Origin of the sequence: Alteromonas sp. ALT199 (genome assembly GCF_018619335.1) — a bacterium.
Classification (GTDB): domain Bacteria; phylum Pseudomonadota; class Gammaproteobacteria; order Enterobacterales; family Alteromonadaceae; genus Alteromonas.
Genome location: NZ_JAHHDX010000058.1, coordinates 1 through 41,348, shown reverse-complemented (window position 1 = coordinate 41,348; position 41,348 = coordinate 1). Strand labels below are relative to the sequence as shown.

At 43.9% G+C, this 41,348-nt stretch carries 39 protein-coding genes and 1 pseudogene; 19 read left to right on the top strand and 21 right to left on the bottom strand.

From position 1 onward, the window contains the following. Positions 1 to 537: 537 nt before the first annotated feature. The 4 genes from KL866_RS06270 to KL866_RS06255 all read right to left on the bottom strand — a co-directional run bounded on the left by KL866_RS06270 (position 538) and on the right by KL866_RS06255 (position 4,807). Positions 538 to 1,578, bottom strand: coding sequence for a methionine synthase (locus KL866_RS06270; protein WP_214994080.1), 1,041 nt, complete (start codon positions 1,576 to 1,578; stop codon positions 538 to 540). A 146-nt stretch (positions 1,579 to 1,724) separates the two neighbouring features. Continuing rightward, the gene (locus tag KL866_RS06265; protein WP_214994082.1) at positions 1,725 to 2,702 is read right to left on the bottom strand and encodes a DUF1852 domain-containing protein; all 978 of its coding nucleotides are present in this window, start codon (positions 2,700 to 2,702) and stop codon (positions 1,725 to 1,727) included. Between the two features lie 264 nt (positions 2,703 to 2,966). Then, positions 2,967 to 4,451 carry a carboxylesterase/lipase family protein gene (locus KL866_RS06260; RefSeq protein ID WP_214994078.1) on the bottom strand — a complete coding sequence of 495 codons (1,485 nt, stop codon included), beginning with the start codon at positions 4,449 to 4,451 and terminating at the stop codon, positions 2,967 to 2,969. 92 nt (positions 4,452 to 4,543) lie between these two features. Continuing rightward, on the bottom strand, positions 4,544 to 4,807 hold the full coding sequence (locus tag KL866_RS06255) for a Rho termination factor N-terminal domain-containing protein (protein ID WP_214994076.1): 264 nt from the start codon (positions 4,805 to 4,807) through the stop codon (positions 4,544 to 4,546). A 369-nt stretch (positions 4,808 to 5,176) separates the two neighbouring features. On the opposite strand from KL866_RS06255, the gene KL866_RS06250 reads away from it, so the two are divergent. Continuing rightward, positions 5,177 to 6,358, top strand: coding sequence for a histidinol-phosphate transaminase (locus tag KL866_RS06250; RefSeq protein ID WP_025255515.1), 1,182 nt, complete (start codon positions 5,177 to 5,179; stop codon positions 6,356 to 6,358). Positions 6,359 to 6,449: 91 nt separating this feature from the next. Here KL866_RS06250 and KL866_RS06245 read toward each other — a convergent pair whose 3' ends face one another. The 6 genes and pseudogenes from KL866_RS06245 to KL866_RS06220 all read right to left on the bottom strand — a co-directional run bounded on the left by KL866_RS06245 (position 6,450) and on the right by KL866_RS06220 (position 12,118). After that, positions 6,450 to 7,625 carry a trans-acting enoyl reductase family protein gene (locus KL866_RS06245; protein WP_214994074.1) on the bottom strand — a complete coding sequence of 392 codons (1,176 nt, stop codon included), beginning with the start codon at positions 7,623 to 7,625 and terminating at the stop codon, positions 6,450 to 6,452. Between the two features lie 138 nt (positions 7,626 to 7,763). After that, positions 7,764 to 8,992, bottom strand: a pseudogene (locus KL866_RS06240) (aminotransferase class I/II-fold pyridoxal phosphate-dependent enzyme). A 117-nt stretch (positions 8,993 to 9,109) separates the two neighbouring features. Continuing rightward, positions 9,110 to 9,355 (bottom strand): YfhL family 4Fe-4S dicluster ferredoxin, encoded by a 246-nt coding sequence (locus tag KL866_RS06235; protein ID WP_214994072.1) that lies wholly within the window; start codon positions 9,353 to 9,355, stop codon positions 9,110 to 9,112. 3 nt (positions 9,356 to 9,358) lie between these two features. Then, entirely contained in the window at positions 9,359 to 10,852 is a 1,494-nt protein-coding gene (gene yegQ / locus KL866_RS06230) for a tRNA 5-hydroxyuridine modification protein YegQ (protein ID WP_214994066.1), read from the bottom strand. A gap of 167 nt (positions 10,853 to 11,019) precedes the next feature. Further along, positions 11,020 to 11,262, bottom strand: coding sequence for a YdcH family protein (locus KL866_RS06225; RefSeq protein ID WP_025255510.1), 243 nt, complete (start codon positions 11,260 to 11,262; stop codon positions 11,020 to 11,022). A gap of 10 nt (positions 11,263 to 11,272) precedes the next feature. Then, positions 11,273 to 12,118 (bottom strand): enoyl-CoA hydratase/isomerase family protein, encoded by an 846-nt coding sequence (locus KL866_RS06220; protein ID WP_025255509.1) that lies wholly within the window; start codon positions 12,116 to 12,118, stop codon positions 11,273 to 11,275. 305 nt (positions 12,119 to 12,423) lie between these two features. Here KL866_RS06220 and KL866_RS06215 point away from each other — a divergent pair, with 305 nt between their 5' ends. The 4 genes from KL866_RS06215 to KL866_RS06200 all read left to right on the top strand — a co-directional run bounded on the left by KL866_RS06215 (position 12,424) and on the right by KL866_RS06200 (position 16,178). Further along, positions 12,424 to 14,871 (top strand): zinc-dependent metalloprotease, encoded by a 2,448-nt coding sequence (locus KL866_RS06215; RefSeq protein WP_214994065.1) that lies wholly within the window; start codon positions 12,424 to 12,426, stop codon positions 14,869 to 14,871. A 15-nt stretch (positions 14,872 to 14,886) separates the two neighbouring features. Further along, positions 14,887 to 15,543, top strand: a complete 657-nt coding sequence (locus KL866_RS06210) for a hypothetical protein (RefSeq protein ID WP_025255507.1) — start codon at positions 14,887 to 14,889, stop codon at positions 15,541 to 15,543. Between the two features lie 93 nt (positions 15,544 to 15,636). After that, positions 15,637 to 15,894, top strand: a complete 258-nt coding sequence (locus tag KL866_RS06205) for a type II toxin-antitoxin system Phd/YefM family antitoxin (protein ID WP_214994063.1) — start codon at positions 15,637 to 15,639, stop codon at positions 15,892 to 15,894. Further along, positions 15,882 to 16,178: a type II toxin-antitoxin system RelE/ParE family toxin gene (locus KL866_RS06200; protein WP_214994061.1), complete on the top strand. Its 297-nt coding sequence runs from the start codon at positions 15,882 to 15,884 to the stop codon at positions 16,176 to 16,178. The genes KL866_RS06205 and KL866_RS06200 overlap by 13 nt, the downstream gene beginning before the upstream one ends. A 182-nt stretch (positions 16,179 to 16,360) precedes the next feature. On the opposite strand, the gene KL866_RS06195 is transcribed toward KL866_RS06200, so the two are convergent. The 4 genes from KL866_RS06195 to KL866_RS06180 all read right to left on the bottom strand — a co-directional run bounded on the left by KL866_RS06195 (position 16,361) and on the right by KL866_RS06180 (position 19,735). Continuing rightward, positions 16,361 to 16,798 carry a GNAT family N-acetyltransferase gene (locus KL866_RS06195; RefSeq protein ID WP_214994060.1) on the bottom strand — a complete coding sequence of 146 codons (438 nt, stop codon included), beginning with the start codon at positions 16,796 to 16,798 and terminating at the stop codon, positions 16,361 to 16,363. A gap of 224 nt (positions 16,799 to 17,022) precedes the next feature. Further along, positions 17,023 to 17,490 carry a DUF3592 domain-containing protein gene (locus KL866_RS06190; RefSeq protein WP_025255504.1) on the bottom strand — a complete coding sequence of 156 codons (468 nt, stop codon included), beginning with the start codon at positions 17,488 to 17,490 and terminating at the stop codon, positions 17,023 to 17,025. 264 nt (positions 17,491 to 17,754) lie between these two features. Further along, complete coding sequence (locus tag KL866_RS06185) at positions 17,755 to 18,873, bottom strand: succinylglutamate desuccinylase/aspartoacylase family protein (protein ID WP_025255503.1); 1,119 nt, start codon at positions 18,871 to 18,873, stop codon at positions 17,755 to 17,757. Between the two features lie 91 nt (positions 18,874 to 18,964). Then, positions 18,965 to 19,735, bottom strand: a complete 771-nt coding sequence (locus KL866_RS06180) for a HesA/MoeB/ThiF family protein (RefSeq protein WP_214994058.1) — start codon at positions 19,733 to 19,735, stop codon at positions 18,965 to 18,967. A gap of 124 nt (positions 19,736 to 19,859) precedes the next feature. Between KL866_RS06180 and moaB the strand changes: the two genes are divergently transcribed. From moaB to KL866_RS06145, 7 genes are all read left to right on the top strand, one after another. After that, on the top strand, positions 19,860 to 20,366 hold the full coding sequence (gene moaB, locus KL866_RS06175; protein WP_118494234.1) for a molybdenum cofactor biosynthesis protein B: 507 nt from the start codon (positions 19,860 to 19,862) through the stop codon (positions 20,364 to 20,366). Beyond that, positions 20,363 to 20,842: a cyclic pyranopterin monophosphate synthase MoaC gene (moaC, locus tag KL866_RS06170; RefSeq protein WP_214994056.1), complete on the top strand. Its 480-nt coding sequence runs from the start codon at positions 20,363 to 20,365 to the stop codon at positions 20,840 to 20,842. Before moaB ends, moaC begins: the two co-directional genes overlap by 4 nt. Before the next feature lie 154 nt (positions 20,843 to 20,996). Further along, on the top strand, positions 20,997 to 21,245 hold the full coding sequence (locus KL866_RS06165; protein ID WP_214994055.1) for a MoaD/ThiS family protein: 249 nt from the start codon (positions 20,997 to 20,999) through the stop codon (positions 21,243 to 21,245). A 2-nt stretch (positions 21,246 to 21,247) separates the two neighbouring features. Next, complete coding sequence (locus KL866_RS06160; RefSeq protein ID WP_214994047.1) at positions 21,248 to 21,721, top strand: molybdenum cofactor biosynthesis protein MoaE; 474 nt, start codon at positions 21,248 to 21,250, stop codon at positions 21,719 to 21,721. Next, positions 21,721 to 22,929: a molybdate ABC transporter substrate-binding protein gene (modA, locus tag KL866_RS06155; RefSeq protein WP_214994045.1), complete on the top strand. Its 1,209-nt coding sequence runs from the start codon at positions 21,721 to 21,723 to the stop codon at positions 22,927 to 22,929. The genes KL866_RS06160 and modA overlap by 1 nt, the downstream gene beginning before the upstream one ends. A 2-nt stretch (positions 22,930 to 22,931) precedes the next feature. Then, on the top strand, positions 22,932 to 23,627 hold the full coding sequence (modB, locus tag KL866_RS06150) for a molybdate ABC transporter permease subunit (RefSeq protein WP_214994043.1): 696 nt from the start codon (positions 22,932 to 22,934) through the stop codon (positions 23,625 to 23,627). A 1-nt stretch (position 23,628) separates the two neighbouring features. Beyond that, complete coding sequence (locus KL866_RS06145; protein WP_214994036.1) at positions 23,629 to 24,840, top strand: ATP-binding cassette domain-containing protein; 1,212 nt, start codon at positions 23,629 to 23,631, stop codon at positions 24,838 to 24,840. Positions 24,841 to 24,842: 2 nt separating this feature from the next. Here KL866_RS06145 and hemN read toward each other — a convergent pair whose 3' ends face one another. Beyond that, a complete protein-coding gene (gene hemN, locus KL866_RS06140) occupies positions 24,843 to 26,219 on the bottom strand; it encodes an oxygen-independent coproporphyrinogen III oxidase (RefSeq protein WP_214994027.1) in 1,377 nt (458 codons plus the stop codon). 158 nt (positions 26,220 to 26,377) lie between these two features. Between hemN and KL866_RS06135 the strand changes: the two genes are divergently transcribed. The 3 genes from KL866_RS06135 (at position 26,378) to KL866_RS06125 (ending at position 28,882) form a co-directional block, all read left to right on the top strand. Continuing rightward, positions 26,378 to 27,088, top strand: a complete 711-nt coding sequence (locus KL866_RS06135) for an SGNH/GDSL hydrolase family protein (protein ID WP_311236125.1) — start codon at positions 26,378 to 26,380, stop codon at positions 27,086 to 27,088. Positions 27,089 to 27,194: 106 nt separating this feature from the next. Then, positions 27,195 to 27,863: a DsbA family oxidoreductase gene (locus KL866_RS06130; protein ID WP_214994025.1), complete on the top strand. Its 669-nt coding sequence runs from the start codon at positions 27,195 to 27,197 to the stop codon at positions 27,861 to 27,863. A 26-nt stretch (positions 27,864 to 27,889) separates the two neighbouring features. Next, on the top strand, positions 27,890 to 28,882 hold the full coding sequence (locus KL866_RS06125; protein WP_025255492.1) for an XdhC family protein: 993 nt from the start codon (positions 27,890 to 27,892) through the stop codon (positions 28,880 to 28,882). On the opposite strand, the gene KL866_RS06120 is transcribed toward KL866_RS06125, so the two are convergent. After that, the gene (locus KL866_RS06120; RefSeq protein WP_214994023.1) at positions 28,879 to 31,482 is read right to left on the bottom strand and encodes a TonB-dependent receptor; all 2,604 of its coding nucleotides are present in this window, start codon (positions 31,480 to 31,482) and stop codon (positions 28,879 to 28,881) included. The two genes, KL866_RS06125 and KL866_RS06120, sit on opposite strands and share 4 nt — an antisense overlap. 337 nt (positions 31,483 to 31,819) lie before the next feature. On the opposite strand from KL866_RS06120, the gene KL866_RS06115 reads away from it, so the two are divergent. From KL866_RS06115 to KL866_RS06100, 4 genes are all read left to right on the top strand, one after another. Beyond that, positions 31,820 to 32,506, top strand: coding sequence for a histidine phosphatase family protein (locus KL866_RS06115; protein ID WP_214994021.1), 687 nt, complete (start codon positions 31,820 to 31,822; stop codon positions 32,504 to 32,506). An 11-nt stretch (positions 32,507 to 32,517) separates the two neighbouring features. Beyond that, positions 32,518 to 33,747, top strand: a complete 1,230-nt coding sequence (locus KL866_RS06110) for an acyl-CoA dehydrogenase family protein (protein WP_025255489.1) — start codon at positions 32,518 to 32,520, stop codon at positions 33,745 to 33,747. 9 nt (positions 33,748 to 33,756) lie between these two features. Beyond that, the gene (locus KL866_RS06105; RefSeq protein WP_214994019.1) at positions 33,757 to 34,815 is read left to right on the top strand and encodes a phosphotransferase family protein; all 1,059 of its coding nucleotides are present in this window, start codon (positions 33,757 to 33,759) and stop codon (positions 34,813 to 34,815) included. 72 nt (positions 34,816 to 34,887) lie between these two features. After that, positions 34,888 to 35,862, top strand: a complete 975-nt coding sequence (locus KL866_RS06100) for an NADPH:quinone oxidoreductase family protein (protein WP_025255487.1) — start codon at positions 34,888 to 34,890, stop codon at positions 35,860 to 35,862. Between the two features lie 151 nt (positions 35,863 to 36,013). Here KL866_RS06100 and KL866_RS06095 read toward each other — a convergent pair whose 3' ends face one another. From KL866_RS06095 to KL866_RS06075, 5 genes are all read right to left on the bottom strand, one after another. Next, positions 36,014 to 36,778, bottom strand: a complete 765-nt coding sequence (locus KL866_RS06095; RefSeq protein ID WP_214994018.1) for a DUF6174 domain-containing protein — start codon at positions 36,776 to 36,778, stop codon at positions 36,014 to 36,016. A gap of 375 nt (positions 36,779 to 37,153) precedes the next feature. Further along, a complete protein-coding gene (locus KL866_RS06090; protein WP_025255485.1) occupies positions 37,154 to 37,882 on the bottom strand; it encodes an SDR family oxidoreductase in 729 nt (242 codons plus the stop codon). Between the two features lie 710 nt (positions 37,883 to 38,592). After that, the gene (locus tag KL866_RS20200) at positions 38,593 to 39,285 is read right to left on the bottom strand and encodes a GGDEF domain-containing protein (protein WP_251139874.1); all 693 of its coding nucleotides are present in this window, start codon (positions 39,283 to 39,285) and stop codon (positions 38,593 to 38,595) included. 649 nt (positions 39,286 to 39,934) lie between these two features. Beyond that, on the bottom strand, positions 39,935 to 40,528 hold the full coding sequence (locus tag KL866_RS06080; protein ID WP_025255483.1) for a YchJ family protein: 594 nt from the start codon (positions 40,526 to 40,528) through the stop codon (positions 39,935 to 39,937). 236 nt (positions 40,529 to 40,764) lie between these two features. Continuing rightward, positions 40,765 to 41,175, bottom strand: a complete 411-nt coding sequence (locus KL866_RS06075) for a hypothetical protein (RefSeq protein ID WP_025255482.1) — start codon at positions 41,173 to 41,175, stop codon at positions 40,765 to 40,767. Positions 41,176 to 41,348 lie beyond the last annotated feature (173 nt).

Below are 41,348 nucleotides of genomic sequence, written 5' to 3'. Positions count from 1 at the left end.
CTTTATGTACAGAGGGGCGTATTAATATTAAACAAAGTGTGGTTAATAATTACCCATAGCGTTTTTTCTTTCTCTACAGCTCTTTATTTATGCTGTTTTCGTTCGTCTGTAATGGTTTTAGTCAAGTTCTTTTTTTCAGGTGACGTTAGATTTATTATCAGTTCTGAATTATCTTTCACCAGCCTTTAATTCGTTCTGCATTTCAACTCAATTAATTGATGTTTCATCGCTAACTTTTGAATTGTTAACATGCTTGTTAATGGTTTTTTAAATCTAACATGTGGGTTGTGTGCAATTTAATCAGTATTCGCTTTTGTTGTGCGTTTCTTAACGTTGAGTAATCGCTACTTATTCTTCAAGTGTTTTTACTCTAATTTAAACGCCAGCAAGTATTGACTATGTCAAGTGTAGTAAATGCTTAATTTTTTGTTTAACTCAAAACTAGCTAACGGAGGGTTATTTCATCGAGATTTAGAAGGAAAAAATCCCCCCGAAAAGCGTTTAAGTCATGCTGATTAGGGGGAAACGGGAAGATTGTTATGCACTGATCTTTTGCGTTAATTCTTGTCTTACTATCGCAGCACCAACGCTAAGTGCTTCAAGTTTGCCTCTTGCAATATCTCGTGACAGGGGAGCCATACCACAATTGGTACAAGGGTAGAGTTTATCTGCGTCTACGTACTTCAAAGCTTCGCGCAAAGTAGCGGCCACTTCTTCTGGGGTTTCTATGGTATCGGTGGCAACATCAATGGCACCAACCATCACTTTCTTTCCTTTTAGCAAGGATATGAGCTCGATAGGAACATGGGAGTTGTGGCATTCCAATGACACTATATCGATGTTCGACTTTGCTAGCTTAGGGAAGCTTTCTTCGTATTGACGCCACTCTGAGCCTAGCGTTTTTTTCCAGTCGGTGTTTGCTTTAATGCCGTAACCGTAGCAAATGTGTACCGCGGTTTCACATTTTAGCCCTTCAATAGCGCGCTCTAGTGCAGCAATTCCCCATTCGTTTACTTCATCAAAGAAGACGTTAAATGAGGGTTCGTCGAACTGAATAATATCAACACCAGCAGCCTCTAGTTCTTTCGCTTCTTGGTTTAGAATCTTGGCGAATTCCCACGCGAGCTTTTCTCGGCTTTTATAGTGATCGTCATACAAAGTATCAACCATAGTCATTGGGCCGGGCAACGCCCATTTAATAGGCTGATCGGTTTGGCTTCGTAAAAACTTAGCGTCTTCAACGAACACCGATTTGGGCCGTGTAACTGCTTGCGTTACGACAGGTACGCTGGCGTCGTAACGATTGCGTATACGCACGGTTTTGCGGTTTTCAAAATCAACACCGTCAAGATGCTCAATAAACGTGGTTACAAAGTGCTGACGGGTTTGCTCACCGTCACATACTATGTCGACACCAGACACAGCCTGTTCTTGAAGCGTAACGCGAAGCGCGTCTTTTTTACCTTCTTTTAGGGCGTTACCTTCTAGTTTCCATGGCGACCACAACGTTTCAGGCTCTGCAAGCCATGAGGGTTTGGGAAGACTGCCTGCAATAGAGGTGGGAAGTAGTTTTTTCATGTGATTCGTAATCTTTAAGTCAGTAATTTATATGGATGCAGATGGGGCTAACTGTTCCGCCCCGTCAAAAACTAGAGGCTCAATCTGAGCGAACTGTACGGTGCAATTGGTAACACGCAAACTGCCAATTGCCAGTGTTAGAGCATTTACCTGGCGTAACTTGCCGTGAATTGCTCCAGCTTATGTTGATAGGGCTTAATAAAGTTCTCTTCTACAAACTTGCCTTGTTCAACGGCGAGGTGACTGCGCTCGTCGCGGTCGTACACAATGCGTGTTACCGAGTGGTCGCTATTTTTCAAATTCGGTTTGTAGCTTAAACCTGCTTGTGCGTTAGCGTTGTAGATTTCAGGACGATAGATTTTCTGAAAGGTCTCCATCGTCGCGATAGTGCTTATAAGTTCTAAGTTTGTGTAGTCGTTCAGTAAATCGCCAAAGAAGTAAAACGCAAAAGGCGCAGCACTGTTAGGCGGCATAAAATAACGAACGTTTAAGCCCATCTTTTTGAAATACTGCTCGGTCAACGAGGACTCGTTAGGTTGGTATTCAATGCCTAAAACTGGATGCTGGTTTTCCGTTCTGCGATAGGTTTTGTTATCGGAAACGCTTAAGCAAATAACAGGGAGCTTTGAGAAATGCGCTTTATAGGCTTCTGAGTTAACAAAGTACTGGAACAGTTTACCGTGTAGATCGCCAAAATCGTTAGGTACGCTGAATGACGATTGACCACGGTTATGGTTAGATAGACGAACGCTAAAATCATAATCTCGAACATAAGACGAGAAGTTGTTGCCCACAATACCTTGGGTACGCTTCCCCGTTTGTTTATCGATAATGTTAGTTTGCAAAATCTCGATAGTAGGGAAGGTGTTGCCGTTACCCTCTACGTCGATATCTACCGATACTATTTCTAGTTCAACGGCATAGCGATCGCCACGCTCATTGTCCCAGTTAGCTAACGCGTTAAATCGATTGTTAATCATGCTCAACGCATCGCGTAAGTTCTCTTTCCGGCGCTCGCCTCGCGCTAAATTAGCAAAATTAGTAGTAATGCGCGTGTTGTCTGAAGGACGATAATCTTCATTAAACTGAACGCTGTTAATAGTAAAAGAAAAATTTGGGTTCACGTTGTTGTTCATGAGAATACGCTTTTGTTCCTAAGATTAAACCGAATGTAGTGGAGCCCTAAGTGCTGTACGTACGTTATACGCGGTCTAAACTATGAATAAAAATGATCTTTTTTCATCGAACCATGAATATTTATCATTATTTGAGGGGGGTGAAAAGCACTAGAGGTATAAAAATAGATTCAAACCAATTATCGTAGAGATAGAGTTGAAAATTTCTCTATTTTTCGTCGCAATATCTAGTGCTAAGACAAACGTAAATACTCAAAACTCAAACGCTTTCCACAACGCCCGTTTCAGCTTGTTAGGATCTTCTTCCGCAACCGACTGGTTGTCGAAGCGCATAGTTTTTCGGCTACCTTTGGTGTATTCGCTCCATCCTGGCTCCCCCACTTTTGCAAATCTTACCCAATAGTTTTGCATCGTCTGACTCAGGTTTTCAGAAGGTTTGTCGCCAACAAAATTACTTGCTTCTTCTGTATCTATAGTATCGAACGTATAAGGTACATCGACAAAGTGCGCGGCTCCCAGCTCACCATCGTAAGCGCCCGACTTCCAGCCAAAGTTGTATTTCCATACAGTACTGCCACTTTCAGTTAGAAGCTCTGCTATCTGGATAGCTGGCATTCTAAAGGTATAATCAGACTGAATGTCAGCATAGATATCGCCATAGGAATCATGACCGGTTTTTTTGTAAACCTTTCGTGCATCCTCACCCAAGTTTAAATCATGTAAGAAAAGCGACACTTTGCTCTCGTCAATCGTTTCAATTTCATTGCTCGGCACTAAATACAATCTCGATTCTTGATCTGTACTACCGACGATGGTTGGAATAGACGGGTTAGCACCGTTTTTGAGGCTCAACATTGGTGAATTGATGATCAGCTCGCCATCAACTACGGGTAAGAATGCGGTACCGCCCCATGATAGCATCCCCCATTCACGACGACTTTTAATAGCGTTACCGATATCTACCACGCCTTTGACTAATGCCTCAAACGGCACGTTTGATAGTGCTGCCAGTGTAGGTTCGATACTCAATTTTTTCGCAAATGCTCGTGTCACTTCTGCGGCTTGCGCTTTAGAAATAGCCTGCATAGGGGGGCTTTGCATTATGGCTTTATCAAACAGGGTATTTGCCCGACTGCTACCAAGTAGGATTGCTACGCTGCTTGCGCCGGCTGACTGCCCGAATAAGGTGATGTTGCTTGGATCCCCACCATAATCTTCAATATTGTTTTTAACCCACTTAAGGGCAAGAATTTGATCTAAAGTACCCCGATTATCAGGGGCACCATCGATATGCATAAAACCATCCACGCCTACTCGGTAATTGACAGTGACAATTACTACTCCCTTTTGGGCAAAATGTGACCCATCATAAACACCTTCTCCTGCGTCCGCTCTAATGTAAGCACCCCCTGGAAGCCATACCATAACAGGCCTTTGATTATTATCTGAAAACGCGTCTTCAGGCGCCCAAATATTTACGGTTAAGTCGCCAGGTGCGCCGACTAATTTCACATTCTTTCCTCGCCCTGGCTGTGGTACTGGCGGTTTCATCTCTATTGCGCGCAGTACACCTTGCCACGGTTTTATCGGTTCTGGTGCTTGAAAGCGTTTAGTTTTGACAAAAGGGTCAGCTGCATAGGGGACGCCGTAAAAAGTAACAACATTATTTTTAAGACTGCCTTGTACCTTGCCAAGATGAGTTAAGATTGTAATGGTGTCATTTGTTTTCATTGACATACTTGTCGCCTTACTGAGGGGGGAAGCTGCAGCAATAAGCAATATTGAGCAAAAGCAGAGCAGTCTATATGGGCTGTCCATAGTCTATTCCTTTAATGGTTGCGCAACGCTTTGATTAATTGCTCTTTACTCATGTTCGAGCGGCCTTCAATACCTACTTCTTTGGCTTTTTCATACAGCTCATCTTTAGTACGGTTTTCGTACTTCATACCTTTTCCACCGTCCTTTGACGGTGTTTGCTCACTGTTAGCTTGTGCGTTGGCAATGCGTGCTGATTTCTCCTTACTATAGCCTTCATCGCGCAAGGCTTCGTATGTGTCGTCGTTTTTAATTTGGGTACCGTGATCCTTAGCCATAGTTAACTCCTGTTTTGCAGACTGTATTAGTTACTCATTTTGCTATTTATTCATACTTGTTATTTATAAAGATGGTTTACGCATTTGTTTTTGACCCGTATTTATTGAACATCTTTAAAGGCCGATAGAAATCAGCGCATCGCTAACGCTATAAAAATGTCACTCATCGCAAACGCTAAAATACTCAAAATAACGCTGCACCGTAATGTAACGGCTTAACACGTTAAAACTTATTATGTTGTCAATTTTAGTGCGTCTCATGCACGTAAAAAGGGCATTCATGTCAATGGTTTAGCGTTTTTAAGCTATTGCGCGTTGAAAATTAAGCCATTAGTCTAAAGAAAATGTAGATGGAAGGCAGAGCGAAATATGAATAAGAACGTACAACAAACCACGGTGAACTCTTCACGTCGTAATTGGTTAAAATCAATGGGTTTAGGTGCTGGAGCGGTAGCGCTAACCACCAGTGTCGACAGTTTCATGGGCGACCTTCGTGCGGCGGGCATGCCTACTGAACATTTTCCATCAGCTACACCTAACGTTAATGACGGCCTTATTCGCTTATCGTCGAATGAAAACGCCTTTGGGCCGTCAAAGAAAGCAGCAAAAGCTATGCAAAGCGAGCTTTTGAATCTTGCTCGATATACTGACGCTACGGTTGAAGTGTTAGCGCAAAAAATCGCTAAGCAAGAAGGCGTATCCGCTGATCAAATCGTTATCACTAACGGTTCTTCACCTATTCTTTTTGGCTATGCCGACTGGATCACGAAAAATGGTAATAAGCTAGTAACGTCTATGGCAACCTATGAAGGCGTGCCGCGAGGCGCTGAATTTATGGGGGCAGATGTCACTTACGTTCCCCTCGCTAATGACATGACTTTCGACTTAGACGCCATTGAAGCAGCAGTGACTGAAGACACTACCGCCGTTTATGTGTGTAACCCAAATAACCCGACAGGCAGCATGGTAGATGCGGCCAAACTTACCGCTTTTGCTAAACGCGTGTCGAAGAAAGCGCAAGTTTTTATAGATGAAGCTTATATTGAAATGTCTGACGCTTACCCAGCTAACGTTCAGTCGAAGCTTATTTCAGAAGGGCACAATGTAGTAATCTGCCGTACGTTTTCGAAAATTCACGCCATGGCAGGCCAGCGTCTAGGTTACGCCATAATGCCGGCTGAACAAGCAAAGAGCATGGGCGGTATGCTGCGTATGGGGGGCGTAAACTACTTGGCACTCGTTGCGGGTATGGCTAGCATGGATGACCACGCGAACCTAAACAACATGCGTTCACGGATTAAAACTGAACGTGACAAGTTAGTAAAAGTCGCCGAAGAATTAAAGCAGCCATATGCGCCGAATCCACAAGGGAATTTCATTTACATGGATACTGGTATGCCGCACGAAAAGTTTGCGGAGAAAATGAAAGCTCAGGGTATAAAGGTAGTAGGGCGCACCTGGCCAGGTTACGATTCATGGTCGCGAATAAGTGTGGGTACGCCAGCAGAAACAGACGCGTGCGTTAAAGCACTAAAAGCGGTACTTGCTTAGAAACAACAACAATAAACACCTAGCACAGAAAGAAAAGGCTGAACACTATTTGTGTTCAGCCTTTTTCATATTAGTTGTGCGAAAATACGCGCTACTTTTCGATAGCAAACGTTAAGCCTGCTTTTTCTTCTAGGCGACTAATTAACTTATCGCCTAGGGCTGCTGCTGGTGTGAAAAAGCCCCCAGTTAGGTTTACGTCTTTACACAAACAAAGCGCCGATTCTGAAATCATCTTGCTGGTAGAGCCATAACCAGGGTCTTTATCGCCTTTAACCGATACCGCTAGCATATCACCATTGGTGGCTGTGCCTACAAACATCACATCGTAAAAACCGTTCTCGCGCTCTTCTTTGCTTGGGCCTTCTCCAGGTTTAGGGCCATCATCGCTAGCCAGCGACTTATCTTTAGCTACGTGGTTTGCCATGGCTTCACCTTTCTCGCCAGGCCCCGTCATCATCATTTCATCGTACTGGAAATTCTTACCGTAAGCGTAGCCAGCTAGGTAGTTAGAGCGGTGCACGTTCTTAGTATTGATAGCCGCCATAATAAATGGCGCTACCCACGTACCTAACTCTTCGTCAAAATAAGGTTTGTTGCCATCTGGCTGTGGTTGATTAGTCGAACCATCGGTTAGCGATAGAGGGTTGATAAGTGCTGCCATTACTGACTTGTCTTTGTGCGCTGCTGCCATGGTTGCTTTTAGGCTAGCAGCTGTACCGCCAGAGAACGTGCCCTGCATTTTGCGAACGCGACCTTTAACGTATTCAATCACATCGCCAGTTTGCTTTTTCGCATGCGCTTGTAGGTAGTGAACGCCTAAATCAAAAGGTACAGAATCGAAGCCACAAGAGAACACAATGTTTGCGCCAGTTTCTTTGGCTTTCGCTTCGTACTTATTGATCATTTGGTGCATCCAGGCTGGCTCACCGCAAAGATCTGTATAGCCCGTACCATTATCAATACAAGCTGAGAGTAATTTTTCGCCGTAAATTTGATAAGGCCCTACGGTAGTCAGTACAACGGCTGTGCGCTTTGTCATTGCGTCAAGTGCCTCGGCATCATCACCGTCGGCTACAATGCTAGCAACGCTATCGCTAATGCCTAGTTCTTGTTTTACATCATTAAGTTTAGCCTCGTTACGACCTGCAACTGCCCATTTAACATTGCTGTCACTGCCATACTGCGCCTGAAAATACTCAGCCACTAGTTTGCCTGTAAAACCTGTAGCACCGAAGATAACTACATCAAATTCGCGTTCGTTACTCATTGTTTTGTCCTGTTTTATTCCGTTTCGATACGTGTCATCAAAATGTACTTCCCAATATACGCACAAGCGCCCATATCTATCATTTTTTTAGGTAATATTTGTCTATTCACGAAATTAAACAGTGGATACAAAGAGCCGCTAGGCTAATGCCTCAACAAACCTAGCCAACCGCGTTAAGCCTTCATTTAAGCGCTCTATACTAGTAGCGAAAGAAAGCCTTACATAATGATCTGCATTATGCTCGCCAAAATCATTGCCCGGTGTCAGCGCCACATGATACTGCGATAGCAGAGCGTCACAGAATTCGATAGCACTTAAGCCTGTATGCTTAATGTTGATGTAAGCGTAAAACGCGCCGTCGGGCTGAGCATCCAAACTAAGCCCCATATTTTGAACTGCATTAAAAACAAGAGATGCACGCTCTATTAGCGTGTTACGGTTTTGCTCGCACTGCGCCAAGGCTTCAGGGGTAAAGCACGCAAGGGCGGCTTTTTGAGAGAGGGTAGAGGGGCAAATAAACAAATTCTGCGCGAGCTTTTCGACTATTGGGGTCATAGTCTCAGGCACCACGCACCAGCCAAGACGCCAGCCCGTCATCCCAAAGTATTTTGAAAAGCTATTTATAACTACCACAGTGTCCTGCAGTTCTGAGTTGGCAAGTACGGTTTGAAGTTTAACATCTTTGTTGTTGGTTGATTGAGAAGCTCCAGTATGAGTTCGAGCATCCAAATCATTAGAAAGTGAAAGATCTAAATAAATTTCATCAACAATTAAAAAGCCACCTTTGGCTTTGCAGTATTGTCCAATCTTAACTAATTCGTCTGTATCTATCGCCGTGCCTGTAGGGTTGGCAGGTGTGGCGATAAGCACGCCTTTAGTGTTGTGTTTCCAATTATCGGCAACACTTTCGGCAGTCAGTTGAAAGCTATCTTCACTACGTGTTGGTACTAGCGTCACCTCTGCGCAAACGCGTTTAAAAAGCGTCGATTGCACGGGTAAGAAGGGTCGCCCAATATTACGTTGTCGCCAGACTCTACTAAAGCGGCGCTTGCCAAAAGTAGCGCGCCTGAAGCACCAGCGGTAACTACGACTCGTGATGGGCTTAGTTTTACATCATGTTGGGTTTCATAAAAGCTAGCGATTGATTGACGTAGTTTTGGAATACCCAATGCAGAGGTATAGGGAAAATCTGGGGTATTCAAACTTTCTTTCATTGCCGAAAGTACGGGAGCGGGTGCGCCAAAATCAGGCTCACCAAGATTTAGTCGAATAACGTCTTTACCTTGCTGTTCAAGTACTGTGGCTTTTTCACCGTAGGCCATGGCAAGAAAAGGAGAAATAGCAGTAGCGCGAGAGGCAAACTTCAAAATAAAATCCTTATAAGTAATGCCGATTGAATTAGTGCTGCAATTAGGGCTTACTCTTGGTTGTGATTCAAGATAATTCTTTGAAAAATTCAACTAATCCGTTGGCTTGCTTTGGCCTTAGCTGCTTAAACGAATGAACTTTTCTGCCAGCTCGTCTAGCGACTCTTTATTGCTAGGGTCTGGCTTAACAACATTTATAGGGCACACCGCTACGCAAGTAGGGGCATCGTAATGGCCAACGCATTCCGTACAACGCAATGGATCAATTTCATACACTTTATTGCCCATGCTAATAGCAGCATTGGGGCATTCTAGCTCGCACATGTCGCAGTTGATGCAACTATTCAGAATATGAAGTGCCATGCTTTATTTTTCGCTCATGTTTTGGGGATTTACGGTAGTAGCCGTTTTGCTAAACGGATTTCGGGTATCAACGCCTTCATCTAGGTTTCGCAGAAGTAGAGCAAAATCTAGAGGCACATTTCTAGGTAGCGGTATTCTTACTTGATGTCCCGAACCTTTAGCATTACTAGTGCTATGTTTTTTCTCATCCAGCATTTCATCCAGTGTGAAGGTGATGTTACCGCTTGGAGTCATCAATTCTAGCGAGTCGCCCACACAGAATTTGTTTTTAACATTAATTATTGTAAAGCCAGTTTCTTCACAGCTACCTAGCACTTCACCCACAAATTGCTGCCTATTGCTAACAGAGTGTCCATACTCATAATTTTGATAGTCTTGGTGCGCATGACGACGCAAGAAACCTTCGGTATAACCTCGATGGGCCAAGGTTTCCAAGCTTCCCATTAACGCACTATCAAATGCCTTTCCTGCTACCGCGTCGTCAATTGCTTTGCGATAAACTTGCGCTGTTCGCGCGCAGTAGTAGTGCGATTTTGTGCGCCCTTCTATTTTTAAGCTATGAACGCCCATTTTGGTCAAACGGTCCACATGCTGCACGGCACGTAAATCTTTAGAATTCATAATATACGTGCCATGTTCGTCTTCAAAAGCAGGCATCATTTCGCCGGGCTTTTCTTTTTCTTCTAACATAAACACTTGCGTGCTTGGCGTGCCTTCTCCCAGGGTGGGAATTACCGTCTGAGGTGCGGAGCCCGCTTTATCAAATTCAATGGCTTGAACAATATCTCCGGTTTCATTTTCTTCGCCCGTCTTAACATCGTAAGTCCATCGACAAGCATTGGTGCACGTGCCTTGATTCGGATCGCGTTTATTCATATATCCGGACAATAAACAGCGCCCCGAATACGCCATACAAAGTGCGCCATGCACAAACACTTCCAATTCCATATCTGGAACCTGATCATGAATAGTTTCAATTTCTTCCAAAGAGAGCTCTCTCGACAATATAACGCGCTCAATGCCTTGATTTTGCCAGAACTTGACGGCGGCATAGTTTACGGCATTGGCCTGAACACTTAGATGAATCGGTATTTCAGGGAAGGCATCGCGCGTCATCATTATAAGCCCAGGATCTGACATAATTAGCGCATCAGGCTTCATAGCAATTATCGGTGAAATATCTTTAAGGTAGGTACCAAGCTTACTGTTGTGCGCAGCGATGTTGCTTACAACATAAAACTTTTTACCTAAAGCATGTGCTTCTTTTATTCCTATCGCTAAATTTTCAAGGCTAAATTCGTTATTTCTTACACGCAGTGAGTAGCGCGGCAGCCCAGCGTAAACCGCATCAGCCCCATAAGCGAAAGCGTAGCGCATATTACGCAAGCTGCCCGCAGGCGCTAATAGCTCTGGTGTGACTAGTTTGTCAGTTTTGAATTTAGATTCAGCTGCGCGTTTAATTGAAGAGTTAGAATTAGGTGTAACTGGTGGAGTCATATAAAAACCGCTATTAGACGCTTTAAACAAAGAGGCGGATTCTATAAGCCGTAACATACGCTCTCAAGCCTAAACGGGCGAGGGTTTGATAGAGATCAAATAAAGTAGTTACCTCAATTGAGGCACTACATTATTTAAGGGCACATGAAGTGCATAACAAGGATATTTTACTTACCGTCTAACAACACCTGATAAAGTACATCTTTCAACTCGGCGCGGTCGTGTTTTAGCTGGTGGAGTGTCTCATCGCTTGCGGGCGAACCAAGCTCTTCAAGGTTTCTAATTTCTTCATCTAAGCTGTGATAGCGTTTTGCTTTTTCGGCAAAGTCAGTGCTATTCGCATTCAAACGGTTAATCGTTTCTTTGTGTTCTGGAAAGTCACATAGTAGTGAGTGGTTTTCGCCTAACATAATTGTTCTCCTATTTAATATCCTGAACTGCAACAACCAAGTCGTTCCAGTTACGCTGGTTTTCTAAGTCAAATTGAAGCCCTTGTCTATCTGCTTCTGCAAAGCGCTTCACGGCAGGTGTTTTGCTGGTGGCTTGATAAAGCCAGTAGGCTTCTGCTTTTAACGCTTCGTTTATAGGCTTGTCGATAGATTCATAGACCGCTTGTTTACATGCGTTGATAGACTCAGCTGGAAACAGTGCTATTCGTCTAGCCAAAGCATCTACGTACGGGCCAATTTCTTCGGCTTCCATAGCTTTATTTATGGTACCGTAGGCTTCAGCCTCATCGGCAGTAAAGTCACGGGCGCTTAAAATAATCTCTAACGCTCTGCCAAGCCCAGCCTGTCTTGCCATGCGCGATGCTCCACCGCCACAGGGCAAAATTCCCATACCCACTTCCATCTGCATAAACTTAAATTTACCTCGAACTGCAAAACGCATATCGCATGCAAGTGCAAGTTCATGACCGCCACCACGAGCAACGCCTTCCAGTTTTGCAATAGTGGCTTGCGGCAAGTGGCTTATTCGCTGAAGCACCATTTGTAGGTCAAGTAAGTCAGCGTCTTGCCTAGAGAGTGGCTCTGTAGACATGTCTTTAAGTAGGTTAGTGTCGTAGTGACATACCCAAATTTCGGGGTGAGCAGATTGAAATACTACTACTTTTACGCTTCTGTCGCGTTCAAGTCGCATGGCTAGACCCATCAAGTCTTCTAGCATTTCTTGACCTTGAACGTTTACAGGGCCAAAGTCGAAAATCACGGTAAGAATTGCGCCGTCTTGGTTTGCTTTAAATGTTCTGTAGCCTTCATACGCCATTGTTACATACCTCATATTTTATAATTTGAATAATTTTGTGTACCGGTACGAACATTAGCTTAGCAATATGTCTTAAATTTTATAATTGCTCATTAAATTCAATCTGTTTCAATTTAATATTGATAATTGTGGCAAGGATTTAATTTTATGAGCGGAACCATCTAAATTAAAAATAGTAAGCAAATCGGCCGTTTGGAAACAAAGCAGAAACGCATGGCTAAAAAGCTGACAAAACGACAAATTACCATGGGCAAAATACCTTACATAGGGTAGGCTAGAAATTCACAATAATAGGAACTAACTGCATGCTGCAATTGAACATTTTCCACAAAGCGGCGTTACAGGTAAAAGCATCGACTAAATCGGCTATTGCGTTTACGGTATTGTTTTTCATGTCTACGTCTTCAGCTTGGGCAGCGTTACCAAGCATCAACGAATTCACCAGCGAAATGACCAAGAAAGACGGGTTAATCCCCGTTTACTATGATGATGAAAGCGACAAGGTTTACTTGGCGGTGCCAACACGGCACGCCGAATATTTGTTTCAAAGTAGTTTGCCATATGGCGTAGGCTCAAACGACATTGGCCTTGATCGCGGACAGCTTGGCGACACGCGCTTAGTTAGCTTTGAAAAATTTGGCAACAAGGTTTTATTGAAGCAGCACAATACCAAATATCGGGCAGCCCACGGCAGTGACGCTGAAAAACAAAGCATCAACGAAGCCTTTGCTGACTCTGTCATTGCGGGCTTTAAATTGGTGGCGAAAAACGAAAGCGCCAGCCTTATTGACTATACGCCGTTTCTTTTAAGTGATATTCACGGTATAGGAAATCGTATGGCGCGCACTAGTCAAGGTAGCTTCAGCGTCGATAAAATGAGAAGCGGCGTATACCTACCTAAAACCAAAGGCTTTGAAAAAAACTCTGAGCTAGAAGCTTTAGTCACTTTTGCTGGTAAAAAGCCGGGCGAATACGTGCAGCAAGTTACGCCCGACCCAGAAAGTTTGACTGTGCACTTACATCACTCGTTTGTGGCACTGCCCGACGATAATTACACGCCCAGAGAGTACCATCCATACTCAGGCTACTGGAAATTCAGCTACTTTGATTACTCAACGCCGATTAGTGAACCTACTGAACAGCGGTATATTACCCGCCATCGTTTACACAAGAAAACACCTCATGCGGCGAAGAGCGAAGCGGTTGAGCCTATTGTGTACTATCTAGATCCAGGTATTCCCGAGCCGGTCATGACAGCGCTTAAAGAAGGCGCAAGCTGGTGGAATCAAGCCTATGAAGCCGCAGGTTATAAAGATGCGTTTCAGGTGAAAGTATTGCCGGAAGGTGCCGACCCAATGGACGTGCGCTACAACGTCATTAACTGGGTACATCGCGCAACGCGTGGTTGGTCGTACGGTTCGTCGGTTGTTGACCCGCGTACAGGCGAAATTATCAAAGGCCATGTTACGCTAGGTTCATTGCGTGTAAGGCAAGATTATTTAATTGCCCTAGGCCTAACCAGCCCATTTAAAGACGGCAACACCGACACCACTGTGCAGCAAGAAATGGCATTAGATCGTATTAGGCAACTGTCTGCTCACGAAGTAGGGCACACATTAGGAATAGCACACAATTTTGCAGCAAGTGAAAACAACCGTGCGTCGGTGATGGATTATCCTCACCCAAAAATTAGTATTAAAAACGGCAAAATTAGCCTAGAAGGCGCTTATGACAAAGGCATAGGCGTATGGGATATACACGCTGTAGCATATGGTTACCAAGACTTCGCCAGCGCCGTAGAGGAAGCCGAAGCCTTGGCAAAAATTATCGTAAAAGGTCGCAACGACGGCTTAAGCTTTAAATCAGACCCAGATACTCGCAGCAGTCGCCATGCATCGGCAAACGGCCATATGTGGGAAAACGGAAGCAACCCGCTAGATGCCTTCGACGACATTTCAAAAGTGCGCGAGTTGGCGCTAGCCAAATTAGGTTTAGATACGTTAAGCCCAAACAGCAGTTTGTCGTCCCTTGAAAATGCTTTAGTGCCTATTTACTTGCTACACCGCTATCAGCTAGAAGCCGTAGCAAAGCAAGTCGGCGGTTTAGTGTATGAATACGAGCGCAAAGGTGACTATACCCAAGCGCAGGGCCAACAGTTTGTAGCACCCGCGCTTCAGCAACGCGCTATGCAGCAATTAATTACTGCTACTACCGCAGATTACCTGACTATTCCTGAATCTATACTCGCACTAATTCCACCCACAGCATACGGTGACGACATTACCCGCGAGCACTTTAAGGGTAAAATGGGGTTAATGTTAGACCCGGTTTCTGCCGCAGCTTCGGCATCCAACTTTGCTTTTGAGTTGCTATTACACCCAGAACGCTTGAACCGCCTAGAGTGGCAAACAAGAAGCACTAACGATAGACGCAAAAAAGTAGGCGTTTCAATGCTAGTGAAGCAAATACTTAGCGTACACTGGTATAAAAATAAGACGCAAAGCCCACTAGCAAAGCGCTTACAGCTGGTGGCTTTGAATGCGGTGATGAAAGCAGTAACTAACGATAAGTTGGCGCCTGAAGTAAGAATGGAAGCTGAACTCGCCTTGCTTGAATTTAGCGAATGGTTAGACGATAAGGCTGACGACAATCAGTATGAAATACTGAAAGAGCAGTTTGATACATATTGGGCTAGTAAGACATGGCCAAGTAGCTTTGAAGTAGAGCCACTGCCGCCAGGTTCGCCGATTTAAGGAAGCTGATAATTAATGTTAGGGACAACGCAATTAAAGCAAAACCATAGCCCGAGTAACAAGCAAGTGCCGCAAAAAACCTTTGCGGCCTTGATTGCTACCTTACTCGCAGTGCTACTTCTAATAATAGTTCCATTAGTAGAAAGTCTGCATGGCGGTGTGCTGTGGGGCTTAAACTACCATTCCCCCAAGTTCATGTCACAGGTTGGCGACGCGTTAGCCTTAGTTAAGCTTATAGCGCTTTGCGCAGGTGTGTACCTGCTTTTTAAGCAGCACGGTACTTCTAGACATCTTGTTAAAAGTAAATGGTTATCTATTGTTTTGAGCAGTGTTTTAGCAATAGTGGCGCTTATTCAGATTGTGATAGGTCTATTAGGTGTACTGATTGATGCAACACTTGGAACTAACCAAGACTACTTTCATAAAGAGTTTGCAATAGAAAATAACACTATTTACGTGTTTACCGCAGACCCAGGTGCCATGGGTACGGCCTACCATTATTTTTATCTAAAATGCCTAATTCCTTTAAACCGCTATGAACTAAGGTTTATTGAAAAAACAAATTGGGTACGGGAGATAGAGCTTAAAGCCTCTGATAATGGTTTTGACGTATTTAATCAGCGTGGTGAATTTAAATATCGCGTTAGTTTGGGTGAAGTAGGGTGTGGTTAGTTAGCTTGTAAATCTGCGCCGAGTGAATGAAATCTTGTGTGGTTATCGACAAGTGATACTATAGTGGTACATTTGAAAGCTGGAACCTGCATAGTGAAAGTAGAATTAGTTACTACATTGAAGAGACAAGCCACAAAGATTTTGCAAGACCTGCACTCTTCAAAAGAGCCTGTTTTGATTACAGAGCATGGTCAGCCATCGGCTTACTTAGTTGATGTTGATGATTATGAGATGATGCAAAAGCGCATGTCGATTCTGGAAGGTATTGCAAAAGGTGAGCAGGCAATAAGAAATGATGACGTTTTAACTAACCTGCAGGCCAAAGAAAAAATGGATAAATGGCTGAAATAGTATGGACAGAACCTGCTCTAAATGACTTGGACAATATTGCTGAATACATAGCGGTTTCTACTTTAGTTGCGGCAAAGCAACTGGTTAAAGAAGTCTTCGCCAAAGTAGATATGCTTGAGGAATATCCTAAATCAGGAAAGTCAGTTTCTGAATTACCATCTCTAAATTACCGCGAGCTTTATGTGAAGCCCTGTCGAATTTTTTATAAATTCGAGGGTAGCAAAGTCTTTATCTTGCATGTAATGCGGCAAGAACAAGATCTCAGACGCTTTTTATTAGATTAGCGTTGATTCATTTTAAGTACATTTGGTGAATACAGCTTTTTTTTGTAGATAGGGTTAAAGACTAGGGCTTCTGGCAGAATAAATCGGACATACGTGAATCGAACATTTAAGGTCTGCTTCAGACAAAGTATAGTCACTCGCATCCTATAAACGATAATGTATGAAAACGTTTATTCTGCTATTTAATTTAAGTACTTGATAAATTTGATTTTACTACTAGCAACACAACCATTATCTTCATAGCCCGATATGTAATAGCCATTTGAGATTAGCAATTGTAACATTGCTCGATATCGGTTCATCGACTTTACACTGATGGTACTATAACCATGATTAAACGCCCATGATTCTTGCTTCTCACGAAGCTTAGTGGCCACACCTTTTTTTCTGTAATTTGGTATGACTCCGCCAAGCCAACTGTAAAATTCCGTATCCGAAATCTCATAACCTATTTTGTATGCTATCGGTTTTTCACCGTGGCTAGCGACCAGAATTAAGTGCGCTTTTCCTGTTAATTTTGTACTTATTTTACTCGCTGTTGTCCTTCCATCGAACTCAGGAAGTTGAACATTAACCTGTAAAACTTCTTCTATCGTTCCCGAGCGGATATCTAACTTCATACATACTTACCTATTGAGGGGCTTAGATGCTCATCACTTATGACTTGATAGTAACACTACCTTTTTTAAGAATAAGATCTATTCATTCAGATAAAGAGTTATGAAGGTCAGTTGTACGTACACGAGCGGCTATCACTAGTGGCACATTTCGTTATGATCAAGGCAAACTTAAATCAGTTCAAAAAGTGTCCTAGAGAGTGAGCCTTTATAAAATTGCTTTTAATTTACGTTACCTTATTTATTTTAGTAATTTTGCCTTTAAATATTCTCCCAGCAAGTAGCAATAGCATGGAAACAAAAAACATAAAAAAGGTACTTGGCTTAACGCCTACTTCTAACACTCCATATATAGGGTAAAGAGCCGGATAAAAAATTTTCACCTTTTTGCCGGCCCCATATTGTTTTAGCTTTTCTAAGCTAAACGTTCTATTTTTAAATTGGATTCTCGGGTTGAGTGAAACTATATCTGAGACGTACTGAACGTTATCAACACTATAAGTGAACTCTATTGCTGCTTCATCAACGTAACTATTTCCAGTCCTCACTGCAACTCTACTAGCCGACAAAACTATCCCTTCAGCTTCGTCCCAAAAATAAGACGCTATACCTAATAACATCGCATAAGCAGACAATGGTAGAAGAAACAAATTAATGAACAAGCATGCTGTGTAGAGTTTTTTATATTTCGCCATTACCTGCTCAATATGTACTTATTCTTGAAGTTAGTCTACTGACCTTGGGTTTGGAAAATTTAATGCACCAAGGTCCGGTTTACGTACACAGAAGACCTACGAGCCAATAGGTACCTTAAGGTACAACGCCGCCGTTCAATACAATAAATTGAACGGCAGGGTGCACTTCAAAGAATAAACTCGTAATTTGTGTGAGACTTTCTAGGTACTCTAGTCAACCATGTTGTAATTAGAGTTTTACACTATGAATCTGCATACAAAAGCCTACAATTCCCGATAATTCGTAAACACCTTATACAACTGCGTTCCACTTAATACCGAAGCAGAAGGGAAGTGCAGGATAGGAATTAAATCGCAAGGGGCTTCTAGCGTCCTGCTGCCGTTGTCGGTATCTAGGTCGTCGATATTTAAAATTTGCGCTAGCGGTTCGCCTTTTTTGACGGTTTGGCCTGGTTTCGCCATGTACTCCACCATGCCGCCCCAGTTAGTATACAGGGTTTTATAGTCTTTTAAGTACACGCCTAAACGCTGCATTGCTTTCGGTTTAATATCGCATTCGTGCAATACACCTTTAGCGTTTAGGTAGCTAAGAATGCTGGTGGCGTCTATTTTGCCTTCGTTAAAGTCGATAACTTCTTGGCTACCCATTTCTAGCGTGAAAGCTTCCACATTAAAGCTAATCTCGCGCTCTAAATTACTTTTTATGCTTTCTTGCAGTGTCCACCATGGGCAGAATGTCGCTTCGTCTAACGCCCCCGCAAATACGTTTGGAATAAAAATACAATGGGGGATGTTAAACAGCTTGGCGCTGTCTTTGGCATACTCGGGAATATAAACGTGACGGGTAGACACCGGGCCGTTGTGAAGATCTAGAACAAAGTCGGCGTTTACCGCCATTTGTTGTAGTTTCAGGTTTAGCTGCTGCGCCAAGCCTAAACCCCAGGGTTCGGCCAGTTTGTTGTCGATAGCATTGGAAAGATGCGCACGAAAACGTTGTTTTATGCCTTCAATAGACTCTTCGCGGGTGACCGTTTTGGCGAAATGCTTAACCGCTTCTTTATCGAAGAAATAGCCGCGGTTCCAGTTTGTGCCGTTCACAGGGTCGAACCGGCCTAACGTGTACTCACCAGCTTTAATGTTAGTTCCAATGGGATTACAGTTGGGTACTAGGATAATTTCGCCGCAAATATCCATGTCTTTTAAGCGCTGTATAAGATGGTAAATAACCACGTTGCCTTGCACTTCTGCGCCATGAATAGAGCTTTGAATATACACGGTGGGGCCAGGGCGCGCGCCCTTCATACGATAAATTGGCACGTTCATGTTACGGCCAGACGCGTTTTGCGCCACTACCATGTGTTTTTTTACTACTTGGGTTGTCATTTAAATCAACCTATTTTCTGTCTTGTTCTTTGTTTAAAGATGCTGCTTTTCAACACAGCTTTTATTATTCGTGCTGCGAAAGTACGTATAGTTAGCAAGCACATAGCTCGCAGTTCACGCCTTTAGGTAGCTTCCAGTTTCGCCATTCATGCGATAGCGCATCAAACGTCATTAACGTGTTTTTTGGAATATTATCGAAATCCATTAATACTTGCATAGCTAACATGGCTTGGTAAGTACCAACAATATTTACTACTGGTGAGAATATACCTGCCTCAACACAGCTTAAATCGGGTGATTCAAATAGCGTCCGCAAGCATGCATAGCAACGGCTCTCACCGGGTATAGCTACAAAAAGCTGGCCTTCAAAGCGAATGGCTGCGCCCGATACCAGCGGAGTATTTAGTTTAAAGCACAATACGTTAATCAAATCCCGTGAGTCTGTATTGTCGGTGCAATCTAATACCACGTCGGCATTTTCTATGGCCTGTTTTAATGCTGGAGAAAGCTTGGCGGCGTCAGAAGCTGAAAACGGTTCTGCCATCACGGTAATGTCGCAGTCGCTGTTTATTGCAGTAAGCCGCGCTTTAGCCGCCTCTACTTTATTTGTGCCTACATCTTTCTCGCAAAACAAGGTTTGCCTTGGAAGGTTAGTTGCCTCGACTGTATCGTGGTCAATAAGGGTAAGAGAGCCCACGCCACTGGCGCAAAGGCTAGTGGCGGCCGCGGTGCCAAGCCCACCAATACCAATGATACAAATATTGGCGTTTAGCAGCGCTTCTTGACCGTCTAGGTCCACTTTAGGAAGCACAATATGGCGGTTATAACGCATAGCCTGCTGATTAGTTAGGCTTTCAGACATAGTTTATGCCAACTTAGTTGTTGAATTCATGGCATGCACCCTTATAAAGTGATTACCAAATAGTATTTTGGCTGGTACTTTATCAAAAACCGCCAAAATGTCGCATATCAAATTAGGATTTCATATGTCAGTTGTCAGCCAACCCCTTAATATAGCCGTTCTTACTATTTCCGATACGCGCACTCTTGAAAACGACAAGTCGGGAGATTACCTGAAAGAGGCACTGACTTCGGTTGGCCATAAGCTTTACGATCGCGATTTGGTAAAAGACGATATTTATCAGCAGCGCGCGGTGGTGTCGAAGTGGATTGCCGACAAAAATATTCACGCGGTATTAATTACCGGTGGTACGGGCTTTACGCATCGCGATTCAACGCCAGAGGCCATCAGCGTATTGTTCGACAAAGAAGTGAACGGCTTTGGTGAGTTATTCCGCCAAATTAGCTATGAAGAGATTGGTACGTCTACGATTCAGTCTCGCGCTGTAGCTGGCTTTGCCAATAACACGGTTGTTTTTTGTCTGCCGGGCTCGACAGGCGCCTGTCGCACAGCGTGGGAAAAGATTATCTCTAGCCAGCTAGATGCCGACTTCAGACCGTGTAACTTCGTAAAGCATTTGGTGGAAGCATGAGTACCTTTAGCCATTTAAACGCTGGTGGCGAAGCCAACATGGTAGACGTTAGCGACAAAAGCGTTACTAAGCGAGAAGCCACAGCAGAAGGGTTCTTGTACGTAAGCGAAGACGTTATTCGCCAAATCTCAGAAGCAAAAATTGCAAAAGGCGATGTATTCGCTGTTGCCCGAGTAGCGGGTATTCAAGGGGCGAAACGCTGTGCCGATCTTATTCCTCTTTGTCACCCATTGGCATTGTCAAAGGTGGATATTAATTTTGACATTCAAGCTGAACAAAACCGAATTAAAGCCACCTGCTATTGCAAGCTAAGCGGTAAAACCGGTGTTGAAATGGAAGCACTCACGGGTGTTAATGTGGCGCTGCTAACCTTATTTGATATGTGTAAAGCCATCGACCCAGCTATGCATATGGAAGGGGTTCGGGTACTGGAGAAAAAAGGCGGTAAGACTGGCCACTGGCAGTCTGATACCTAGTTTTTATAAAGGCCAGTGAACTAAAAAAGTAACGTGCATAAAGCGTACACGCACTCGAAAAGCCACGCACTTTAGGCGCAATGCATTTTCGAGGCTTAAAAAGATCAATCAGCGCGCACAAAGCGACCTTAACAAAGTACATAACAGGCAAAGCATGCAGGTAACGGTAAAAACATTCGCACAAACCAGAGAGATTACGGGAGAGGACAATATTGCGCTTAATTTGAGTGATAACAGCACGATTGAAGCCGTAATATCTCAGCTTAAGACGCGCAGTGACAAGTGGGCATTAGCCCTAGAAGGCAGTGTGCTCACTGCCTGCAATCAAGAACTCTGCGACCTGCAAACCGTACTCAGCAACGGCGATGAGCTGGCGCTATTTCCACCTGTGACAGGGGGCTAGTTATGTTTGCGCTAGTTCAAGTTGAAGATTTCGACCAGGGCGAGCTTTACGCTAGGCTAAAACAGTCGGCAGATGAAAAAGCCCGAGGCAACACGGGTGCTATCGTTACCTTCACTGGCTTAGTGCGAGATTATAATAATTCTGGCGATATAGATGGTATCGAATTAGAACACTATCCCGGTATGACCGAAAAGGCATTAATGCTGCTTCTCGAGCAAGCTGTAGATCGTTTTGAACTTAATAGCGCTGGCGCACTGCACAGAGTAGGGCGCATATATAACAACGAACAAATTGTATGGGTAGGTGCCGCTGCTCCCCATCGTCAAGCCGCATTTGACGCGGCCAGCTATTTAATGGACATGCTTAAGCAATCTGTTCCCCTTTGGAAAAAAGAGTTCAAGGGCGATAAATCTGAATGGGTTGCGGCAAAAACGTCTGACGATAAAGCGGCACTTAAGTGGATGCATAAAAAGTAATGTTTTTTTCTTTAGCAATGCGTCTTTCAAGCTTTGTTAACTTGGCCATGCTTATTTTGGTGAGTGTTAGTGCAAGCGCAAGCCCAAGTGTAGCCCCAGGCGTTACGGCTTTTTCCAGTTCTGCAGTGCATGCAACCGGCTTTGAGCCAGTAAATGCTTTTACAAGTGAAAGTAGCGACAGCGATGTCGGTGAGCAAAGCGGTTCAGTTGTTTTCAAGCGCGACGAAAAAATCAACGTGGCTGTTGCGGCAAACTTCGCAAAGCCACTAAAAAGTATCGCTAAGCAGTTTACCGAGCTTACCGGTATAGAGGTAGCGGTAACCGTATCTTCTAGCGGTACTTTGTATGCGCAAATTCAGCATGGTGCTAGCTTCGACGTGTTTTTATCTGCAGATCGCGCAAGGCCGCAAGCCTTGGTTGATAACAACGTAGTTCACCACGGCAATCTGGTGGACTACGCTAAAGGCAAGCTGGCGTTTGTCTATACTGGCGACTTATCAAGTGAAGCATCGCACGAGGCATCTAGCGAAAGAAATTGCAAAGAAATCGCGGGCTCATCTACGGAAGACACAGCTGCACAACTAAACGTTCAGCTTACCGATTGCTTGTCTAAGCAGCTTGTTCAATTAATGGAAAACCCACAAAACAAAATAGCTATCGCGAACCCTAAATTGGCGCCCTATGGTGACGCAGCTCAGCAGGCGCTGCAAAACTTGTCTCTATGGCAACAGTTTTTACCGCACCGAGTAATGGGTAAAAACGTGCTACAAACTTTGCAGTTTTATACTACCGGCAGCGTGAAAGGCGCGTTCGTTGCCTACTCATTAGCTTTAGATTTGCCTTCAAATTTACCTTCAAATCTTGCAACTACCGGTAACACCAAGATTGCTAATTCCACCACTGTCATCGTTCCAGTACCAGAAACCTTGTATCAACCCATTATTCAGTCGTTGGTGGTTAACAGTAAAACAGCAGCTTCACTATCACCGAATCTGTTCGAACCACGTCCAATCAAAAATGCGACAGCGCCAGTTAACGAGCCCGCTCACAAAGACGACGTTGAAACAACCAGGGCATTTAATTTGGCAGACGCTAATGATGTGTCATCACCCAGTCTGTTTGTTCAATATTTAATGTCGCAAGGGGTGCAGCATAGTTTAATCGAATGGGGTTACGAACCCACCATAGCATCAGGCGTTGGTATCTAAGTATGCTCACAGAATTTTTTGGAGCATCGTCACTAGAGGCCATATTACTTACCTTAAAGCTGGCCTTTATAACCAGTGGTTTGTTGCTGTTAATTGCATTGCCGCTAGCGTGGTTTTTAGCTAAGTGGCAGAGCAAAGCTAAACCTTTTGTTATGTCTGTACTTGCATTGCCGTTAGTACTACCACCAACGGTACTGGGGTTTTATCTGCTTATTGCTTTTTCGCCGCAAAGTGCGCTGGGGCAGGGGTGGCAAAGCCTAACGGGGAGCAATTTAGCATTTAGCTTTGAAGGTTTGGTATTGGGCTCTGTTATCTACTCACTTCCTTTTGCCTTACAGCCCTTGTATAGCGGCTTTTCGCAATTGGATAATCGTTATCTAGATGTGGCAAAAACACTGGGTTTTTCAGTCAGTGAAGCCTTTATCAAAATTGTGCTGCCTTTGAGCAAAGCTCCTATTGTGGTAGCGCTAGGCTTAAGCTTTGCCCATACCATAGGCGAGTTTGGCGTAGTATTAATGATAGGTGGCAATATTCCAGGAGAAACTCAAGTGCTGTCTATTGCGCTATATGAACAGGTAGAAGCGCTCGAATATGACAACGCACACAACCTTGCACTGGCCCTACTGATATTCTCATTCGTGATGCTTGCGGCGCTCTACCGTTTTAACGGTCTCACCTCTAGCGATGAGGCGCGTTAACGTGCAAATATCAGCGCTACTACCTAATCGCATTGACGCTAAAATTTCACTTCAGCCCCATAGCCGATTTATTGGGGTTACCGGTCCGTCTGGTGCGGGGAAAAGCAGCTTGTTTCGCGCCCTAGCTGGTGTAGAGAAAAGCGCAAAAGTGCAAACGCCGTGGGCTGATAAAAAAGTCGGTATCGTGTTTCAGCAGCCTATGCTATTTCCCCACACCGATGTGCGTGGCAACTTGGCCTTAGCACAGCGCCACGCAAGCTCGAATGCTCTGTCTATTGAGGAGAGTTTGCGCGGATGTTGCAGCGAGCATTTAATCGACAAACCAGTTCAAGCGCTTTCTGGTGGAGAAGCTCAGCGGGTAGCGATCGCGAGAGCCTTGGTAAACGGGCCTGATGTACTATTGCTAGATGAATCGTTAAGCGCAATCGATATTTTTACCCGTCGCAAAATCTATCAGTTTTTGCATGGGTTATGTGTGTCGGAGCAACTTACATGCTTCGTTATTTCCCATGATTTAGATGATCTTGCATTATTCAGTAATGAACTAATTTATGTTGACCAAGGCCGTACTGAGCTTTGTGGTAATACTCGCGATGTATTGGCTCAAGTCTATGAAAAAGAAGGTTTTGAGACGCCCTCTAGTGTACTTGAAGGGACACAAGCTACATCGCTAAGCAAAGCTCAAGATAGTAACCAGTTACAAAACGCCGTTATCGGCCAAAGATACGGTAGCGAACCGCAACAAGGTCAAAATGTTTTGCCCTTACGAGATCATGAACAGTGTCAGACGGAAAACGGCATCCAACGCGTTACAGTGGCAGGACACGAGATTTTTGTTACAGAAGGATCGGTCTCTTATTTGCCTCAGCAAAGAGGCGCGCCGGTTCTTGTTCGGTTTACGGTTAAAGCTTGTGATGTAAGTGTCGATACCAATACCGTTGAATTTGGTAATTCCAGCACGAGCAGTATTCTAAACGCGTTGCCGTGCGTTATATCTAGTATCGAACATGTATCGTTTGAGCTTAGCGCTAAAGAGGGCTCTGCAAATAACCCTCAAACTGGGCGAGGAACCATTAAAAGCGCAAAAGTATTACTAACGCTTAACGTACTGGACAGCACCCAAACCCTCTACGCCAGTATCAGCTGTATCTCCCTTAAGCGGCTTAATCTTGTAGAGGGTATGCATGTAATTGCGCGTTTTAAATTGCCTTAGTTTTAAATGGCTTTGGAGTAGCTACTCAGCGTTTCACTTTTATTCAAATAGGCGTCGAAGCGCGCACAGATTGCACGTATATAGATTCGCGCCGACTCTGGTACTCGAATATGTTTAGATGTAATTTCAACAAGCCCGTCTTCTTTTAGTTCTTCAAGGTTGTTTAAAGCACAAGCAAAGTATTCATCGAATATGATGTGGTGCTTGCTGGCAATCACCTGTTTGTCTACCGCTAAGTTACACATTAAGCTAGAGATCACGTCCCTGCGTATAAGGTCGTCAACAGAAAGTAAAAGCCCAACTTTTGCACTAGGCAGGTAATTATCTAAACGGCTATAGTACTCTTTCAGGTCTTTAGCATTCTGTGCAAAGGCATTACCTACCGTGCTAATTGCTGATACGCCGAATCCGATAAGGTCGACGTCACCACGCAAGGTATATCCTTGAAAGTTACGGTGAAGCTCCCCTTGGTTTTTCGCAATGGCCAATGAGTCTTTGCTCAAGGCAAAATGATCAAGACCAATCATTTCATAACCTATGCTTGTAAAGCTATTAACGGCTAGGTTGTAAAGCGCTGCTTTGTCTTCACTGTTTGGCAGTGATTGTTCAGCGAATTTTCTTTGGGCCGCAAACCGATCAGGCAGGTGCGCATAGCTAAAAAGGGAAATGCGGTCTGGCATCATGGCTTTTGTGGCGGCGATGGTTGATGTGAACGTTTCAACTGACTGATTCGGTAAACCATAAATTAAATCCAAGTTTACTGAGTCAAAATCCAGCGAACGGGCCTCGAATACTAAATCTGCAATGTGAGACGTGCTTTGCACGCGATTAATTGTTTTTTGTACGTTGTAGTCAGTGTCTTGAAGGCCGAAGCTAATGCGCGTGTAGCCAAGACATCTTAAGTTCTGAAGGTAGTGTTTATCGATATTTCTGGGGTCTAATTCAATAGATAGCTCAGCTCCTGCCTCGAACGTGAAATGTTTCTTAAGCAGATACATTAAATAGGTATGTTGAGTCTCACTTAGAAAACTTGGGGAGCCGCCTCCTAAGTGAAGTGAGACCACCCGTTTACCGTCGGTTAAATAACGTTTAGACAATATTTCTTTTTCTATATAGTCTAAATATTCGTCCGCCTTTTCGTTATGACGCGTCACCATTTTGTTGCAGCCGCAGTAATAGCACAGCGTTTTGCAAAACGGGATATGCATGTAGAGGCTCACTGCTGGCGCTTTAGAAATGGTTAATGCCTGTAGCAGTGGGTCAGTTTGCAACGGTTTAAATTTAAGCGCAGTAGGGTAAGAGGTATAGCGTGGAGCATTCAGCGCATATTTGGTGATGGTCGATACAGTTTTTGGTTGTGGAGCGATAGTGTTCGTCATATGTCTGCACTTGTACTTGTATTTAGAGGCGCGAATTTAGCTTGAAGGTTTAAGCTTATGTGATTGCAGAGGTGTTTGAATTGATCTACTTCAAAGTTTTGGTATTAAACCTAGTTATTGTTTTATTTTTCCCTGTTGTTTTGGTGCAGGCTCTGTGGGTGAGAAAAAAGACCGCTGTGCTGCCAGAGCCTAGTGGAAAGCGTATATTCGCGTCGTCCGAACGTGCGGCGTTACCAACTAATAATTTATTGGTTGTCGGCGATTCTGCTGCCGCAGGTGTTGGTGCAACAACGCAAATGGGAGCACTTACAGGTTTATTATACTCTAGCCTCGCTCAGCATGGGCCAACACGTGTGTCGCTGCATGCTAAAACAGGGTTTAAAAGCGATGATGTTCTTAGTCTTCTGCACACACTCCCCGCCGAAAACTTCTCGTCTGCTCTTATTTCTATTGGTGTTAACGACGTTACTAAATTTGTGTCACTAAAGCGGTGGCAGCAAAATATTGACGCCATCAGTACACTGCTAACGAACAAATTTGGCTGTGAAAAAATAGTGTTCACCGCGCTACCGCCTATTCACCTTTTTCCAGCGCTACCGCAACCCTTGCGCGCACTGCTAGGCTGGCGAGCATTACTTTTGAACCAAGCCTTGGCCAAATACGTAACAGTATGTTCTAACGCAGAAATACTGTATGTTACCGCGCTTAACGTAGGTGGTACTGTTGCCGATATTCAGCGAAGCGGATTAATGGCTGAAGATGGCTTTCATCCGTCTAGTAAGGGCTACGAAATTTGGGCACGCTCGGCTTTAGATAAACTCACGGCTGTTCACCATGCCGATATAAACGTTGCAAAAAAGACGTTTTAAAAGCGACCGGCGACAACGAAATAATTATTAAACGGGGTTGAAGTTTCTTTTTGTAACCTTATCTAAGCCCCTATAAATTCACGAATTCAATAAAGCGAGTCCTATCATGGCAGCTAGTGAGAAAGGTACACAAGGTGTACAGAAAGTAACAGTTAATATGGTTTCTGATGTTGTGTGCCCTTGGTGTATTGTTGGGTATCAGCGGTTGCAAGAAGCGATTAAAACCCTTGATAACATCGAAGTGGATATTAAGTTCCACCCATTCGAGTTAAACCCCAATATGCCTCAGGAAGGACAAAACCTTCGTGAACACATTATGGAAAAATACGGCATTAGCGAGCAGCAAAGTGTGGAGAACCGAGAGCGACTTGTACAAGCAGGTCAAGAGTTAGGTTTTGCATTTAATTTCACTGACGACTCCCGTATGCAGAATACTTTCAAGGCTCATCAACTTATTCACTTCGCAGCAGAAAACAGCCTTGAAGAAGAAATGAAACTCAGCTTGTTTAACGCCTACTTCACTGATGGTAAAGACGTGAATGATCTGGGTGTTCTAGTAGAGTTGGCCGAGGCCGTAGGCCTTGATAAAACCGAAGCTGAAGCAGTAATTAAAAATGAAAAATACGCGCAAGTTGTGCGCGAGGAAGAAGCAATTTGGATGCAGCGTGGCATTCAAAGCGTACCTACTTTTGTTATCGGTAATCAGGGAGTCGCAGGGGCGCAAGAGCCAGCTACATTGGCTGCATTTATTTCCCAAGCGGCATCACAGCAATAAGCGGGTTAGACGGGTTTAAGGTAGTTATGAGTAATCACGTTAACCATTTGCTCGCGCAGTGGCTTCCACTTAAAAACAAGCACAAATGGGTGCTAGGGTTTATTTTTAAAACAGAAGGCTCATGCTACCGCAAGGCCGGCGCCATGATGCTGTTTAGTGACGCCGGGCACCAGCTTGGCATTTTAAGCGGCGGCTGCCTAGAAAGCGACATCGTTAAAAAAGCACAGCGTGTAATGACTGACGGTGTTAGCCGCACTACGGTTTATGACGATGAAGATGAAGAAGATATTGCTTTCAAGCTAGGTGTTGGATGCGGTGGTGTAGTGCATCTGGCACTCGTGCCAGTCAATGAAAGCAATCAGTACCTATCTTTGGATGTGATCAGCAAAACCTTATCAAACGGAAAAGCATGTGAGTGGCGTAGCGCTGTAGACGGTACTTTGGGTGGCTGCACTGAATTGGAAGACCATACTGCTATACCTAGAAAGGCCGTACTAGATACTATTAATGGCAAGCTCACATTGTCGGTTTTGATGTTGCCGCCTATTCACCTTCTTGTTGTTGGAGGCGGTTACGACGCTACCTTTATGACAAAACTTGCTAGTTTGCAAGGCTATTTGGTGAGTCTTTGGGACCCAAGGCCTGCACAAGCAAGGCTTGAGCACTTTCCCGAAGTAAATTACTTAATTGAAGACCCGTCTACTGAAGGCTTAAGCCTTCACATGGCCGAACATAACATTCAAGCGGCGGTGCTTATGTCTCATCACCGCGAAATAGATGCAAAAGCGCTGCAGGTGCTAAGTAAGCAGTCGTTAACCTATACGGCAATGCTTGGGCCGCTGCACCGCAAGCAAGAAATTATGGATTTAGCAGGGCTTAGCAATACCGACTTTACGCAGTATTTCGCGAGCCCTGCTGGCTTTGACATCGGTGGTGAACTACCTGAGCATATTGCACTGTCTGTTATTGCACAGTGTCACGCTATGTTTCATACAAAACCTACGCATTTGAATCGTTAGAAAGACTTTCTGAAAGTAACGCCAAAGCTTCTAGGTGCACCCGGATACGCCATGATCTTTCCGGTTTGTACCGGCACATCAAAACCGCTTCGCGCAACGTACTCTTCGTCGAATACGTTGCGCGACCATGCAATGATTTCACTATCCCATTGTGGAATAGTGAAACTTACGCGAATGTTAAACAATGAAAAGTCATCTGAGTATTTATACGGGTCGTTGGCATCGTCTAGAAACACGTCCCCCGTGTATTGGTAATCAATGCTTGCAGAGGCAGGGTAATTGCCAAGTTCAAAGTAGTGATTCAGCATGAGTGACAATGAATTCTGTGGTTCGAAGCCAACGCGATCACCGTCTCTTGCACAAAATGGGTCGCTAGGGTTTATACGGCCCGGGTCATCGATACCTGTATGCCACGTGTACGCTACCCAACAGGTACCGCGTTTAAACTCATCAAAGTTCGCTAGTGTGCGCGATGCAATGGCATGTAATTCGGTATTTTCTGTCACCAACCACGTGGCTTCAAATTCTACCCCTTTCACTATGATATCGCCCGCATTCTGCAAGTTGAAACCTGTTCCGGTAAAGGTTGTCGCCTGAAAATCGCTAATTTGCGTGTAGTGCGCGGCCGCATTTACCCGAATGCCGTGTTCTTCAAAATCGTGTTTGATGCCTATTTCAGCACTTCGTGATTTTTCAGCGTCAAACAGCGGGCTAAGTGAAGGGAATATCCTGTCTGTATTCGTACCGCCTGCTTTGTAACCAGTGGCTAAGCTGGCGTAGGTTAACGTGTTGTCGGTGGGGTGATAAGCCAGTTTTACTGTGCCTGTCAGCTGGGAGTCATCAAGCTGTTCGTTTAATTCAGGGCGTGGCATAACCGCAGCTGAGCCTAAGAAAAAATATCCCCAGCCTGCTTGCTGAAATGGCGCGATGGCGCTCAGAGATTCAACTGAGGGCGCTTGGCCATTTGTCAAAGCTGCAGCGATGTCTTGTAAACCTTGTACTGCAAGTCCGATATTAGGCCATTGCGCGGGGTTTTGACTTAGCCCATCAATGCCGGGGCCTTGTTCGTCATAGGCTCCGTCAATCGATTTTTCTTCGCGGGTGTAGCGTAAGCCTGTGGTTAGCGTAAAATTGCGGTTTAACAGCCAATCGAACTGAGAAAATACAGCAATGCTGTCTTGTTCTTGATTTGCTGTGTGTACAAAAGCGGTACCAGACGGGGCTGGCGCTGCAGCAGGCGCAATAAAACCGGATGTAACTGCAGAAAACTCGTTGATAGCGCTAGCTAGCGGCAGTAGGTCAGGCGCGGCGGCATTAAAAAATACGCTAAAATCATCTTGCGTAGTGGTATCGAAGGTTAAGTCTAAGTTTTGGCTGTAGTAATAAGCGCCTATTAGGCCGCGTATATCATCACTGCTGTAATGCAGCCTGACTTCTTGAGAGAATGATTGCTGTCTGGCATCGTTTGTCGCAGTAAGCAGGTTGGCATCAGAAAAGTCTGTATCAACAGTATCTAAGCTATCAAACGCACGATATGCGCTAATACTTACAAAATTCCATGCGTTATTTAATGCTAGGTCTACTTGTACCGACAATCCCTTATCTTCCATTTTAGATAGGGGAGTCTGCGACAAGGATGTCTTATAATTATAAAAGTCTTCGCGCCCGTAGATGGTGGCGTTGAATGGCGGTTGAAGCAGCAGTGCATCAGTGCCGAACTTTCCCGCTATGTCATTGGCCTGAATATTATTTTGAAATGTTAATGCGCCGCAGCATCTCTCGTCTAGCTCGCCATAATCTGCAATAAGCCGTACGCTAATATCAGTCGTTGGGGTGTAAAGCAGCTGTGCTTTTACTGCAGAGCGATTTCGGTTGTTCAGAGTTCGGCTATTGTTCTCCTCGGTAATAAAGCCATCGCCATGGGAGCTAAAGCCAGAGACTCGCATGGCAAGGATATCGTCGATAAGTGAAAACGACGACCCTGCACTCAAGCGAACTAAGTCGTCATTGCCAATTATAGCCTCAGCGAAACCGTCGCGTTCGTTATGTGACGGTGCCACAGTAGTTAGTGTCATCGCGCCAGCGGCGGTATTCTTACCAAATAAGGTACCTTGTGGCCCACGTAACACTTCAATAGATTCAATATCGACTAGATCGCTAATTAGTGCATTCTGTCTAGAGCGGTAAACACCGTCAACATACAGACCTACCGATGACTCGAAGCCAAAATTTTGAGAAGACGTTCCGATACCCCGAATAGAAAAGCCTGAATTAGTCACACTTTGATTTTGAAACGCACCAAAAGCCGGTACGTAGTTTTGCAAATCAAACATATCCCGACTAACGGTTTCTACTATGTCTTGACTACTTAGCGCAGTAACAGCAACGGGAACCTCCTGAAGGTTTTGTGATGTCTTTTGTGCCTGAACTATTATGCGTTCAAGTGTTTTGTTCGCAGCTTGTACTTGTGCGCCATCGTCGGTGCTAGCTTGGGCGCTAACAGAAAATACAAGCGTAGTTAAAATGCAATAAGTGATAGGGTTTATTGTTGCTCTTAAATTTGCAGAAAGGCAGGGCAAGGCGTATGTAAGTGACTTCATTTTGGTTCTTTTTATAGTTAAGAAGCTAAGCGCCTCTTGCCAAACTTATCACGACAAGGTCGCGTCCGTGTGCGCGCAGTCCCTTACTATATTATCCGCCTCTACTCCAAAAAGGCGTCTTGCTAACCTAGTTTGTAAACAAACAAGGGCATCATATTGCACGCAATTGAAACGTTTATGTCAAGTTTTGTTCAACACGTTTACTAAATAACCATAAGTAGCGGGCGCATAGTTTCACATGATGCATACTCATTCAAAATATTAATTAAACTTATACTGCTGTTTTCCTTAGTATGTGATTTGAAAAGTTAACATATTCATAACATCAGGCAGCGGTATGACAGACATCTACTTAGTACGCCATGGTCAAGCGTCTTTTGGTCAAGCGAACTATGACAAACTTAGTGAATTAGGTGGGCAGCAAGCGATTTGGCTTGGTGATTATTTTAAGCATCGCAACATTCAGTTCGATTCGGTATTTTCTGGCGATATGGTACGCCATCACGAAACTAAAGAGGGCATTGCGAAAGGAATTGCATCTAACAAATACACATTGCCTGATGTAACTGTGAATAGCGCGCTAAATGAATTTAACTTCCAAGCGGTGGCTAAAGCATATCTAACAAGGTTCCCCGAAGCTAAAGTACCGGAAGGGGCATCGCCTTCTGAATATTACCGATTGCTTAAAAAGGCAATGATAGCCTGGTCTGAAGATCAGCTTGCTCACGAATTGCTAGACGAAACGTGGAAACAGTTTGAAGACCGCGTTCACTCCATGCTTACTCACCTTAAAACGACAGATGCTAAAAGAGTGCTGGTAGTAAGCTCGGGTGGCGCCATTGCCATGATGCTTAAACACATTCTTGGCTACGATTCTGCAACGGTTGTGAATATGAACTTACAAATTCGCAATGCCAGTTTTTCGCAATGCTTCGCCAATGCGCGAGGTGTTCATTTAAATAACTTCAACAGCGTACCTCACCTGGATGTGATTGACAGGTTACACGCCATTACCTACAGCTAAATGGGGCAGTTATGAACTTTGAATATAATGAAAAGACCCAAGCACTTTTAGAAAAACTAAAAGCGTTTATGAAAGAAGAAGTGTATCCGATTGAGAAAGAGTATATTCACGCCGTAGAAAATGGCTCAGCCAAAGACGGTGAAGGTCGTTGGAAAACGCCGCGAATGATGCACACGCTAAAGCAGCGTGCTAAAGAAGCAGGGCTTTGGAACTTGTTTTTACCTGAAGAGTATAAGCCTTACGGCGCAGGACTAACTAACGCAGAATACGCGCCGCTTTGCGAAGAAATGGGGCGGGTATTGTTTAGTGCTGAAATATTTAACTGTAGCGCTCCAGATACGGGCAACATGGAAGTGTTAGCCAAATACGGTAACGAAGAGCATAAAAAACAGTGGTTAGAACCTCTTCTACACGGAGAGATTCGTTCTGCATTTGCAATGACAGAGCCTGCAGTAGCGTCGAGCGATGCAACCAACATAGAAACATCGATTAAACGCGATGGTGACGAGTACGTAATAAATGGCCGTAAATGGTATACCAGCGGCGCTATGAACGAAAACTGCAAGATAATGGTGGTAATGGGTAAAACTGATTTTGATGCTCCCCGTCACCAGCAACAGTCACAAATTTTAGTGCCCATGGATACGAAAGGCGTAACCATTGTGCGCCCAATGGCTGCTATGGGCTACTTTGATGAGCCAGTAGGGCACGCGGAAGTCTTGTTTGAAGACGTACGCGTACCGGCTGAAAACTTGTTGCTAGGAGAGGGGCGTGGTTTTGAAATTGCCCAAGGTCGCTTAGGGCCAGGTCGTATTCATCACTGCATGCGCCTTATCGGCTGTGCACAGCGTGCATTGGACATGGCATGCGAGCGCGTTGAACAGCGAGTTGCCTTTGGTAAGCCGTTATCAAAGCAGCAGTCGATAAGAGAAAATATTGCCCAAATGCACTGCGATATTGAACAGGCACGTTTGCTTACATTAAAAGCGGCAGACAAAATGGATCGCTATGGCAATAAGGTATCTAGAGACATAATTGCGGCTATCAAAATTGTAGCGCCTACAATGGCATGTAAAGTGATAGACCAAGCCATTCAAATGCATGGTGCTGCGGGAACCAGTCAAGATTTTGTGCTATCTGCAATGTATGCGTATGCGCGCACGATAAAGCTGGCAGATGGCCCAGATGAAGTTCATATGATGCAACTCGGTCGTAATTTGATTGCCGAAAAAAACGCATAAGGAGCAAGTGTGTCAAACGACAAAGCTAATGCCCCACATGCTATAGACTTAGCGGTGCTGAATGAATATTTATCTACTGCGTGCCCGAATGTTGGGCACGTTGAAAGCGCTGATAAATTTGCGGGCGGACAATCGAACCCTACGTTTAAGCTAACCACGGACAACGGCGTTTATGTACTACGTCGTCAACCGCCGGGTAAATTACTGAAATCGGCGCATGCGGTAGACAGAGAGTTCCGCGTTATTAACGCCTTACAAAGCTCAGAAGTGCCTGTGCCTAAAGCGTACCATTTATGTGAAGATACCAGCATTATCGGCAGTATGTTCTACATTATGGCGTTTGTAGAAGGGGAGATTTATTGGAACAGCGCGTTACCAGAAATTGAAACTTCTGCTACACGCGGGGCTATGTACGATGAAATGAATCGAGTTCTTGCCGCGCTTCACAGTCTCAATATTGAAGGTGCTGGCTTGAGCGATTACGGCAAGCTTGGCAGCTACTTCGAGCGTCAATTAAGTAGGTGGACAAAGCAGTATCGAGCATCTGAACTTGAGCATATTGAAGAAATTGAAAGTCTCATTCATTATCTTGAAACAAATTTGCCTGAGGACGATGGCCAAGTGTCATTAGTTCACGGCGATTTTCGCTTAGACAATATGATGTTTGATATGTCTAATACCGATAACCCGCAGGTTGTCGCGGTTTTAGACTGGGAGCTTTCAACTCTGGGTCATCCCTATGCCGACTTGGCATACCAGTGTATGCAGCTGCGCCTTCCTTCTGACATAGCACATGCTGCTGGAATGGGTGGGCTTGATAGAAAGCAGTTAGGTATACCTTCAGAAAAAGAGTACATAGACGCTTACTGCAAGCGCAGAGGCATTGTGTCTATTGATAACTGGACATTCTATCTGGCGTTTAGCTTTTTCCGTTTAGCCGCTATTTTACAAGGTGTAGTGAAGCGCGCGCACGACGGTAATGCATCAAGTGAGAAAGCTATGCAGTTGGGCGCAATGGTGCGACCACTTGCGCAGATTGCAAATCAAACTATTCATCAAAGCGAATAGAAAACCATAACTTATTCTGCGATTTGTATTGGCGTTAAATAGCTCACAGGTCGAACAAAAACTGGAGACAGTATGAAAGCAATTGTATGTGAAGCGTTTGGTCCTCTTAGTGACCTTCAGTTAAAAAATGTAGCAGACCCTGCGGTTAAGAAAGGCCATGTGGTGGTTAATGTCGAAGCCGCTGGTGTTAATTTTCCAGATGGGCTGTTGGTACAAGGTCTTTACCAAATGCAGCCAGACTTCCCCTTTGTGCCAGGTAACGAAGTGGCGGGTACTATAAGCGAAGTAGGTGAGGGCGTAAGCCACCTAAAAGAAGGGCAGCGCGTTATCGCGTTGTCTAACTTAGGTGGCTATGCAGAAAAAGCCTTAATTCCAGCAACTCATGTAATGCCTTTGCCCGATCCTATTCATGTAAATGAAGGAGCTGCGCTTGTAACTGCCCATGCAACAGCCCATCACGCTTTGAAACAACGGGCAAAGCTGCAGCCCGGCGAAACGTTGGTTGTAACCGGTGCTGCTGGTGGTACTGGCTTAGCAGCTGTGCAAATAGGCAAAATAATGGGTGCCAAAGTTATTGCCGTTTGTTCAACTGAAGAAAAGCTGGCCCTCGCCAAAGAGTACGGCGCTGATGTTTTAATTAACTACAAAGAAAAAGACCTAAAAGAAACGCTGAAAGAAGTGACTGGCGGGAAGGGCGCTGATGTGGTCTATGAGTGCGTTGGCGGTGATACCTTCCACGCTTGTAGTCGCAGCATGGCGTGGGAAGGGCGTTTACTTGTGGTTGGTTTTGCCGGTGGTGAGATTCCTAAATTCCCAGTTAATCTTGCCCTAGTGAAAGGGTACGCCGTTATGGGTGTATTCTGGGGCTCATTCACTCAGCACGATCCAAAGGGGTTCGCTGAAAACATGCAAGAACTTCTAACTTGGTATGTGCAAGGCAAGGTGAAAGTAGTCGTAGATGAAGCTCTGCCGTTAGAGCAGGCTACTAAAGCCATGGCTAAGGTTATGAACCGAGAGGTGAAAGGTAAAATGGTCCTTGTGCCTTAACGCTGCAGGCACGATTAAAAGGTAAACTAACATGAAAAGCCGGAACTGAAAATGACCCTAATAATCTGGGTTCATTGCTAAGCGGCAACTAAAGCCTGATTTCGAAATTGTATCGAACTCAGGCTTTTTTGATTAAATTAGTGCGCAATGGTTATTCTGGAATTAACTCTACGTCGAATTCTCTGGTTAGTACATGGCACAAGTCTTTACCAATGCCAACATTCTCTACCTGATAGTCTTGATAACCCTGTTTCTGTACTGTGAGGGTGTAAAAGCCAGGGCGTTCGTTCAACATTGCTATTAAACTGTCATCTGCACAATCTGTATCATCGACCATAACAGTTTCAGAATACGCCTCTTCCATTACAGTAGCCGTAACGCCACATGCAATCGGCATTTGTGTTGTTTGATCTGTTACCGAAAGTAACAGGCCATCTTCAACTGTTGCTGTACAAGCCACATCGCCTGCGGCAACAAGGTTGCTAATTGTCAGGGTATATTCGTCGTCGGCTGTCTGCTCGTTAACATCGACCTTGATTTCGGTCGGGTAGCCGAGTTCAGAATCATATTTAACCGAAAGCGTTTCCGCACGGCTTTCTTCTAATGCAATAAGTTGAAACAAGCTATCAATGCTTTCTGTATAGACTTCGTCGAGCGGTAGGGCAATATTGCCTTCAATAATCGTTTGATAAGTGACCTGACTACCTTCTACTAGTACTAAGCGAGGTAGTGTGGTTTCTTCGGTGCAGAAACATGATACTTGATATTCAAACTGATAATTATCGATGTTCGTGTTTTCCCACTTTGCTCGGTTAGCGTTAAGGTCATCAAGCACATCATTTGAATCGCTGCCGCCACAGCCTACAAGTAGCGCAGCAGCAGAAATAGTCGCAGCAATACGTAAAATATTAATCATAACATTCCTTGTGTTCCATTTTCCAAAATTAGCCATAATAGCCACAAGAACCGATATCGCAGGCACCTTGTGGTGAATAAAGATAGAAAGCGGTTTTGCACTTAACGTAATACAAAACCGCTCTACGATTTATACTAATACTATTGATGCAAAAGTAAACAGCGTTACTTGGGAACGTTTTAATGCTGAATTATTCCATAAGCCACATACAGACGCTTCTTCTAGGTACATAGAATTTGTGCCACTGAGTTGTTTTGCAATCTACAGCTTTAAGATAGCTCTGGTGGAATAGGAATAAGAATGACCTAAGATTGGAAGGTGCTTAAAAGAATATAGAAACAACGCCCCGTGAACGGGGGCGCTCTTTTTTAGATATTACAGAGACATGTCACCTAAAATGACATTTTCCGCGAAACTCGCGTATGCGTCGCCAATCTGTTTGGCTGTATCATCAGGGAATGTATGAAAATCTTCACTCTCTAGCGCCTCTGCTATTGCGTTCGCTACTACTTCAGGGCCGGGAGCATCATCGAAGCCTGCATTTTTACCCATGTCAGTACCGATAGGTCCGGGGTGGATACTTATGACAGATACCCCTTTTTCAGATAGCTTTTCCCGTAACCCTTGAGTCAACGAGTATGTAGCCGCTTTTGATGCGCAGTACGTTGATATGTCGCCAAAAGTTTTAACTGATGCGATTGAATTTAATTGAACAATAGCACCCTTGTTTTTAACTAATATCGTTTCGAATGCTTGTGCAACGTGAATTAGCCCAAAAACGTTAACTTCGAATTCACTACGAAGTGCCTTCTCAGCGTTTTCGCTTAGCGGCGATTCATGTTTCATGATACCTGCGTTATTGATAACGATATTTGTATCTGTAGCTTTTTCAGCAAGAGCTTGGACAGATGCCTTATCAGTTACGTCAACTTGCAGAGTTTCAACTTTATCTGCGTATTTATCGTGTAGGTGAGTAGTTGATTCAGTATCGCGTACAGCTAGATAAATTTTGTTTACGCCTTTATCGAAAAGAGCGTCTACGGTGGCCTCGCCAATACCGCGGTTTGCACCAGTAATAAGGGCTGTCTTACCTTGTAAATCCATAATGTATAACCTCCATTTAGTTACAGTTGTAGTTTCTTTCCCAAAAATAGAAGCAAAGGATCACTTAGTGAGTTAAACAAGGTTAGACATTTATTCACTAGATCTAAGGTTGTTAGGCTTACTCAACTTACACATTGCTTGATGTGTAGTTGACGAATTTTTTTAACCAAATGAAATCGAATCCAATCCAATAGAAAGAGTTAGAGACAGTGCTTCTCAATGGTTCAATTGAATTCTTACAGGACTTCACTATGAAATTAAAATTAATGCAATGTATGCATTTTATCTGCATCGTTTATCACAGCCTGTACGCATTCTACCGGAGGTGCCAAAGACCATGGCAGGGTTGGTGGACATAGCAGCGGTGCTGTTGTTGAGGTAGCTGCTGGTATTGGAATCGGGGCACTGATCACAAATGTGCTAACTAAACCTAGTTAAGGACGGGGGTATAGACACCAAGACATCCCAAAATAAGCGCATGTCATTTTTTATCAGGGGGCGCTGTATCGCTATTATCAACATGTGCCAGGCCTCTTCTACAGCCAATTACCGAATGAAGCAAAAACGGTCAAAATTAATGGCATTCATTATTTTACATACATTGGGCAGTTTTTTATGCCATAGGCTGTGAACAGCCATATTCGTTACTTGGTGGTTGAACTGTAAAGTTGAAAGCTGCTTAAACCTTCACATTGTAAACGCGTATAAGATTACTGGTAGTTAATGCTTTTCAAAGCGTTTTTGCCTTTAAATTTCGCAGCGTATAGCGCTTCGTCTGCAATAGATAAAATGTCGTGAGCTGGGTCATCTGTGAGTTTAATTTCAGCTAATACGTTTACTATCCCGAATGAGCACGTGGTACTAAATACGTGATCTTTTACCTTAAAAGTTGTGGAGGCTATTTCTTGGCAAATTCGCTCCACAATATCATCAGCATTATGCGAAGAATGGTTATCAGAAAATAAGATTACAAACTCATCACCCCCTAAACGCCCCACACAATCACTTGGACAGAGGTGTTTTTTTACAATTTGAGTAATGTTCTTTAGTAACACATCACCACTGTAATGACCGTAGTTATCATTGATATTCTTAAAGTTATCAACATCGAATATGCATACGGCTAATCGATTTTTAGTGCTATCTTTAATCTGAACAATAGCTTCATTGAGCTTTACTTCCATAAAGCTACGAGAGAACGCCTGAGTTAAATGATCGTACATCAATTGATTGTTGAGAGTACGTCTTTCCTTATAAAGTCCATCAATGTGAAGCACTAGAACCCATGCGATGGTGCTGGTAACTACAAAAGAGCCCAGCCATGTGATCGGTGGAAGGTCGATAATCTCGACACCGGTTAACGTATCGCTAATGCCTGTAATAAGCCATAAGGTGTTAGCCAAAAGCAGCAGTAGTATAGGTCTACTATTTTCAAGTTGTGAGCGCTGGCGGGCATAAACTCGAAAGAGTATATATATGCAATACGACCCCAACATTAAGATCCAAATCCCCCAAACTTCGAAAAGTAGCCCATACTTGAGCCCAGTATAGTACCTAGACGTAGCATAAAACGCATTGTCTAAGAAATATGGGCTAGGTATTGCAGTTAAAAGGGAAAATATTCCGCAAACGACATAACACCATTTCAATAAATACGGGGCTTTGTACTTATAGAAAGCAAGGTAGAAATGAAGACTTGTGACGAGGGTAAACATAGCGCCAATGATGGTAAGCCTATTCGAAATACTAAGAGCAAAAAGATTCTCACCTGAATTCACCAACACTGCAAAAGCACCAAAGAAGATCGCACTTATTAAAGCCGACAGTGCAAACAGCGAATAGTATTTAACGGACTCTTGGTGGTGAAAAGTTAATCGATAATAGAGCAAAGCGAAGAAAAAGCTCATCAGTAAGCAGATGCTAGATGTCACAAAAAGCGGCAGCGACAATGTGTGAACCATATTATTTTTTTCCCTTACTGCTTCACATCACGTTACTAATAAGTGTAGAGCATTAACTTCTATGTTGTAACTTTTTCAAGGTTCTAAAATACTAACGATTTTTAAGACCGCAGCACTGTTTGAATTTTTTGTTGCTACCGCAAACGCATGGGAGGTTTCTTCCGTACTTAATTTTGCCGCAGTCGTCGTGTAGCACACCGTCGTGATAACGCCACTTTCCGTCTTCAATATTAAAATTTGACGTTTCGTGAAGCTGATGCATGCTTTTACTTTCAAAGTAGTAAGCAGTGAATTCAACAACTGCTGCATTTGCTTTGAAGTCGGGCTTGGAACTTGAGTCAACGTCGGTCCCAAGTTCAATGTTAGCATTAGCGTTAGTTGAGCTTTTTTTCGGACTATCTACCGAGTAATCTACAAAGCTATCTTCTAAGCTTCCAGTAAAAGTAGGGTGAACCCTAAGTGCAAACCATGTCGCGCCTTGCGCACTTTGAGCCAAATCTTCTACAGAAAGATCTTGCTGCTTTGCTTTGGTGTAGGTTTCCAGAATGTATCGATAATTCGCTGTAGCGTAGGCTGAAAACCGTGAGCGCATAAGTTGCTCAGCAGAATTAGGGTGTTTAACGCCCGTAATAAAAGGTTCGCAGCATTCCTTGAAGGGTTTTGATGAGCAACAGTAACAGCGCATAAGACAACTCGCAGTTTAAGCGTATAACAAAGCGCTACAGTATAAGTATAAGTGGCGTTAGCCCCAACTTTTTTAAACGTAAATGTTGCCGGTATTCAATGATTCCGTAGATAATTATGTCAGAAAGCTCATGCCAAAGAACTCACGCCAAAGAAAGTATGAATATAAATGTTTAAACTTTGCTTATGAGTCTCTATTTCGGCAAAAGCAGGATATATGCATAAAGAGGCGACATATTACCAAGGGCCTAATGCAACGTTTTGCTCGTCATTAATGCTGTTAACGCGCACATTCACCAAGCTGACTGAGTAAAGTTCACATAGCTTTCTAATCATCTCACTGTCCGTTGGCTGCAAGTCTAAATCAATGTTTTCAACATAAAGTGTTTTACACTGACCGCCTGTAATAAGCTTACTGATCCATTCTGGCATTTTCTCTTTTTCAGGCTTTTGAATACGAATAGCGTGGTCAACAGTTTTAGAAAAAGACACCGTATTTGAAATTAAATAATTCCAACCTTTATCGTTTTTTCCTTTTCCACTGCTTTGTTTTTCGCTGGGGAAACCTTCTATCGGTAGCGGCAGTTGAACAACATTTGAAACCGAAGCGCGCAAAGCATTGAATCGTGAAACTGAAGATGTGTTCATAGTAAAACCCTTTATGTATTTGCTCTGAAGTTCAAATAGAAGCTTCTGGAAGACCAGTATTTATAAATACTGATTACTTATACAGTATGTATGGGTATACAGTATTCGTAAAAGAGGCCTTTGGCAAGTATTTAGTTGTGCTTTTTTTGCGCAGCTTGGCAGTTTTTTAGTAA

Coding starts and splice junctions, on each gene's coding strand:
- KL866_RS06270 (WP_214994080.1), bottom strand. CDS start 1,578: ATGAAAAAACTACTTCCCACCTCTATTGCAGGCAGTCTTCCCAAACCC.
- KL866_RS06260 (WP_214994078.1), bottom strand. CDS start 4,451: ATGTCAATGAAAACAAATGACACCATTACAATCTTAACTCATCTTGGC.
- KL866_RS06255 (WP_214994076.1), bottom strand. CDS start 4,807: ATGGCTAAGGATCACGGTACCCAAATTAAAAACGACGACACATACGAA.
- KL866_RS06250 (WP_025255515.1), top strand. CDS start 5,177: ATGAATAAGAACGTACAACAAACCACGGTGAACTCTTCACGTCGTAAT.
- KL866_RS06245 (WP_214994074.1), bottom strand. CDS start 7,625: ATGAGTAACGAACGCGAATTTGATGTAGTTATCTTCGGTGCTACAGGT.
- KL866_RS06235 (WP_214994072.1), bottom strand. CDS start 9,355: ATGGCACTTCATATTCTGAATAGTTGCATCAACTGCGACATGTGCGAG.
- yegQ (WP_214994066.1), bottom strand. CDS start 10,852: ATGACTCCACCAGTTACACCTAATTCTAACTCTTCAATTAAACGCGCA.
- KL866_RS06225 (WP_025255510.1), bottom strand. CDS start 11,262: ATGTTAGGCGAAAACCACTCACTACTATGTGACTTTCCAGAACACAAA.
- KL866_RS06220 (WP_025255509.1), bottom strand. CDS start 12,118: ATGGCGTATGAAGGCTACAGAACATTTAAAGCAAACCAAGACGGCGCA.
- KL866_RS06215 (WP_214994065.1), top strand. CDS start 12,424: ATGCTGCAATTGAACATTTTCCACAAAGCGGCGTTACAGGTAAAAGCA.
- KL866_RS06210 (WP_025255507.1), top strand. CDS start 14,887: ATGTTAGGGACAACGCAATTAAAGCAAAACCATAGCCCGAGTAACAAG.
- KL866_RS06200 (WP_214994061.1), top strand. CDS start 15,882: ATGGCTGAAATAGTATGGACAGAACCTGCTCTAAATGACTTGGACAAT.
- KL866_RS06195 (WP_214994060.1), bottom strand. CDS start 16,798: ATGAAGTTAGATATCCGCTCGGGAACGATAGAAGAAGTTTTACAGGTT.
- KL866_RS06190 (WP_025255504.1), bottom strand. CDS start 17,490: ATGGCGAAATATAAAAAACTCTACACAGCATGCTTGTTCATTAATTTG.
- KL866_RS06185 (WP_025255503.1), bottom strand. CDS start 18,873: ATGACAACCCAAGTAGTAAAAAAACACATGGTAGTGGCGCAAAACGCG.
- KL866_RS06180 (WP_214994058.1), bottom strand. CDS start 19,735: ATGTCTGAAAGCCTAACTAATCAGCAGGCTATGCGTTATAACCGCCAT.
- moaB (WP_118494234.1), top strand. CDS start 19,860: ATGTCAGTTGTCAGCCAACCCCTTAATATAGCCGTTCTTACTATTTCC.
- moaC (WP_214994056.1), top strand. CDS start 20,363: ATGAGTACCTTTAGCCATTTAAACGCTGGTGGCGAAGCCAACATGGTA.
- KL866_RS06165 (WP_214994055.1), top strand. CDS start 20,997: ATGCAGGTAACGGTAAAAACATTCGCACAAACCAGAGAGATTACGGGA.
- KL866_RS06160 (WP_214994047.1), top strand. CDS start 21,248: ATGTTTGCGCTAGTTCAAGTTGAAGATTTCGACCAGGGCGAGCTTTAC.
- modA (WP_214994045.1), top strand. CDS start 21,721: ATGTTTTTTTCTTTAGCAATGCGTCTTTCAAGCTTTGTTAACTTGGCC.
- modB (WP_214994043.1), top strand. CDS start 22,932: ATGCTCACAGAATTTTTTGGAGCATCGTCACTAGAGGCCATATTACTT.
- hemN (WP_214994027.1), bottom strand. CDS start 26,219: ATGACGAACACTATCGCTCCACAACCAAAAACTGTATCGACCATCACC.
- KL866_RS06130 (WP_214994025.1), top strand. CDS start 27,195: ATGGCAGCTAGTGAGAAAGGTACACAAGGTGTACAGAAAGTAACAGTT.
- KL866_RS06125 (WP_025255492.1), top strand. CDS start 27,890: ATGAGTAATCACGTTAACCATTTGCTCGCGCAGTGGCTTCCACTTAAA.
- KL866_RS06120 (WP_214994023.1), bottom strand. CDS start 31,482: ATGAAGTCACTTACATACGCCTTGCCCTGCCTTTCTGCAAATTTAAGA.
- KL866_RS06115 (WP_214994021.1), top strand. CDS start 31,820: ATGACAGACATCTACTTAGTACGCCATGGTCAAGCGTCTTTTGGTCAA.
- KL866_RS06110 (WP_025255489.1), top strand. CDS start 32,518: ATGAACTTTGAATATAATGAAAAGACCCAAGCACTTTTAGAAAAACTA.
- KL866_RS06100 (WP_025255487.1), top strand. CDS start 34,888: ATGAAAGCAATTGTATGTGAAGCGTTTGGTCCTCTTAGTGACCTTCAG.
- KL866_RS06095 (WP_214994018.1), bottom strand. CDS start 36,778: ATGATTAATATTTTACGTATTGCTGCGACTATTTCTGCTGCTGCGCTA.
- KL866_RS06090 (WP_025255485.1), bottom strand. CDS start 37,882: ATGGATTTACAAGGTAAGACAGCCCTTATTACTGGTGCAAACCGCGGT.
- KL866_RS06080 (WP_025255483.1), bottom strand. CDS start 40,528: ATGCGCTGTTACTGTTGCTCATCAAAACCCTTCAAGGAATGCTGCGAA.
- KL866_RS06075 (WP_025255482.1), bottom strand. CDS start 41,175: ATGAACACATCTTCAGTTTCACGATTCAATGCTTTGCGCGCTTCGGTT.